A 57,671-nucleotide genomic window follows, 5' to 3' on the forward strand; every position below is an offset into this window, starting at 1 on the left:
ATGAACGGCGTCGATCCGCTGATCAGGATGGCGGCGAGCTGGTAGGCCAGCGAGGCGCCGGAGTACCGGACGTGCGGTTCGAACAGTTCACCCATGTACGCGGCGACAGGCCCGTAGGTCATCGACTGGAACACAGCGGCCACCGAGACCGCGATCATGAACATCGGCAACGACGCCGTGTTGACGAGCATGAAGTACGGGAACGCCCACAGCAGAATGCCGAGGCCACCGATGATGATGAGCGGTCGGCGTCCGATCCTGTCCGACAACGAACCCGCCCAGATCGTGACCGGGAGCGAGACGAGGCAACTGAGCATGGACCCGATCAGCAATTGGTCGCGATCCATGCCGAGTTCGGCCGTCGCATAGCTCAATACGCCCGCAATCGAGATGTAGAAGATGGAGTTGGTAGCCGCGAGCAGCCCACATCCCAGCAAGATCGTCCGCCAGTGCTTCTTGACGGCCTCGACCAGCGGCGCCTGCACGATTTCCTGCCTACCCTCAGCGACTTCCTGTTCCAGCTCCTTGAACTCGTCACTGTCCTCGACACGCGTCTGGATGAAGTAGACCACCGGGAACAGCACGACGCTGAGCAGGAACGGAATACGCCAACCCCATTCGAGGAACGCCGAATTCGACACCGCAGAGCTCGATCCCAGGAAGATCAAGTTGCCCAGCAGGACACCGCACGCCACACCCATTTGACCGAAGGTGCCCGCGAAACCGCGCCGCTTGGGGCTTGCAGATTCCGTCAGCAACAGCACGATTCCGCCCCATTGCCCACCACATGCCAGCCCCTGCAGGAATCGCAACGAGACCAACAGGATCGGCGCCGCGACTCCGATCGTTCCAGCGGTCGGCAGGCACCCGATCAGGAATGTCGCCAAGCCCATCACGAACAGGCAGACCACCACAACGGGCTTTCGGCCGAACTTGTCGCCGTAGTGGCCCGCCACGATGCCGCCGATCGGGCGCGCGACGAAGCCAGCCCAGAAGGTGCTGAACGACAGCAATGTCCCCATCAGCGGCGACGAGTCCGGGAAGAAGATATGCGGGAACACCAGTGCCGCAGCAGTCCCGTATAGGAAGAAGTCGTACCACTCGATCGAGCTACCGACGAGCCCTGCGGCGAGCAACTTCCGATGCGCTCGCCTCCTTCCCTGCGCGACCTCGTCGCCCTGGGCAACTACTTCTGATGTCATCGATCACTCCTCATTCGGCTTCAGCAGATTGAACTGAATCTGAGTTCATATTCAGAGACGAAGCTAGTGATGTCAATCACTTGCGACAAATCGGAGTGATACGGCTCATCAGCCAGCCCCGAAAGAGAGCTGGCTTTCAGATCCATCGAGGGGTGCACAACCGAGAGAACTCGTGCAACACTATTCAGAGCACAGTCGTTCACTGAATGGCTGTGACAGCCACACGAATCACCGCTTCCGAACGGAGCACACCATGAGTATCCGTCTTCCCGAGATGATCGGATCGGTCGTCGAAGCAGGGCTCTCGCCGCATCCGGTCGACCGGTACCTCGAACTGCTCGACCCCATGATCACCTGGCGCGATCTGCGCGCAAAGGTCGTCGACGTGACACGTCCGACCTCGCGAACCGTCCGCATCACCTTGGCACCGACCAGGCAGTGGCGCGGCCACCGCGCGGGGCAGTTCATCCAGCTCAAGGTGGTTATCGACGGCGTCAGACACGTCCGCTGCTTCTCCCCTGCCAACGCACAGGGACACTCCGATGTCATCGAGTTGACCATCACCGCCCACGACGACGGGTTCGTCTCGACCTACCTTCGCGACAATGCGAGAGTCGGCGACGTCTACGGCCTCGAACAGGCCGACGGCGACTTCGTGCTACCCCGGAGCCCGGCGGGCCCGGTCGTGTTCATCAGCGGCGGCAGCGGCGTCACGCCGACCCTGTCGATGTTGAGAACACTTGTAGCCTCAGCGCACAGCGGTCCCGTCACGTTCATTCACTATGCACGGACGCCCGACGACGTCGCATACGCCACCGAGCTCAATGCGCTCGCGGCCGCGCACTCGAACGTCGACGTGCGCCTGCGGTACACCCGCGGAGCCCACGGAGACCTCGAGGCAGGACACTTCACGACGGGGCATCTCGACGACATCGCTCTCGACGACGCCGACGTCTTCGTCTGCGGGCCGTCGACGCTGATGGATGCTGTCATCGACCATCTCGCCGACGCCCACCCCACCGCGCGAGTGCACAGTGAATCCTTCCGCCCGGCTCCGGCGGCGATCATCGATCCCGACGAACCGATCTCCGGCGACGTCGCATTCACGACGTCCGGCAAGGTCGCAGCCAACGACGGCCGCACCATTCTCGATCAGGCGGAATCCGCAGGACTGTCTCCCAAGTCGGGCTGCCGAATGGGAATCTGCTTCTCCTGCACCGCAGTAAAGAAATCCGGCTGCACCCGCAACGTGCTGACCGGCGACATCGACAGCGAAGCCGACAAGCAGATCCAGCTGTGCATCAACGCACCTGTCGGCGACGTGGAAATCGAGGTTTAACAATGACTGTCACCACCATCACCCCGTCCGAACACACCAACGTCCCGCCCGCACTGCGCGGGTCGTCGGACCCCAACACCCTTCACCTGAGCTACGAGCAGGTCGAAGCGCTCGGTCGCGACCTCGACGAGGTGCGCGCGCGGGTCGTCGCCGACCTCGGCACGAAGGACCGCGAATACCTGTACTCGATCATCCGCGCGCAGCGTGGTTTCGAGATCGCCGGCCGCGGACTGCTGTTCTTCGGCTGGTTCCCGCCCGCGTGGATCGCGGGCGTCGGCGCGCTGAGCGTGTCCAAGATCCTCGACAACATGGAGATCGGGCACAACGTCATGCACGGCCAGTACGACTGGATGCGTGAAGACACCTACAACTCGCGCGAATTCGAGTGGGACACCGTGTGCCCCGCCGAGCAGTGGCGCCACAGCCACAACTACGTGCACCACACGTTCACCAACATCATCGGCGAGGACCGTGACATCGGCTACGGCATCCTCCGAATGGCGCGCGACCAGAAGTGGAACCCCTACTACCTGGGCAATCTCGGGTACGCGACGGCGCTGATGTTGCTGTTCGAGTGGGGCGTGATGCTCCACGACCTCGAGGCCGAGAACATCGTGGCGGGCAAGCGCAAGTGGACCGACGTCAAGGGCCTGGTCAAGGGCATGTGGCGCAAGGCGAGCAGGCAGGTCCTCAAGGACTACATCGTGTTCCCCGCGCTGTCGGGTCCGTTCTTCCTGCCCACGCTGCTGGGCAATGCCAGTGCCAACCTGGTGCGCAATCTGTGGGCGTACTCGATCATCTTCTGCGGCCACTTCCCCACCGGCGCACAGACATTCACCGCCGAAGAATGCAAGGACGAGACGCGCGGCCAGTGGTACCTGCGACAGATGCTCGGCTCGGCGAACATCACCGGGAGCAGCCTGTTCCACATCATGAGCGGCAACCTCTCGCACCAGATCGAGCACCACCTCTTCCCCGACATTCCCGCGAGCCGCTACCCCACGATCTCCGAGGATGTCCAGGCGATCTGCGAGAAGTACGGCCTGCCGTACAACACCGGCCCGCTGCACCAGCAGTTGACGTCGACGTGGTCGAAGATCGCGAAGCTCTCGCTCCCCAACTTCATGACCTCCGATGACAACGATCTCACCGTCATCGTCGAGCGAGAGAAGTCGGCCGGAGTAGCCTGACGCCCATGATCGATCGCTACGAACGAAACAAGGACTTCGTCCAGGAGATCGTCGAATCCACCGCAACGCACGTCGGACGGATCGCGACGATCATCACGACGGCGGTCGCCGACGTCGCGCGCGAAGTCGGCGACATCGTCACCGACGGTTTCGAGATGCGTGATGCGGCTCGAAAGGCCAAAGCCGACGACCATCGCGAGGTGGTCGACGCGGAGTTGGTCGACGCAATCGACGATGCCGACGCCACCGAGACGGCGATCCGAGCCATCGAGACCGACCGCAAGGACGCATCCGAAGAGCATCACCGCGCCTAGTTCGTCGCACTGTCACAGCGGGGCCTGATCCGATCAGGCCCCGCTGTTGTGTCTGCAGATCAATCCGCGCAGGTCAGCGGGATTCCGATCACCGTGACGGCAACGTTGGCAGCCGAGATCGGGTGCACCGTAAAGTTGTGGTGTTTCGCTAGCCGCATCTGCCTGGGAGTCCCGTGTCCGCACCAGCCATCCTCACCTTCCCCAACCCGGTCAACGAGTATGCCGCGCGGTCGACGGCAGGGCTGGTCGTCATCCTGGCGATCGTCGCCATCGTGGTGAATCACCCCATCGTCTACGCGTTGCTTGCCCTCGGATTCCTGCTGCGCGTGATGGCAGGCCCCAAGCTGTCGCCGTTCGGGCAACTCTCCGTGCGGGTCATCGCCCCCAAGATCTGGCGCAAGAGCAAACTCGTCCCAGGACCACCCAAGCGCTTCGCACAAGCCATCGGACTCGCCTTCTCCACCACGGCGCTGGTCCTGAGCCTGCTCGGCTACGGACTGGCCGCGCAGATCGTCGTCGGGCTGCTGATCGTCGCGGCGTTGTTGGAATCGGTGTTCGGATTCTGCCTCGGCTGCGTGATCTTCGGGTTCCTGCAGCAGCGCGGCGTGATCCCCGAGGACGTGTGCGAGGCCTGCAACAACATCTGGCTACGCAACCCCGAGCAGGCACCGGCCGAGACCCACTGAGGCATCAGTCAGAGGGCGCTGCCACAGTGCGAGACTGACACAGTGGAACAGCCCGGATACGACGCGCTGGCGCAGCTATACGCCGACTCCTTTCCGACGCCGTATCAGTGTGCCGTCGAACGTCACGCCGTCGAGGCATTTGCCGACGAGGTCCGCGACCATGATCGATCCGCGACGGTCTTCGACGTCGGCTGCGGAATCGGCCACGTCACAGCCGATCTCGTCCGGTGGGGCGTACGAACGGTCGGTCTCGAACCCAGCAACGGGATGCGCACCATCGCGATGCGTACATACCCTGAGTGTCACTTCATCGACGACGACGCGCTACTCACGCGAGCTGCGGCTGACATCGAGTGCGGCGCAATCCTGGCTCGCTTCAGTCTGATTCACGTGCCACCCGATGAACTGCCCGACGTGCTTGCCGCCTGGGCCTCCCGATTGACGAGCGGAGCACCGGTGTTGATCGGCACTCAGGCATCGCTGAACGCCGACACCATCGCATTCGATCACCGCGTCGCGCCTGCCTGGCGCTGGCATCCGGATGCACTCGCGCGCATACTGTTCGACGCAGGCTTCGACGAAACGTGGCGGTTGATCGCGCAGGCCGACGACACACATCGGTTCCCCGAACTCCACCTGATGGCGCGGCGTCGATGAGGGTCGTGTTCTGACAAGGCTTTTCGCGGCTCGAGCAGCGAGGGCCTAGTCCAGCAAGCCCAGGGCGATGCCGTCGAGGATGTCGTGCTCGCTGACGACGAGCTCGGAGATGCCTGCGCGCTCGGACAGGACCCGAGCGAGTTCCAGCGTCACCAGCGCGCCACCGCCGATCACATCGACGCGGCCGGGATGCATCGGTCCCAGCGCTGCGCGAGCGTCGCGAGTCATCGCGACGAGGTCGTGGCAGACGCGGTCGAGGTCGTCGATTCCGATGCGCGACAGGTGAATTGCGTCGGAGTCGTAGACGTCCATCCCCGCGTTCACGGCCGCGATGGTGGTGAGTGTTCCGGCGACACCGACCCAGGTGTGTGCCCGCTCGACCGGCACGGCGTCGAATGCGACGGCGAGCCTGTCGTGGATGAACTGCGTGGCGTCGCGGATCTCGTCGGCGGTGGGCGGGTCGGAATGCAGAGCGCGCTCGGTGGTGCGCACGCATCCGACGTCAGCGGAGTACGCGGCCGACACACCCTCAGCATCGCCGAGCACGACCTCGGTCGAGCCGCCACCGAGATCAGTCACCACAAACGGTCCTTCGGCAGGATCGAGTTCGCCGACGGCACCGCGGAACGACAGCCGTGCCTCCTCATCGCCGGTGATCACCTCGGCCTGCGCCCCGTCGACGACGCATCCGAGCAGTTCCGCAGTCATCGCGAAGAAGACGTCGCGGTTGCGCGCGTCGCGGGTGGCCGAGGTAGCAACCATACGGACGCGTTCGACGCCGAGCGCGCGCATCACGTCGACGTAGTCGGCGAGCGCGACGCGAGTTCTCTCGATCGCCTCGTCGGCGAACTGCCCCGCGGCGTCGACACCCTGCCCTAGGCGCACGACCCGCATCTCGCGGTGCAGATCGCGCAGGCCGCCGGCGGGAGGCGCGGCCTCTTCCGCGACCAGCAGTCGGATGGAGTTGGTGCCGCAGTCGACGGCGGCGACCACGGTCACCGGTCGGACTCCGCGTCGTCTGTGGTTGCGGGGACGTCGGTGGTTGCGGGGACGTCGGGCCAGTCGGAGGGAATCGCCGTGCCGCGCATGCCATTTGCGGCTGCGAGCGCCACGGCCTCGTCGCCGAGGGGATTGACGCCCGGGCCCTTCGCGAGCGAGTGCGCGATCAGGACATGGAGGCACTTGACCCGATCCGGCATGCCGCCGCCGGAGAAGTCGGTTCCGAGCGATTCGATGGCGTCACGTTCGGCGAGGAACGACTCGTGCGCACGACGGTAGGCGGCGGCGAGATCGTCGTCGACGGCCAGGCGTGCGGTCATCTCCTTCATCACACCTGCCGATTCGAGTCGACTCGCCTCGGCGGTCAAGCGGGGATCGGTGAGGTAGTAGAGCGTCGGAAACGGGGTGCCGTCGGGTAGACGCGGGGTGGTCTTGACGACGGCGGGTACGCCGTCCGGAGTGCGATAACTGACCTCGATGACGCCGCGCGGTTCACGGCCGAGTTGTGTGGCGATTGTGGCGAGGTCGTCGTCGCTCACCTGCTGGCCGGCAGATTGGTTGCCGTCGGATGTACTCACGCTTCTTTGCTACCAGTTCAGTGCGGCGAACTCAGTGCGACCCCGGCGCGTCGGCTCCGGGTGGGGTCGATACGGACTGCCACAGGTTGCCGTACCAGGAGTTGGCCTCATGTGCCGCTTCGCGCTGACGCTCAGCACTTCGAGCGGCCTCATCGGGATAGAGCATGACGAACGGCGTCTCGCCGGGCTTGACCAACTTGAGTCGTTCTCGTGCCTTGGCCTCGATGTAGGCGGGATCGTTCTGCTCGTTGACCTTCTGCTGGTAGTCGGCGACCTGGTCGCGCAACTGTGCATTCGACTCTTCGAGCTGCGAGAACTCGGTGTGCTGCGAGAAGTACGTACGCAGCGGCATAGCCAGGGTGAGCGCGACGACGCCGATGACCAACGACAGCACCACTGCGCGTTTTGCGTCGACGTTGTGAAGTCGCTGCGCCATTCGTTCGGTGAATCCCGCCCGTCGTCGACGTTGCGCTCGCAGCCGCTCACGTTCGCGACGCACGTCGGAGATCTCGTCACCGGAATCGCTTTCGCTGTCGGGGACGTCGTCGGTGTGTGCGTCGGAAACCTCGGCGTCGAAGTCGATGATCGAGTCGTCGTAGATCTCCTGTTCGCCGGTCTCGATGACCGAGACCGGCGAACGGCGAGAAGTCGACCGCTCGCGCCGGGGCGCCTTACGGGCACGCTCCCGAGAGCGGGGATCGCTCGTCGACGCACGCGTGCGCCGACGCCCTGAGCCCTGTGCCATGGGCTCTAGCTAATCACGAACCGTACGTATATCGGGGGAAGGCGAGGTCTCCCGCGTAGCGTGCCGCGTCGCCGAGGCCCTCCTCGATGCGCAGCAGCTGGTTGTACTTGGCGACACGCTCGCTGCGCGCGGGCGCGCCGGACTTGATCTGACCGCAGCCGCATGCGACGGCGAGGTCGGCGATCGTGGTGTCCTCGGTCTCGCCCGAACGGTGGCTCATCATGGTCTTGTAGCCGTTGTTGTGGGCAAGCGTGACGGCGTCGAGGGTCTCGGTGAGCGTTCCGATCTGATTGACCTTGACCAACAACGCATTTGCCGCACCCTTGGAGATGCCCTCTTCGAGACGCTCCGGGTTGGTGACGAACAGGTCGTCGCCGACGAGCTGCACCTTGTCGCCGAGCGCGTCGGTCAGCTTGACCCAGCCGTCCCAGTCGTCCTCGGACAGGCCGTCCTCGATCGACACGATCGGGAACTCGTCGACGAGCTTCTCGTAGTAGCTGATCATCTCGTCGCTGGAGAGCTTCTTGCCCTCGAGGTTGTAGGCGCCGTCGCTGTAGAACTCGGTCGCCGCGGCGTCGAGTGCGATCGCGATGTCGCGACCGAAGTTGTAGCCGGCGGCCTCGACGGCTTCACCAATGACCGCGATGGCCGACGCGGTGTCGGGAAGGTCGGGAGCGAAGCCGCCCTCGTCGCCGAGTGCCGTGTTCAGGCCGCGCTTGTGCAGCACCGACTTGAGCGAGTGGTAGACCTCAGCACCCCAGCGCAACGCCTCCTTGAAGGTCGGCGCGCCGATCGGAGCGATCATGAACTCCTGGAAGTCGATGCCGTTGTCGGCGTGCTCGCCGCCGTTGATGATGTTCATCATCGGGACCGGGAGGATGTGGGCGTTGGGGCCGCCGATGTAGCGGAACAGCGGCAGTCCCGCCGACTCTGCAGCACCCTTGGCCACCGCGAGTGAGACGCCGAGAATGGCGTTGGCGCCGAGCCTGCTCTTGTCGGGAGTGCCGTCGGCGTCGATCAGGGCCTGGTCGACGAGGCGCTGCTCTTCGGCCTCGATACCGATGACCGCGGGTGCGAGTTCGCTCAACACGCCCTCGACAGCCTTGGTGACGCCCTTTCCGCCGTAACGCTTGCCGCCGTCACGAAGTTCGACGGCTTCGTGCTCACCCGTCGACGCGCCGGATGGCACAGCGGCACGAGTGAACGTGCCGTCGTCGAGGACGACCTCGACCTCGACAGTCGGGTTGCCTCGCGAGTCCAGGATTTCGCGTGCACCAACCTGTTCGATGATTGCCACGGTGTTGCCCCTATCGGTGAACATGTCGGCGCCTCGCGCAGCCGACGGGTACGGGATCAAAGCCTAGTCGGTGAAGTCAACAGTCACGCATCGAGCGCGCAAGGCGGGAGCGTCGAGGCTCATGCGGCGTTCAGTAGCGGACGTTGATCGAATACGCGTTGGCGTGGTCGCGCACGTCGATGACGTAGGCCATCGAATTGTTGTAGACCTTGACCGCTTTCTCCCAGCCCTGCGGTGTTGTCATGTCGCCGCCCGCGGACACGCACAGGTAGCGGGCCGCAGACAGCGCGGCGTCGTCGATGTTGTCCGGATCGGCCCTACCGTCACCGTTGGCGTCGACGCCGTAGCGTCGCCACGTCTCCGGGATGAACTGGAACGGACCCATCGCACGGTCGTGAGTGGCGTCGCCGTCGAGTTTCCCGCCGTCGGTGTCGGGGATCTCCATGTTTCCCCGCGTCCCGTCGAGCGGCACACCCCTGATCGGCGGGCTGACGTCGCCGTTCGGCGCGATCTTCGAGCCGCGGTACTGACCGTGTTTGCTCTCGACACCGCCGATACCAGCGAGGGTCGTCCACCCGATTCCGCACTCGGGATGTTGCTGTCGTTGGATCTCGGCGGCGTTGCCGTAGGACTCCAGCGCGACGAACGGGATACCCGTGGCGTCGGAGATCGGCCGAGCCCAGTCGCGTAGCTGCTCAGCAGTGCGTCCAGGCGCGTTGATGTCGACAAACGGTACCGGCGTTCCAAGACCCGGCGGGATGCCGTCGGGAATGTCGGGACGGTTCAGGGAGGGGAGGTCGAGGCACGCCGACGTCAGAATTGCGACGCAGGTGAGAGCGGATATCGAGGCGAGTGCCCGTCGAACGGTGGTCATCGATTCACCATGGTGCCATTGGTCCCTTGGTGATCCCGCATCGTAGAGCGTAGCCTTAGCTCGCTTACGGTAGGTAAAGCTTGGCTGACCAGCCAAAACGCAGCAAATCGGACAAACCGGAGAAATACGTGTTCGCGACCCTCATCATCGGCCTTCGCGAGGGGCTCGAGGCGGCACTCATCGTGGGCATCATCGCGGCCTTCCTGCGACGCCAGGGCCGCACCGACGCCCTGCGCTGGATGTGGGTCGGGGTCGGCGTCGCCGTCGCGATCTGCGTCGCCGTCGCGATCGGTCTCGAGGTGCTGTCGCGCGACCTGCCACAGCGCCAGCAAGAGGGCCTCGAAACCGTCATCGGCGTCATCGCCGTCGCGATGGTCACGTACATGATCGTGTGGATGCGTCAGCACGCACGCGACCTCAAGGGAGATCTCGAGGCCGCGGCCACCGATGCGGTGAACGAGGGCTCGGCTATCGCGTTCGTCATGATGGCCTTCCTCGCGGTACTCCGCGAGGGGCTCGAGACGTCGGTGTTCCTGGTCGCAGCATTCAATGCCAGTAACAACGCCGTGCCCTCGGCGCTGGGCGCGATCATCGGAATCGGCATAGCGGTACTGCTGGGCTACGGCATCTATCGCGGTGGCGTCCACATCAACCTCGCGCGGTTCTTCAAGGTCACCGGTTTGCTGCTCGCCCTGGTCGCGGCGGGACTCGTGATGACCGCGTTCCGTACCGCGCACGAGGCGGGCTGGCTCAACGTCGGGCAACAGCAGGTCGTCGACCTGACCTGGCTCGTCCAACCCGGCTCCATCCAATCCTCGCTGCTGACCGGCGTTCTCGGAATCCAACCGAAGCCCGTGCTCATCGAGGTCGTCGGCTGGGCGGTCTACCTGCTCATCGTCGGCACCATCGTGCTCTGGCCGGCGGGCAAGGCGTTCCCCCGACGAGCCGCCGGGCTGGCGTGTGGCGCTCTCGCCGGAGTGCTCGCGATCGCGGCCGTCGTCGTCTTCTCCACTGCACCGGCTGAACCGGCGCCTCCGTCGGACACGATGCGTGGCAGTGTCTCCGGCACGCCGTCGACCTCCGGTGTGCTGACCGGCAAGACCATTCGGGTGCCCGATCCCGTCGCAGTACGCGTCGAGTCCGCCGATGCCTCGCAGGCAACGGGCACGCTCACGTCCGGGTCGGTGTCGACGCCGCTGCCCAAGCTCGCTGCCACAGACAACGCGCAGATCGGCTCGGCGAGCTACCCGACCTATCAACAGCTCGCCTCACCGAACCTCGATATCGCCACGCTCGTTCCCGACGCCCCCACCCGCGTCACGCCTGCACAGGTCGCCGCAGGCAACAACGGGCGCCTGCCCGTCGGACTGAACACGCAAACGTTCGGAGTCGACGCACCGGTGATCTACACGATGACCGCGACGGTGACTACCAGCGTCGACCCGGCGTTCAATACGCCGGTGGCCGCGGATGTCCACTACGTCGTGACTGCCACCGCCACCCCTGATTCCGGCGCGGCCGTGGTGCTCGGGAAGGTCGCGACGTTCGACGCCGAGCACACCGCCGATGCCGCAGAACTCGGTGCACTCCAAAACGCCCTCGACCAACGATCGGCGCATCACGTCCGCTCGGTCGTAGTACCGCTGTGGCTTGCCGGATGCGCCGTCGTCGCCGCGATTCTGGCCGGACTGCTACTGGTGCGACGCAGGCGTCCGACGCCGCCGCCCGAACACGAGGATTTGCAGACAGGGACCCTGACCGGCCCCGTTCACACAAAGGAGAAAACCACATGAGGGTGCGACCACTGGTGGCCGTCGGCGCGGCAGCCGTCGCCGTCGTCGGGATCGCGGGCTGTTCGGACAGCTCCGACTCGTCGAACTCGTCGTCGGATGTGAAGACCGTCAAGGTCGAGATCACCGATCAGGGCTGCAAGGCCACCCCGGACAAGGTCGACGCCGGGCCGATCACCTTCGAGATCACCAACACGAACGCGGCAGCGGTCAACGAGGTCGAGCTGATCAAGGACAACCGCATTCTCGCCGAGCGCGAGAACATCGTGCCCGGCATGGCGTCGGTCTCGTTCTCTCACAAGCTCGACGGCGGCACGTACGAGCTGTACTGCCCCGGCGCCACCAACGAAAAGACTCAGTTCACGGTCACCGGCAAGGCCACGGAGGCAACCGGAACCGTCGCGGACAAGCTGAAGACCGCGTCCGCCGACTACAAGGCCTACGTGATCACTCAGGTCAACAGCCTCGTCGAGAACACCAGGACGCTGACCGACGCCGTGAAGGCCAACAACCTCGAGGCCGCGCGGGAGGCGTATCCCAAGGCCCGCCCGTACTACGAGCGCATCGAGCCGATCGCCGGCGCATTCTGCACCGACGGTTCGACGGACTGCTCCGACAACGCTTCTGTCAGCCTCGATTTCGCGATCGACGCCCGCCCGGATGCGGTTGGTCCCGGCGACAAGTGGGAGGGCTTCCACGTCCTGGAGAAGGCGATCTACCAGGACAAGAACCTCGCGAACATGGGTCCTGTCGCAGCGGAACTGCAGAAAAACGTCGAACTGCTCCAGACCGTCGTCAACAAGCCAGAATTCACCTTCGCTCCCGCTGAAATCGTCAACGGCGCAGGCGATCTGCTCGACGAGGTCTCGACGACCAAACTCACCGGTGAAGAAGAGGCGTACTCGCACATCGACATCCTCGACATGCAGGCGAACATCGAGGGCTCCGAGCAGGCCTTCGCCATGGTCAAGCCTGCGCTGAAGGAGATCGATCCGCAGCTCACGCAGACCATCACCGACGCGTTTGCCAGGGTCGATTCTCTGATCGACACCTTCCGCGACCCCAACGAGCCCGGCGGCTTCAAGAACTTCACGCAGGTGACCGCCGAGCAGAAGCGCGAGATGGCAGCCGCCATCGTCGCCGTCAAGGATCCGCTGGCGCAGGCCGGCGGAAAGATCGCCGCAGCGAGCTGATGTGATGTCCGCCGACGACAACATTCCGACGCAGCAACCGGATGACGCCACCCCATCCGACCAGACCGCCGACACGTCCAGCAGTGGACGTGGACCGCGCTTGGGACGCAGGGGATTTCTTGGTGCCGCCGGCCTCGCGGGAGTTGTCGTCGGCGGCGCCGCGGGTGGCGCCATCGGTTACGCCGCCGCACCGAAACCGACGGATACCGCGTCCGAAATCGTCGATTTCTACGGCGAGCACCAAGCGGGAATCACTACGCCCCAACAGAATTCGCTCGTGTTCGCTGCGTTCGACGTCGCCGACTCGGTGACAACGCAGCAGCTCGAGGTGATGCTCGCACGATGGGCCGCCGCGGCAAGCCTGCTCACGCAGGGCAAGCCGGTCGGACCGGTGGAGACCCGCCCGGGTTCACCCCCCGCGGACACCGGCGAGGCCTTCGACCTCGGGCCGAACAAACTCACGATCACAGTGGGCTTCGGCCCAACTCTGTTCGACGATCGATTCGGCCTGCGCGACAAGATGCCCGCCGCCCTGAAACCGTTGGGGCAGTTGGCAGTCGACACGACGATCGATCCGTCGATCAGCGGCGGCGACATCTGCGTGCAAGCGTGCTCCGAAGACCCACAGGTCGCTTTTCACGCCGTCCGCAACCTTGCCCGTATCGGCCGCACCGTTGTCACGCTGCGCTGGCTCCAAGAGGGTTTCGGGCGCGCATCTGCCACGTCGACTTCGCAGGTGACACCGCGGAACCTGTTCGGATTCAAGGACGGAACGGCGAACATCAAGGCCGAGGACCCGAGCGTCGCCAAAGAATGGGTGTGGGTCGGCGACGAGACGGATCAGCCGTGGATGAAGGGCGGCTCGTATCTGGTGTCGCGCAAAATCCGCATGCACATCGAGGCGTGGGACTCCGACGACATCGGCAACCAGGAGTTGATCTTCGGCCGCACCAAGGACAACGGAGCTCCCCTGTCGGGCGGCAGCGAGTTCACCACGATCGACTTCCACAAACGACTCGACACCGGCAAGTATGCAGTCGACCGGTTCTCGCACGTGCGACTCGCACACCCCGACAACAACGGCGGCGCCCAGATCCTGCGTCGCGGTTACAACTACACCGACGGAATCGACACGCGCACAGGGACTCTGGCCGCAGGACTGTTCTTCATCGCGTACCAGAAGAACGCGCACGAGCAGTTCGTGCGCATCCAGAACAACCTCGCCCAGGACGGGCTCAACGAGTACATCGCACCGATTTCGAGCTCACTCTTCGCCGTCCCACCGGGCCTGTCGAAGATCGGCGACTGGTACGGCAAGACGCTCTTCGGGTACACGGACTAGCGCGGCGTCGTGGGCGCGGCGTCGTGGGCGCGCGGAAAGTAAGGGAAGGATTCTTTCCCCTAGTTCCTGAGGCTTCCCCGCGACACGTCTCGAGGAAACGCGCACAACCCGCGGAAGAACCCTTTCCCCTGGTTCCTGCGCGAAGGGGCGGCCCGGCGGCCCAGCGCAGAAAGTCGCGGAAGAATCGCTTCCCCTACTTCCTGCGCGGATGGCTCACCCGGCAGCCATGCACCGCACCGAGCCCACCCCGCTGATCGAGCCTGTCGAGATCACTCAGCCAAGACGCCCCGGCGGACCAGCTCGTCGACGACGCGGCCGGCGAGTTCGGCAATGTCGGCGCCGGTGGTGTCGAAGCGCAGGTCGGGGTTCTCGGGCTTCTCGTACGGGGCGTCGACCCCGGTGAGTCCCTTGAGTTCTCCGCGCCGCGCGCGTTCGTAGAGACCTTTCGGGTCGCGGCGTTCGCACTCCCCGACCGGCGTCGACACGTGCACCTCGATGAAGTCGAGGTCGGCGGCGTCGTGGAGTTCGCGGGCGATTTCGCGGTCGGACCGCAGCGGCGAGACCATCGACGCGATGGCGATCACCCCGGCGTCGGCGAACAGACGCGCGAGATGGCCTACCCGCCTGATGTTCTCGGCGCGATCCCCGGGCGAGAATCCGAGATCGTCAGAGATCCCGTGCCTGATGTTGTCGCCGTCGACGAGGTAGGCGACGCGGGCGCGATTGACCAGTTCGCGTTCGAGTGCGACGGCAACCGTCGACTTACCGGAAGCGGGTAGGCCGGTGAGCCACACCGTCGCTCCGCGCTGGCCAATCTTGGTCCAGCGCTCGTTGCGGCTCAACGCGCTCGGGTGCCACTTGATGTCGTTGCGGGTCGCCTTGCCCGGAATCACCTCGCGCGGTTCGAGGATCGTTCCCGCACCGACCGTGTCGTTCGACGCCTCGTCGATCAGGATGAACGCGCCCGTGTCGCGGTTGCTCGCATACGGATCGGCAACCACAACCGACGACGTCCGCAGCGTGAGTGTGCCGATGTCGTTGAGCGCCAACTCCGACGGCCCGACCTGCTCGAGCAGCGTCTCCGGGTCGAGTTTGCGCTCAAGGGCTTGAACCGTCGCGCGTACCGTCGACGCACCCTGCTTGAGCGCCACGCGATCGCCCGCGTGCAGCGGCGTCTCCGACAGCCAGCAGACCGTCGCGGACAGTTCACGTGCTGCCACGGGCAGGTGGGCGTCGTCGGCGCCGCTGACGATCACGTCGCCGCGGCCGACGTCGATGTCGTCTGCCAACTGCACCGAAACCGACAGCGGCGCAACGGCCGTCGGCCGAGTCGGGTCGAGAGTGTCGAGTGCGGTCACCGTGGTACGTGACCCCGACGGCAGCACCAGAACGGGATCGCCGACGTCGAGTGTTCCCGCGGCCACACGTCCGGTGTAACTGCGCTTGCCGTCGGGCCCCGGGCGAGACACCCACTGGATGGGCAGACGCAGTTCGCGCGCAATGGGATTGGGTGCGTGCAGCTCAATACCTTCCAGGTATTCGAGCAGCGTCGGGCCGGTGTACCAGGGCGTGTTCTCCGACTTGTTCACCACGTTGTCGCCGAGCTTCGCCGCGACCGGGATCGCGGTGATTTCCGCTGCACCGACATTCGTAGCCAGTTCGTTGAGGTCTGCGACCAGTTCTGCGAATCGATCGGCCGAGAAGTCGACGAGGTCGATCTTGTTGACCGCGGCGACGATGTGCGGGACGCCGACCAGCGTCGCGATACGCGCATGCCGACGGGTCTGGCGCAGCAAGCCTTTTCGGGCGTCGACGAGCAGCACCGCGACATGAGCGTTCGACGCTCCGGTGAACGTGTTGCGGGTGTAGCGCTCGTGCCCGGGAGTATCGGCGAGCACGTAGCTGCGCGTGGGGCTGGAGAAGAACCGGTAGGCGACGTCGATGGTGATGCCCTGCTCGCGCTCGGCACGCAGACCGTCGGAGAGCGCGGCCAGATCGACGTCGCCGTCGTCGGACGTCACTCCCTCGAGGTGATCTGTCGGCAGCGAGCCGGTGTCGTGCAGGATACGGCCGATGAGCGTCGACTTACCGTCGTCGACGCTGCCGGCGGTCGCCAGACGCAGAATCTGTCGTCGTGGTGTGGGAACGCTTGCCCCCAAGAGGGTTTCGCTTTGCTGCGAATCCTCGGAAGGATCGCGGGTCATGGTCTCGGTCATCAGAAGTAACCCTCTCGTTTGCGGTCCTCCATGGCGGCCGACGACGTGCGGTCGTCGGCGCGGGTCTCACCACGTTCGGATACCGTTGCGGCACTGATCTCTTCGATGATCTCGGGGATCGTCGTCGCACGCGAGCGCACCGCGCCGGTGATCGTCAGATCACCGACCGTGCGGTAGCGCACCCACTCGGTGCTCACATCGTCGGGCGAATCCGGCTGCGAGTAGGGCGACACGGTGAGCAGTATGCCGGCGCGGTCGAACACCTCTCGCTCCGCCGCATAGTAGATCGGCGGAAGGTCGAGGCCCTCGAGTTCGATGTAACGCCAGATGTCGGTTTCGGTCCAATTCGACAGGGGGAACACGCGAACCGATTCGCCGCGTCGGATACGTCCGTTGTAGAGCGACCACGGTTCGGGGCGTTGAGCGCGGGGATCCCACTGGCCGAACTCGTCACGGAAGCTGAACACCCGCTCTTTGGCACGCGCGCGGTCTTCGTCGCGTCGGGCACCGCCGAACGCGGCGTCGAATCGTCCTTCCTCCAACGCGTCGAGGAGCACGCGAGTCTGGAGTCGGTTGCGCGAGCCCGACGGATCGGTCGACTCCGCCACGCGTCCCGCCGCGATGGCGTCGGGAACCGATGCGACGATGAGTTTGATTCCGTCGGGGTTGTCGGCGGTCGGCGCGACGCGACGGTCGCGGAACTCGATCACCTCGTCGAAGTTGTGTCCGGTGTCGACGTGCAGGATCGGAAACGGCAGCGGATGCGGACGAAATGCCTTCTCCGCCAAACGGAGGAGCACAATCGAGTCCTTGCCGCCGGAGAACAGCAGCACCGGACGTTCGAGTTCTGCCGCCACTTCGCGAATGATGTGCACGGCCTCGGACTCGAGCACCCGCAATGCGGATACGTGGTCGAGGTCGGCTGCGGCGTCGATCTGCGTGGTCATTGCGGGTATCCGTTCCGCACCGCGTCGTCGCGGTACCGCTCGACCCACTCCTTGGAGCGGGCATTGGACTGAGGCTTCAACGGCGGTGGGGGCGCCAGCGCAGGGTCTTGACCCAACGCGGAGAGAACGCGAGCTGTGGTGCCCGATGGGTCCTTGGTGAGTTCACCGAACTCGATGTCGAGGGGCTCGATGCGCTCCGCAGCAAACCACTCGCGCCACGACTTCTCTTGCGCCAGCAGTATTTCCGCGAGATGGGCAATACCTTCGGCGTTGTAGACGGCCGCGTCTTCGGAGGCATCGCCGTCGTGTCGCCATACTCGCGTCTGCACCGCACGCCACATCGACACTGCTTGTGGCACAACGTCTTCGCGGTAGACATGCACGTACAGCGGATCGTCGCCCAACAGTGTGCGGATGGCGGTGCGCAGCGAACCCGACCCGGTCCGTGTTCGCGAGATCAGCAGGGGCGTCTGATTCCACATGAGTTTGCCACCCCACACGCCGTTCGAGGAACGGCCCGCGGCAAAGATGTCGTCGCGCCACTGTGCGTAGGTTCTGGTGTCGACGACCCCGTCGTCGAGTTCGTCGAGAACGTCGATGATCTCAGGGTCGTGGACGTCCGCGAACCATTCACGTGGTTGCGGCGCTTGTGATGTCGCGGGGAAGTATTGGAAGAACTCCTCGGGAGTCCCGGCGACCCCCGTCTCGGCGAGAGACTCGACGAGGAGGGTGCTCCCGCTGCGCTGACTGGCGCACACGAGGTAGTTGTCGACTGGCGGCACCCGCTCAGTTTAACCAGCCCGAAACCGCCCGCAACCTGGGCAATTAGGCGCTCGACGGTCCAAACTATTTACAAAACTCGACGTCTGTGTGTCAGCCCTGCGCGCCGGGTGCATCAGCAGATCGGCGAGCCTCGTCGTCGACCTCGCCCTGCTGGATCTCGCCGGTGAGATCGCGCTCACGTCCGAGCGGGCGCCGCGACGGAAGTGCCTGCTCGTCGGGTGGGGTCTCGACGGCTTGTTCGAAGTAGCGGGTCATGAACTCATCCGCGATGGCAGTCCCCGCGCTCTCGTCCGGGAGCGCGTCGTGCGTGTCGGCACGCCACTGGGCCAACCGCGCCGCGAGTTCTGCGCGGACGTGCGCGAAATCCGGATCGTCGGCGAGATTGGTGCGCTCCCACGGATCGTGCTCGAGATCGTAGAGTTCGACGGCCGGCCGCTCCGCTGTGATGACCGACGCGTCGATCGACCGCGCGGACGGACTGTCGGCGATGTCGAGCGGGAGCAGCAATGCCGGGCGATGCGCGTAGTTTTCGATATAGCTGTACTTCTTCGTCCGAATCGCCCGGATCGGGTCGTAGGCGTCGTGATACGTCTTCTCCGTGAACACCGCCCCGCGTATCGGCTCCTGCGCATTGCGCACGATCTCGGGGGCGTGCGAGACACCGTCGACGTCGGCGGGCGCGTCGAGGCCGAGAAGGTCGAGAATCGTCGGAGTGAGGTCGACACCCGAGAACAGGTCGTCGTACACGCGCGGTTCGATCGCGCGCCCCGTCGGAGGCCGCACGATCAGCGCGACGCCGGTCCCCTCCGCATAGAGCGTCGATTTTGCTCGCGGGAACGCCAGACCGTGGTCTGTGATGAAGACGATCCAGGTGTTGTGGTCGAGTCCGAGATCGGCGACGGTGTCGAGGAGGCGCCCCACCGCGTCGTCGGCCTTCGAGATGCTGCCGTGCAGGCCGGCGAGATCTTCGCGTACGTCGTCGGTGTCGGGAAGGAACCCGGGTACCTCGATGCCCGAGGTGTCGGGATGCTTGTACTCGTCGACGGGATAGGGACGATGCGTCTCGAAGAAGCCTGCGGTGAGCAGAAATGGTTGGGCCGCTTGCTCATTCGCCGTTCGCTCGACATACCTGCGCAGCCAGCGCTGCGACTCGGCGACCACGTGATCACATCGGGAGTCGGAGACGTCGACGGTGTCGAAGCCGAGTCGTTGCGGATCGGAGCTCTCGTGCTGCATGCCGAACAGCACGGTCCGATACCCGGCGTCGCCCAGCAAGGCTGGCAGTGTCTGCACGCCGTCGCGGTACTCGAACCCGTGATGCGCGAGGCCGACGAGTCCGTTGTGATGCGGGTACTGGCCGGTGAAGAGCGACCCACGAGCCGGTGAGCACAGCGGCGCGGTGGCGTGGGCGTCGGTGAACAGGATCCCCTCCGACGCCAAGGCGTCCATGTTCGGACTCTCGACACCGTCGGCCCCGTAGCACGCGAGATGACGCCCGAGGTCGTGCCAGTGCACGAAGATGACGTTCTCCTGCGTGGGGCCTGAGGCGCTGCCGGTGTTGTCGAAAGGCATTTACCCATGATGCACCCGCCGTTTCCGCACGTGGTGGCGGGTGGCACGCCCAGGCTGTCCACCTGGGCTCACCGCGCCAGCACGACGGGATGAAATCAGCGTGAGTGCAATGCTCGCGAGTGCCCGGCGGGTCGCTTGGGCGTCGTCGCCGGGCGGTTCGGCAGATCCGGGTTCAGCATGGCTGCCGCGGTGCCGGGCGGCGTCGTCACGGGTGAATGTGTGTCGTATCGAAGGATGTGGGTGCTGCAGCACACACATCCTTCAATTCGACACACATTTAGGCCGCGGGGCGGCGCAGCTCGGAACCCCCGCAGCGTCGACCTCACCGCGCGAGAAACGACTCCCACGCCTCGCGCGAGCCGAGCGTCGCGCCTGCAGTTGCAGCATTGGCCTCCGCGTCACGGACCCGTTCCATCAGCGCAAGCGTCCTGGCCCTGGCGGCGGCTTCGACGCTGTCGTCGCCGATCCCGATCGTCACGGTGAGCACCGCGGGGTCGATGGTGTCGACGGGGTAGTTCGCGGCGGTCAGGCGCTCGAGGACCTTCTGCGTCAGTGCGAGCGCAGGGGCCGTCGTCGCGATGCCGTCGAGCACCGAGCCACGCTGCTTCTCGGCGGCCTTGCGCTCCTCCCATTCACGGATCTGAGTCTCGAGGTCGCTGTGTTCGCCGGACAGAACGCCCGGGGTCCGGCCACGCACCTTGTCGACGAAGCTCCGCGCGACGTCGTCGATATCGAAGGGGGCCACCGGGTCGTCGGCGGCGATCCGCGCGTGGAACAGCACCTGCAGCAGCAGGTCGCCGAGTTCCTCGCGGAGGTTCTCCTGGTCGTCACCGTCGAGGGCATCGAGCAACTCGTAGACCTCTTCGAGCAGGTACCGCCGCAGCGACGCATGCGTCTGCGTCGACTCCCACGGTCCGTTCCGACGCAACGTGTCCATCAGCGCGACAGCGTCGAGCAGACTCGCACCCGATCGGCGTTCGACTTCGACGACGTCGTCGCCGTCGGCGATCCGCATACGCACGAGTGGATGCTGCGCGTCGGTCGTGACCAGTGTGAGCGACGAGTCGGAGTCGGCTGCCGCAGTGACGATGTGGTCGAGTTCCCACAGCACCGACGCGGGGACGTCTTCGGTCACCAGCACGGTGCCGGTCAGCACTGCGCGCGCCGCGAGCGGGATCACCCCTGGTTGCTGCGGATCGAGCAAAACGACTGTCATGAGGCGTCCTCGACTGTCCTCACTCGACGCCCGCCTGCTCGAGCGGCTTGAGGTTGCGCAGGAACGTCGCGAGGTACTCGATGACCTCGTCGTCGCGCAGGCGGGCCGATCCGACGCCCCCGGTGCGCGGAATCGGTAGCGTGACAACCGATGTGGTCGCCCGATACGACGCCGCGGGGTACAACCGTTTGAGGCGCACCTGCTCGCTGTCGGCCAGCGGGAGCGGCGCGACCTTCACACTCGTACCGGTGGTGCCGATCTCGGTGACGCCCCGCTCACGTGCTCGCAGACGGAGTTTCGCGATCGACGCCAGGCGTCGTGTTTCCTCGGGCGGTTCGCCATAGCGGTCGGTGAGTTCCGACATCACGCCGTCGACCTCGTCGTCCGACGTCGCCGACGCGAGCTTGCGGTACGCCTCGAGGCGCAACCGATCGGAGTCGACGTACTCGACCGGGATGTGTGCGTCGACGGGCAGGTCGATGCGGACTTCGCTGGGTTCCGACGACGTGACGGGCAGACCGTCTGCCGCCGCACGGTATGCCTCGACCGCCTCGCCGACGAGGCGCACGTACAGATCGAATCCGACACCCGCGACGTGCCCTGACTGCTCGGCGCCGAGAACGTTTCCGGCACCACGCAATTCGAGGTCCTTGAGCGCCACGGCCATGCCCGCGCCGAGTTCGTTGTTCTGCGCGATCGTCGCCAACCTGTCGTAAGCCGTTTCGGTGAGCGGCTTTTCGGGACTGTAGAGCAGGTAGGCGTAACCGCGCTCACGACTTCGACCGACACGACCACGCAACTGATGCAACTGCGACAGACCGAGATTCTCGGCGCGATCGACGATGAGTGTGTTCGCGTTCGAGATGTCGAGACCGGTCTCGATGATGGTGGTACACACCAGCACGTCGAACTCACGGTTCCAGAAACCGGCGACGGTGCGTTCGAGTTGATCCTCGTTCATCTGACCGTGTGCCACAGCAACTCTCGCCTCGGGGACCATCGCTGCGATATCGCGGGCAGTCTTGTCGATGGTCGACACCCGATTGTGAACGTAGAAAACCTGGCCGTCGCGCAACAGTTCTCGGCGAATCGCTGCCGCCACCTGCTTGGGTGAGTAGGCGCCGACATAGGTGAGCACCGGATGCCGTTCCTGCGGCGGGGTGAGGATGGTCGACATCTCGCGAATGCCCGCCATCGACATCTCCAGCGTTCGCGGAATCGGCGTTGCCGACATCGTCAGCACGTCGACGTGCGTGCGCAACGACTTGATGTGTTCCTTGTGTTCGACGCCGAAACGCTGCTCCTCGTCGACGATCACCAGCCCGAGGTCTTTCCACGTGACGCCGGTCTGCAGCAATCGGTGCGTACCGATCACGATGTCGACCTCGCCCTTCGCCATCTCCTTGATGATCTCGCGTGACTCCTTGGGATCGGTGAACCGCGAGAGACCTCGGATGCGCACCGGGAACCCCGACATACGCTCGGTGAATGTCTGCAGATGTTGTTGCGCGAGAATGGTTGTCGGGACCAAGACCGCGACCTGCTTACCATCCTGCACGGCCTTGAAGGCCGCGCGCACCGCGATCTCGGTCTTGCCGTAACCGACATCGCCGACGATCACGCGGTCCATCGGAGCCGACTTCTCCATGTCGTCCTTGACCTCGCCGATCACCGTCATCTGATCGACGGTCTCGGTGAAGTCGAACGCGTCCTCCATCTCACGTTGCCAGGGCGTGTCCGGACTGAACGCGTAGCCGGGCGCGGCGTGCCTGGCCGCGTAGAGCTGGACCAGCTCGCCGGCGATCTCACGAACAGCCTTGCGCGCCTTGCGTTTCGTGTTCTGCCAGTCGGAGCCGCCGAGCTTCGACAACGACGGCTGCTCGCCTCCGACGTAGCGCGATAACTGGTCGAGCGAATCCATCGGCACATAAAGCCGGTCGCCGGGTTGCCCACGCTTGGAGGCCGCGTACTCGAGCACGAGGTACTCACGTCGCGCGCCCGACACCGTGCGTTCGATCATCTCGACGAACTTGCCGATGCCGTGCTGATCGTGCACGACGAGATCACCCGCGGTGAGCGCAAGTGGGTCGACCTGATTACGACGCTTGGCGGGCAATCGCTTTCCGTCGCGCACACTGGCGACGCGGTTGCCGGTGAGGTCCGTCTCCGTCACGACCACCAATCCGGCACTGGGACTGACGATTCCGTGACGCAGCGCGCCATTGAACACCGACACGGTTCCCGGTTCGGGTCGCGCGCCCCCGTCGACGAGCGCGTGCGGAACCTCTGCGTCGGCAAGTCGCTCACAGACGCGCTGTGCGGTGCCCTTGCCCGCGACCACGATCGCAGCGGTGTTGCCCGCGCTGACGTGGGCGCGCAGTCCGGCGAACACGATCCGGATCTCCTCGTCGTCACCATGCGGCGTCGGCCCCGGGGTGATGTCGAGTTCGTATTCTTCGCCGAAGCCCGCAGAAAGCGGACTCATCGTCCACCACGACCGACCCGCCGCGAGCGTGGCCTTCTCGACGTCATCGAGCGGCCGATAAGCACTGGCCTGCAGATCAATTCCCGTCGGACCGGACATCTCGCGGGTGTCGACGGGCGCCGTGGCTCCCATCGCGGCGGCGTTCCACGACGCCTCGAGGAACTCGGCTCCGGTTTGCGCGAGATCGGCTGCGCGCGTTCGGACTTTCTCGGGGTCGAGCACGAGCACGCGGGTCCCGGCGGGAAGTACCTCGGTCAGCAACTGCATCTCGCCGTCGACGAGGGCGGGTGTCAGCGCTTCCATTCCCGCCACCGGAATACCCTCGGCGAGCGAGGTGAGCATTTCGACGAGCGACGGGTCGTCGGCGTTCTCGACGGCGAGTGCGGCCGCACGTTCACGCACGGGCGGGGTGAGCAGCAGCTCGCGACAGGGATGGATGAGGACCACCGACGCGTCGACCTCGGGTTGACTACGCTGATCCGCCACCGAGAATGCTCGCATCTCGGAGATCTCATCGCCCCAGAACTCGACTCGCACAGGGAAATCGGCGGTGGTCGGGAACACGTCGAGAATGCCGCCGCGCACGGCGAATTCGCCGCGCCGACCGACCATGTCGACGCGCTCGTACGCCATCTCGACGAGATCGGTGAGTAGGCCGTCGAAGTCGAGTTCGATGCCCTCACGCAACGTGATGGTGCGTATCTCCCCGAGCCCGGGTGCCATCGGCTGCACCAGCGAACGGACAGTGGTGACCACCACGCGCAGCGGCGCGTCTCCCGGGTGCGCCAGCCGATGCAACACCTCGAGACGCTGCCCGACGACCTCGGCGCTCGGCGAGAGCCGTTCGTGCGGAAGCGTCTCCCACGACGGGAACTGCGCCACCGCGGACTCGTCGTCGAGAAGCTCGCGTAGTTCGGCCGTCAGGTCGTCGGCTTCGCGTCCGTTTGCCGAAACGGCGAGGATCGGCGCGTCAGCGACCTCGGAGAGACAACTGACCACGAACGGCCGGGCGGCGTCGGGGGCAGTGATCGCGAGTTGCGGATCGTCGCGATGGTCACGCAGTGCCGCGATGCTCGTGTCCGCGCAGGCGAGGGATGCGAGTCCGTGAAGGGCGGGAGTAGACGACACTTCGGCAATTCTAGGGCACGGCAATTCTGCCAGGCAGATGCCGCAGCGCGCCGCTGGTCAGACAGGCGCAGCGGGCAGCACTGGTCCGTTGCCGCTCACAGCCACTAGTCCATTGCCGCGGCCTGCCGCGCGCGATACGCCGCGACGGCGTTGCGATTACCGCAGGCCGTCGAGCAATACCGCCGAGACCGGTTGCGAGAAAGGTCGACGACGACGCCCTCGCAGCCCGCGTCGGCGCAGACGGACAACCTCGACATGTCGTCGGCCCTGATCACGTCGATCATGGCCATCGCGGTCTCGACCATGATCCGGTCGGCGAGGGGGGCGTCGTCGTCGATGGCGTGCAGATGCCAGTCCGTGTCGCCGTGTCGCACCAACCGCGGCACGGCCCGGTGCCGACTCAGGATCTCGTTGACTTGATCGACGGCACGGTCGCGGTCGGCGATGAGCAGCGCTCGCAGCGCGGGCCGGATCGCCGACACCGCGTCGAGTTCTTGCTGGTCACCGTCATGGCGGCCGGTATAGCCGTAGTGGTCCCAGAAGGCGTCGAGGTCGTCGATGGAACGCAGGGTCTCGGGCGACTCTGCTGAGTTGGCGAGTGCAACCGCCGCCTGCAGCGCCAGATCGACGTCATCACCGAAAACCATGTTGACACCTTACCAAGGCCGCCGCTAGCGTCATTACCCATGACGTCGGTGACCCATGACCGCACGCCGGCGGAGGTGGCCGCTCGCAGACGCGCGGGCCTGATCCTGGCCCTGGTGTCGGCAACGAGCTTCGGGCTGTCGGGCGCGCTCGGCACGCCGCTGATGGCCGCGGGGTGGAGCGCGGGCGCTGTCGTCGCGATCCGCATCGGCATCGGCGGTCTCGCGTTGCTGCCGTTCGCCATTCGCGACCTCGGCGGTGTCTCGGCGCTGCGATGGTCGACTGCGTGGACACTGATTCGCGACCACGGCAGGACGATCGCGCTCTACGGATTCCTCGGCATGGCCGTCGCGCAGTTCTGCTACTTCTCCGCCATCGAGCACATGGACGTCGGACCGGCCCTACTCATCGAGTACACCGCCCCCGTAGTGGTGGTCGCGTGGATGTGGGCGATCCACCGCCAGCGGCCGTCGCGGTGGGCGCTCGCAGGTATTGCGGTGAGCGGCGTCGGATTGGTCGGAGTCCTCGACCTCGTCGGCGGCACCTCGGTGAGCCCCATCGGTGCGCTGTGGGCGTCTGGCGCAATGCTCGGCGCCGCCGGCTACTTCATCATTTCGGCCAAGGAGAACGATTCACTGCCGCCGTCCGTGCTCGCGGCGAGCGGAATGGTCTTTGCGGCAACACTTCTCGGAGTACTCGGCCTCGTGCATGCACTACCGATGACGATCGGCGACCCGACGGTCCACTTCGCCGGATTCGACGCACCGGCATGGACGGTGCCGGCTGCTCTCGCGCTCGTCACCGCAGCGACCGCATACCTCACCGGAATCGGTGCCGCGCGCAGACTCGGAGCGCGGCTCGCCTCGATGTTCGCGCTTGTCGAGGTCTTGGCCGCGGTCGTATGGGCCGCGATCCTGCTCGATCAGGTCCCGGCGGCGCTCCAGATCGTCGGCGGCGTCTTGATTGTCGTCGGGGTCATCGCGGCCAAGATCGGTGAACCGGGCACGTCGACGTCGCCCGTCGGCGAGCCGTTGGCGCTTGGCCACGTGCCAGAAGGCCCCGAGAACGATGCTGCCGACAGCATTGCTCCCGACAACGATGCCGCAACGTCTGCACCCGAAGCTTAACCGGACTGCGGTCCGCTTGATACGATGTTCGCATGTCAGCCCCCGAACCCACCCGCCAGCCGACGCTGTTCCTGAGTCATGGCGCCCCACCACTCGTCGACAGCGAACGCTGGGTCTCCCAGCTCACTGAGCTGTCCACCACACTCGACCGTCCCTCGGCGATCCTGGTGGTGTCGGCGCACTGGGAGGCCGCGCCGCTGACGATCGGTTCGACCGACCCAGCCACGCCCCTGACCTACGACTTCTGGGGATTCCCCGAGCGCTTCTATCGCACCACCTACTGGTCGCCCGGTGCTCCCGATCTCGCGGCGAGAGTCGCGGCGATGATGCCCGACGGCACCGCAATCGCGCGTGACCAGCACCGTCGCCTCGACCACGGCGCATACGTGCCGTTGACGGTCATGTACCCCGACGCCGACATTCCGGTGCTCCAGATCTCGCTTCCCACACTCGACCCCGCACAATTGCTGAACCTCGGCCGTCGACTCGCACCGCTGCGCGACGAGGGAGTGCTCATCATCGGATCGGGTTTCACCACGCACGGGCTGCCGTATCTGACCGACCCCTCCCCCGACGCCGCGCCGCCGAGCTGGTCGTCGGAGTTCGACGCCTGGGCGCACGAACGTTTCGCCGCCGGCGACGTCGAGTCCCTGATCGATTTTCGACGGACCGCCCCGGGAATGCCCTACGCCCACCCCACTATTGAGCATTTCGCGCCGCTCTTCGTCGCACTGGGCGCCAGCGACGATCCCGAGCAACAGGCCGACCAGGTCATCGACGGGTTCTGGATGGGCCTGGCCAAGCGGTCGCTGGTGCTTGCCTGAGGGGGACCCCTCACCAGCGCGGTGGTCAGTTACAGCTACAGCAGTCGCCGCAATCGCAACAATCTCCGCAATCGCAGCAGTCGTCGCAGTCACAGCAATCGCCACAGTCGCACAACGCGGGTTTCCACGTGTCCGAGCAATGATTCCAGTGGTCGGTACAGCATGCGGGCCCGCAACACGAGTTGCCCAGAAACGGCAGTAGACGCTCGTAGAAAGACCGATCCGGACTGAACGGCGGCGGGAACGGCCACCCTTCCGGGTATCCGGGCGGCGGCATCTGTTCGGGAACTGACGGCTGTTCCGGAAGTAGTGGTTCGGGAAGTGACGGCTCGGTAGCCGAAGGTCGGTGTACGGCACATGAGCTACGGCGCGGCATGCGCTGACGCACCGCATGACGCAGCCCGTCGACCAGGACGGCACGCAGCAATTTGTCGTCGACCAGTTCGAGCTTGGCGTAGCGACGCACAATCGCCCGAACGAGGAGCCGACATTCCGCACGGGCATCGTCGATGGTGGTCCCCGATGCGTCGAGCGGATTGAATTCCCCCTGTTCGCGATCCTGTGGGAGATCGTCGATCGCATCGATCAGGTGCGCGAGCCGACCGAAATCGGCACCTATGGCCTCGAGATGCTCGCGATTGTCGGGAGCACCCGCGATGTCGGCCGTAGCCGCGAACACACGGGCCGCCGACTCCGAGGACGCGCGAAGCAGATCGTCGAGGTCCGTCGACCTCGATTCAACCTGGGCCTGCCCCGACAGCCGAGCGAGCATGGAGTCGACGTCGAGCAGGCGGGCCACATGGCCGTCATCGACGGCGTGACGTCGCAATGCCGCGGAAACCCCTCCTGCGACAACGCGACGCACCCGCGACGGCGGCGCCAGCCCGGACCGCTGTTCTTCGACGATGTCGGCAGCCTTGCCTGCGGCAAGCGTCAACGAGACCCCGGTGGCCAGTCGCAGTCCCGGATCACCGATCGCGACGACCTCGGCCGACTTCATTCCACGCAGCGGACAGCGGCCGGCACGCGTCGTCGACGGCATCGTATTGCGCTGTGCCGCAACAAGAATTGACACCGTAGCCGCATCGGTATTGGTCGTCAGCCGACTGGGATGGCCGTGTCCGTCACGCAACGACAGACATAAGCCACACAGGTGCGCCTGCCACTGTGTGAAGAGGTCGTCGGGCATCGTGTGGCGACACGGTGTGAGAAGTCCGAACACCGGCTGATTCCAGCACGCCAGACCGTCGGCGCCAACTTGCGCCACGCGCAGCGTCATTCGCACGTGATAGATCAGTTCGGCGTGTTCAGGCCTCGCCCGCAGCAGACCTCAGCCGATCAGGGGGACTCCACCGAATCAGATGGCACCGACGCGTCAGAGGACTCCAAAGCCTCGGGAGTCCCCGACCCCTCAGCCGACGCCGGGACAGGTGTCGCGTCGCCAACCGTTCGCGCTTTGTGCTCGACGTAATCCGGCCCGACGAGTTCGGGGTCGGGGTCGAGGCGGGTGAGTCCGTTCCAGCAGAGATTGACCAGATGGGCCGCGACAACCTCTTTCGACGGTTCGCGGACGTCGAGCCACCACTGCGCCGTCACCGACACCATCCCGACGAGCGCCTGCGCGTACATCGGGGCCAGCTTTGGGTCGAATCCCCGTCGTTCGAAGTCGCCGGCGAGGATGTGCTCGACCTGGCTGATGGCGTCGTTCAGAAGACTTCCGTACGTCGCGTTGTCCCTCGACGACGCGCTGTCGCCGCGCACGAGGATGCGGAATCCGTCGGTGCGCTCCTCCATATAGGTCAACAGCGCCAAGGCCACCTGCTGGATGCGGTACAGCGAGCGGTTCTTGGAGAGCGACGACGTGATCATCTCGAGCAGCGTCTCCATCTCACGGTCGACGACGACCGCGTAGAGACCTTCCTTACCTCCGAAGTGCTCGTACACAATCGGTTTCGACACCCCGGCACGCTGGGCGATCTCTTCGATGGATGTGCCCTCGAAGCCCCGCTCGGCAAACAGACCGCGCGCGACCTCGATCAGTTGCAGGCGTCGTTGGGCGCCGGTCATGCGGGCCCGTGGCGCGCGTTTGACCTCACCTGTGCTCGAGTTCGCCGGACGGCTGACAGCCATGAGGCCACCCTACGAGATCTCCCACGCCCAATCGACCTGACGCTCCGGCCGCCCGCCGTCCCACGCGGCAGGATCCGAGAAGACGCACCCAGCTCACCGGAGGATGTGTGTCGTATCGAAGGAAGTGGGCGCTGCAGCACACACATCCTTCGATTCGACACACATTCACCTTATAAAGATGCGCAATCCACCTATTCTCGTCGGTTTAGACGTACTCACCTCTTCCGCGGTTGTAAACCCCCCATATTTCGGACTTATGCCGAGAGTCTGGATTTCCTACGGTCAGATACATCGCCCGTAGAGAGTCACGTATCCAGCGCGTGGCAACGGACGACGAGAGACGAAGGATGGACCATGAGACCTCACAGAAGCTTGCTCCAGGTACTCGGCATGTCGATCGCCGTGACCGCGATGATCCTCGGCCTGACAACGGCCACCGCCGCGAAGAGCGAGGCCACGCCTATCCCGCAGGGCGGTTCAAGTGCCGTCCTGGTGATCACCAACAACACCGGTATGCCGTTGACCCTGAAGCAATTCCCCGATACCAGCGTCGGTGCGGGTAGTTCGATGGACTTCCGATGGATCGATGCGCCACCCGCCTCGCTCGGCATGGGCAGAACGGCTGTCGTACGCGCCTGGACGTCGAACCCTCTGGCCATGGGCGTCACTGTCACCTACACCTACACCTACCGCTCCGCCGTGGTGAATTACACAGCCTCCCTGCGCCACACTCTCGGATTCACCGATATCTCCGGCAGTAAAGCCTCCCCCGGTGAATCCGTGAGGGCCACCCTGATCCGTCCCGCTCCGAGAATGTTCGCCACCTACGTGTTGTCGTGAATCGCAACCGAGTCTGATCCTCATGCGAATCAGTGTTGACACGGCGGACGGACTCGTCGACTCGCTCATCGGGTTCAACGTGTTCGACACACCAGCGGAGAAGGTCGAACTCGTCGTCGATGGTGTAGACGCCGCGGGATCGCACTGGCGGTCCCGCGGCACTCATCGGCTTGGCGACGACGGGCGGATAGAACTCGCCGATCCAGACCTACCGTGGTGGGACATGCGGCTCGTCGACAACCCGAGCTCCCCGGATATTTTCGAATCCTGCGACGGCACATTGGATTTCACTGTCTCGGTATCCGACGGTACGTCCAGCGCCAAGGTCACGGTCCCTCGTACGTGGGGACGCGAGCACACGGTGGAACAGCGACGAGGCGACGGATGGCAGCTACAGATCTACCGTCCGGAGTCAGCTGACTACCCTCTGCCGGGAATCATCGTGTTCCCCGGGACGATGGTCACCAGGTCGGTGACAGCGATGGCCGCGCTGCTCGCCGCTCACGGCTATGTCGCGGCGGTCCTCTTCTACACTCAGCGCCCGGGGTTGCCCGATTCGTTCAGCAGAATTGCCACGGAGAACATCGCCGCGGGCATCGAATACTTCGCCGCTCTGCCCTGCGTCGACGAGGACAGGATCGCGCTACACGCATCGTCGGTAGGTGTGCAGACAGCACTGTCGACGATGGTGACAATGGGGACCCCGGCACGCGCGGTCGTCGCGGTGGCTCCCAGCCACGTCGTGTTCCAGGCACTCCGCCGCGATGGCCCGCCCGAGAAGGTCTCTGCCCTCACCCACGGCGGCGTCGACCTGCCGTATGTCCCCGTACGCAGTGAGCGTCTACTCGGACAACTCGCCATGAATCTCTTGCGCCGCAAAATCTCTCACGGACGCTCGTCGATGGCGATGTCGACCCACGTGGCGTACGCCGCAGGTCTGCGGGATCATTCGGCTGTGCGGGCGGCGACCATCGCCGTGGAGAAGATCGGGTGCCCGATGTTGGTCGCCGCGGGCACCGACGACCAGTGCTATCCCGCTGCGGACATGGCACAAGAGATAGTTCGACGCCGCAGCGACGAGCACGCCATCCACGCAGCCGACGACGAACTGCTGATCTATCCCCGGGTGGGCCACTTCATCCGTCCGCCCGCGATTCCCACGACGGTCACCCGGTCGGCCTCGCTGATCGGGGGCGGCGATCCGCGCCATATCGCAGCGGCACAGCGGGACTGTTGGACCCGGACACTCGCTTTCCTGCACCAACACCTGACCTGATCACCTCGCGCTGCATTCGGATGGTGCGCGCACATTTCGACCCTTTTACTCACCGTGATCAAAACGTGACACTGAGGTCCGGCGATTGCCCTCAGGGACGTCGGCGCCGGTCAGCGGGCCAGCATGCTCGCTTGTCAGGTGTACACGCCGACACGGAATTGCGGGAATCACCCAAGAGTCGCGGTTGCTTTGTAGGCTGAATTCTCTCTGAACGCTCACCACGACGAGGGGATAGCTGTGGGCAGTTTGTGGAACTATATCCACGCACACGCCGCGAACCTGACGTTCCTCACCTATCAGCACGCATCTCTGGCATTTCAGACGGTTCTCGTCGGCACCGTGGTCGCGATCATCGTCGCGGTGCTCGTGTACCGACGCCCGTTGGGTTCGGCGCTCACGCTGACGTCGAGTCGCGTGGCGCTGACGATCCCCTCACTCGCGCTTCTCGCCCTGCTGATCGTCCCGTTCGGTCTCGGCGTCGTGCCGTCGTTCATCATGCTGGCGTTCTTCGCCGCGCTCCCCGTGATCGGCAACGCGATCGTCGGGCTGCGTTCGGTGCCGGCAAGCGTGATCGAGTCAGCACAGGGAATCGGATTGTCCCGCTGGCGAATTCTGCTGAGCGTCGAGTTGCCGATCGCGTGGCCGGTGATCCTGACCGGGATTCGCGTCTCGACCCAGATGATCGTCGGAGTCGCCGCGATCGTCGCCTACGTCCTCGGACCCGGCCTCGGATCGTTGATCTTCAACGGGTTGTCTCGCCTCGGTGGCGCGAATGCGCTCCAAATGGCGCTCACCGGAACCATTCTCATCGTCTTGATCGCTCTGGTCTTCGACGCCCTGCTCGTTCTCCTCGGCCGCTTCACCATCTCCAAAGGACTGTCATGACCGACGTAGCCAACACGCCGGCCCCCGGGGCCGGTAGCGCATCCGGGGCAACGGTGACCGGTGCCCCCATCCGACTCGACGGCGTCGAGAAACGATTCCGGGGGCAAGACCAGCCCGCCGTGGGACACCTCGACCTCGACATCGAGGCGGGCCATATCGTCGCCTTCGTCGGCCCATCGGGTTGCGGTAAGACGACGACCCTCAAGATGATCAACCGGCTGATCGAACCGTCCGACGGCAGGATCTTCATCGACGAGCGCGACGTCACCAAGGAGAATCCCGACAAACTCCGACAGTCCATCGGCTACGTGATCCAATCGGGCGGCCTCTTCCCACACTGGACCGTCGAGAAGAACATCGGAGCCATCCCCCGTGTACTCGGCTGGGACAAGAAGCGGATCGCCGAACGCACCGAGTACCTACTCGATCTCGTCGGACTCGATCCCGCGCAGTTCGCCACTCGGCTCCCCAAGGACATGTCGGGCGGTCAGCAGCAGCGTGTCGGCGTGGCCCGGGCCCTCGCCGCCGATCCGCCGGTCCTCCTCATGGACGAGCCGTTCGGCGCGGTCGACCCGATCACGCGAGTCCGGTTGCAGGACAGCCTGATCGCCATCCAACACGAACTCGGCAAGACCATCGTGATCGTGACGCACGACTTCGAGGAGGCCACCAAACTCGGCGACAAAGTGCTGATCCTGTCGCAGGGCGCTCACGTCGAGCAGTACGCGGCGCCCGAGGAGATTCTGGCCAACCCCGCCTCACCCTTCGTCGAAGAGTTCATCGGGTCGGGGGCGACGCTTGCGCAGCTCACGCTGTCGCGCGTGCGCGACGTCGAACAAGACTCGGTGATCACCGCGCGCGTCGGCGAGGGTTCCGGAGAGGTGATCACGCGCGCACGGGCCGCGGGGCAGAGTTGGGTGGTCGTCGTCGACAAGCACGACCGCCCGCGTGCATGGCCGTCGCTGGATGAGGTCGCCTCCAAGCCGGAGGTCTCCGACTACCTCGATCCGCGGCTACCCGTCGTAGCCGAATCGTCGACGCTCAACGACGCCCTCGACACCATGCTCGCGGCCAGCCAGGGCGGCACGCTGGTGACAGATCGTCACGGCGCCGTCGTCGGCATGCTCACCATCGCCTCGGTCATGGACATCATCCGTACGCAACTTTCCGAAGCCCGCCCCGACGAGGACGACGGCTCGTACGAAAGTCACACCGAGGGAACCGCCCCCACCGAGACGCCGGTGATCGCTGCCGACGACCCCGAGCAGAACGCGGGCGCATGAAACAACGATTCCGCAACCTCCCGATCGACGTGTGGTTCGAGCCACTCGTCTTCATCGTGCTGGCCGTCGGATATTTCAGTTGGTATGCGACGACGACATTCACCGAGACCGAGCAGGCGTCGCTGGGCTGGTCCACTCTGCAGTCCACCATCATCGACCACATCGAGCTCACTCTCGTCGCGGCAATCGTCGTCATCGTCATCGCGATTCCCTTGGGAATCCTGTTGACCCGGCCGTCGATGCGATGGCTCTCGCCGATCGCGGTGAACATCGCGAACATCGGTCAAGCTGCGCCCGCCGTCGGACTGCTGGTGTTGTTCACATTCTGGCTCGGCACCGGATTCCGTACTGCCGTCATCGGTTTGGTCGTGTACGCGGTCCTGCCGATCCTGCAGAACACGATCGTCGGGTTGCGCCAGGTCGACCAACGCACCATCGAGGCGTCGCGCGGTATCGGATACTCGGCGGCGCGCACGCTCGTGCAGGTCGAACTCCCGCTGGCCGTGCCCGTCATCCTCAACGGTGTCCGCACCGCCCTGGTGATCCTGGTCGGCACGGCCACTCTGAGTACCTTCATCGGCGCGACGAGCCTCGGCACGCTGATCACCACCGGCGTCACGCTCTTCTTGCCCAAGCTGTTGATCTCGGGCGCGATACTCGTCGCTCTGCTCGCCATGATCATCGACTGGCTCGGCCGGGTCTTCGAACTGGTCGCTACACCGAAGGGCGTCGCATGAGCGCCACGCGAGCACGACTCGCCACCGTCGCAACACTTCTCGTCGTCGCCGTCATCGGCCTTGCGGGATGTGGTCTGGTCAGTTCGTCGGGCACCTTCAAGCAGGCGTCGCTCCCCGACGGTTCCCGACCGCTCGACGGAGCCAAGCTCACCGTCACGTCGAAGAGCTTCACCGAGGGCGTCATCCTCGGCAAGATCACCGCAACCTATCTCGCCGCCGCGGGCGCCGACGTCACCGACCTCACGGGCGCACCCGGCTCGGCGTCGTCTCGCCAGGCGCAACTCAACGGCGACGCCGACATCCTCTGGGAGTACACCGGAACCGGATGGGTGAACTACCACAACGAGACGGAGACCATCGCCGACCCGAAGGAACTCTGGCAGAAGGTCCACGACATCGAACTCAAGGAGAACCAGCTCGTCTGGCTGCCTCCCGCCAACTTCAACGACACCTACGCGTTCGCGGCGTCGACACCCACAGCGAAACGCCTCAACGTGAAGTCTCTTTCGGACGTCGCCAAACTGCCGGTCGCTGATCGCACCTTCTGCGTCGACGACGAATTCTTCTCCCGCCCAGATGGTTTCAAGCCGATGCTGGCGAAGTACGGTATGCCGCTCGACGGCCCGAACGGGGTCCCGCTCGGCAACGTGACACGCATGGACGCCGGCGTCGTCTACACATCGACGGCCAAGAGCTCGCCGTGCAACTTCGGCATGGTCTACACCACCGACGGCCGGATCAAGAACCTCGACCTCGCCGTCCTCGAGGACGACAAGAAGTTCTTCCTGCCCTACAGCGGAACCGCCGTCGTTCGCGAGGACGTCATGAAGCGCTACCCACAACTCAACGAACTACTCGGAACCATCTCGGAGCGTCTCACCGACAACGTCATGCAGGACCTCAACGGCCGCGTCGACATCGACGGCGAAGACCCTGCCGACGTAGCATACGACTGGTTACTCAGCGAGAAATTGATCGTCCCCAAGAATTAGTTACCACTGCGCGTTCAGCGCCGGCTCTCCACTTTGCCATTTATGGATGTTACGGTTACATCATCCAATGGCATTGAGACCAGGAGGCGCACGTGTCGGTTCAGGTCGTCGACGATTCAGCACCGCACGTCAGCACGCTCGACCGCGGCACCGATGAGGTGTCGGCGAGACTCGTCGATTCGTCGGCACGCTTGTCGCGCAACGCTCTGGTCGAGATCGACTGGGACGCTCCGATGGACCCGACGCTCTACGGCTGCAGCCCCGAGTGGTCGACGCTGTACGGCACCTCCTACTGGGCGGAGATGACGGAGGAGCAGCGCGTGCGGCTCACCAGACACGAGACGGCGTCGGTGATGTCGATCGGAATCTGGTTCGAAATGCTGTTGCAGCAGTTGGTACTCCGCGATCAGTACCTCGCCGACCGACACCGCCCGGAGTACTGGTTCGCCATGACCGAGATCGCCGACGAATGCAGGCACTCGCTGATGTTCGCGAAGGCGTCGCAAAAACTCGCCGGGACGTCGTATGTGCCGCACCCTCGAATCGGCAAGGGAGGCAAGTTCTTTGCGGCCACCACCGGGGGCGAGATCGCGTATGGCGGCATCCTCGCCGCCGAGGAGATCCTCGACGTATTCCAACGCGGCTGCACCAGCGACGAACGCGTACTGCCGTTGGTCCGCACCGTCAACGAGATCCACGTGCTCGAGGAATCACGCCACATGCGCTTCGCGCGGGAGCAGATCCGGGAGTCGATGGCCGACGTCGGCCCGGTGCGTCGCCACGCCAGCGCGTACTACACGGCAGTGGCGGCGTCGTTCATCTTCACCAGCCTCGTCCGACCGCAGGCCTACGCCGACGCGGGGCTCGACAAGTACCGCGCCGTCTCGGAGATGCGACGAAATCATCACTTCCAGGCGATGGTCCGAACGAGTTGCTCGCACCTGATGAGCTTTCTCGACGAGGTCGGGCTGCTGACACCCGCGGCGGCATCGGTCTACCGCAAGGTGCACATGCTCTGACCGACGTCAGCTCGACGCGCCGCCGCGCCGGAACGCGATGCGGCACGCCTGCACCTCGTGGATCTGCTCTTCGGTCAGCGCCGGGGTCCGCAGCGGCTCCGACGGCGGGGCGGCGTGGATGGCGTCGAGTAGAAGCTGGAGGTAGCGCTTCCACGCTCCGGGGACCGTCGCCTCGGTGATATCCGCGTACGACGACACCATCGAGAAGATGGAGAAGATGTCCGTCTCGACGATGTCTTCGCGCAGCACACCGGCGGCGTGGGCCCGATCGAAGACCTCGCCCATCCGCTTCGTCATCCGCGCCTTCACCGTCGCGATCGTCGGATCCGTGTGGTCGATCTGCATGATGATCGCGGCCAGCCCACGATCCTCGGCCATTGCCGTGCAGACCGTCGACACCATCGTCACCACCGACGCCCACGGGTCGCTGTCCGCCGCGAGGACTCCCTCGGTCTGCTCTGCCACCTCCTCCAGGTGCGCCGCGAACACTCCGACGATCAGCTCGTCCCGGTTGGCGAATCGTCGATAAACCGTCCCCACACCCACACCGGCCGCTGCCGCGACGTCGTCGAGTGAGACGTCGAGGCCACGCTCGGCGAACAGCTTGTGAGCAGCGGCGATGATCCGACGCCGATTGCGCTCGGCGTCGGCGCGCAGGGGTCGTCCGGTCGGTGCGACCGGGCTCTGTTGTGTGGTCATCGTCACATTCTCTCAACCGGAGGAATCATCTCCGTATTCGCTTCGTTGCCACCCTCGTAAACGGAGGAGTCTTCTCCACTATTCCGCCACTTGGAGGACTGATGACCACAACCTACGACACTGCCGACGGATTGTCGGCGAACGGGGAGTCTCGGGAGGAACGACACCATCGCCTTCGGTGGGTCGTGCTCGGCGTACTCGGCCTCGCACAGTTGATGGTGGTGCTCGACGCGACCATCGTGAACATCGCACTCCCGCACGCGCAGGAGTCACTCGGATTCGGCGACGCCGATCGGCAATGGATCGTCACCGCATACTCGCTGGCATTCGGCAGCCTGCTGCTCCTCGGCGGGCGACTGTCGGATCTCCTCGGCCGTAAGACCACCTTCATCGTCGGCCTCGTCGGATTCGCCGTGATGTCCGCGATCGGTGGCGCCGCAGTCAATTTCGACATGCTCGTCGTCGCCCGCGCAGGCCAGGGCGTCTTTGGTGCACTCCTCGCGCCCGCAGCACTGTCGCTGCTCACCACCACGTTCACCGACCCGGCCGAGCGCGGTAAGGCGTTCGGCATCTTCGGTGCCATCGCCGGCGGTGGCGGTGCACTCGGACTCCTCCTCGGCGGCATGCTCACAGAGTGGGCCGACTGGCGCTGGTGCCTCTACGTGAATCTCGTGATCGCCGCGATCGCGCTCGTCGGCGCGGTGCTGTTCATCGGCGCGCACAAGACCGAACACCGCCCGAAGCTCGACCTTCCCGGTGTGATCACGGTGTCGATCGCACTGTTTTCGATCGTCTACGGCTTCTCGAACGCCGAGACCAACGGTTGGGCCGACTGGGCCACCATCACCTGGCTGGTCGTCGGAGCCGTGTTGCTCGCCGGATTCGTCTGGTGGCAGTCGCGGACCCCGCACGCACTGCTCCCCCTGCGCGTGATTCTTGATCGCACTCGTGGCGGCTCGTACCTCGCGGTGTTCATCGTCGGCATCGGAATGTTCGGCATCTTCCTGTTCCTCACCTACTACCTGCAGGTGAATCTGCACTTCAGCCCGATCCAGACCGGCTTGGCGTTCCTGCCGATGATCGGCATGCTGATCGTCACCGCAACGACGTCGACGGGTGTTCTGCTGCCCCGATTCGGACCGCGCTGGCTGATGGCGGGCGGCATGCTGATCGCCGCCGTGGGCATGGTGCTGCTGACACAACTGACCGACACCAGCACGTACGCGGCTCATGTCCTGCCCGCGCTGTTGATCATGGGCGTCGGACTCGGCGCGTCGATGGCCCCGGCCATGCAGGGCGCGGTGTCGGGCGTGCTGCCCGAAGACGCGGGCGTCGCGTCGGCAACCGTCAACACCATGCAGCAGGTGGGCGGCTCGGTGGGTACCGCGCTGCTCAGCACGATCGCGGCGAGCGCCGCGGCGTCGTATGCGACGTCGCACGCTGGCCAGGTGGCGAATCCCGCTGCGCTGCAACAGCTTGCGGCGGTGCACTCGTACACGACCGCCTTCTGGGTCGCGGCCGCAGTGTTCGCCGCGGGCGCCGTGATCTCCGCGCTGCTCGTCCCGAACGGCAAACTCCCCGTCACCGAGGGCGACGAGGCTCCCGCGATGGCGCACTGAGTCGTCGTATTGCCACTGCGGCTGTGAACGAACGCGGCCCGGCCACCGAGTTTCTCGGCGGCCGGGCCGTGCCCGTTGCCGCGCCCGGTCCACCCCCACCCCCGCCGGCAGAAAGTCGGGGAAGGGTTCGATTCCTTACTCTCTGCGCCGCCGGGGCGAAGGTTCCGCGGAATTTTGCGCCGCCGGGCGGACCTTCCGCGGGATTCTGCGGGCTGGCCGTCGAGTTCGCTGTCGAATCAGGTCATCGGTCGACGCCGCGCTCCTCGCCGCGCCCGGTCCAGACCCACCGCCCCACCCCACCGGCAGAAACTAGGGGAAGAGTTCTTTCCTCGGGGTTTTTACCTTTCCCCCAGACACAACCCGGGGAAACGTACACAACCCACGGAAAGAATCCTTCCCCCACTCTCTGCGCCGCCCGACCACCCTTCCCCCACTTCCTACAGCGCCCGACGGTCCTTCCGCGAGATTCTGCAGCGCCCGAAGGCCCTTCCGCGAGATTCTGCAGCGCCCGAAGGCCCTTCCGCGAGATTCTGCAGCGCCCGACGGCCCTTCCGCGAGATTCTGCAGCGCCCGACGGCCCTTCCGCGAGATTCTGCAGGGCCGGTCCACATTTCCCCGACTTTCCGCGGCGCCCGACGTTCCTTCCGCAGGACTCTGCTGACCCGGACGTCGGCATCGCCGTCGAATCAGAACATCGGTCGACGCCGCACGACTCTCGACGCCGAGGCGCGCCCGGTCCACCACACCCCGCTCGCAGAAACTCGGGGAAGAGTTCTTTCCTCGGGGTTTTTACCTTTTCCCCAGACACAACCCGGGGAAACGTACACAACCCACGGAAAGAATCCTTCCCCTACTTTCTGCGCCGCCCGATGGCCCTTCCGCGAGATTCTGCGGCCCCGGACCACACTTCCCCTACTTCCTGCGCGGCCGGACCACCCTTCCGCGACATTCTGCGGCCCCGCCCACGACAACGGCCCGGTCGCCGAGTAACTCGGTGACCGGGCCGTTCCCCGTCAGATCAGATCAGGCGTGCGCCTCGTCGCGGTGTGGGAGCACCCAGTCCGGCCGTGGCCAGTGGCAGGTGTACCCGTTGGGGTAGCGCACCAGGTAGTCCTGGTGCTCGGGCTCGGCCTCCCAGAACGGGCCCGCAGGCTCGATCGTGGTGACCGCCTTACCCGGCCAGAGGCCCGAGGCGTCGACGTCGGCGATGGTGTCACGCGCGACGCGCTCCTGCTCGGGCGTCACCGGGAAGATCGCCGACCGGTAGCTGCTACCGACGTCGTTACCCTGCCGGTTCTTCGTCGTCGGATCGTGGATCTGGAAGAAGAACGCGAGGATGTCGCGGTAGCTCGTCTGCGTCGGATCGAAGACGATCTCCACCCCCTCGGCGTGCCCGGGATGATTTCGGTAGGTCGGGTGGTCGTTGCTGCCGCCGGTGTAGCCGACGCGCGTCGCGAGCACGCCGGGCTGGCGGCGAATCAGATCCTCGACGCCCCAGAAGCAGCCTCCTGCGAGCACCGCGGTCTCGGTGCCGGGCTGCTCGGTGATGCGGCCGTCGTCGTTGCTTCCACTGGTCATGATGCGTTCTCCTGCGTGGTGTCGGGACTATCGGTGTTCTCGAACAGGCGGCGGTACTCGCCATAACCCTGCTCGTCGAGCTCGGCCACGGGGATGAACCGCAGCGACGCCGAGTTCATGCAGTACCTCTTGCCGCCTTCGGCTCGCGGTCCGTCGTCGAAGAGGTGGCCGAGATGGCTGTCGGCGTACGCCGAGCGGACCTCGGTTCGCTTCATCCACAGCGATCGGTCGGTGCGCGTCGAGATCGCGTCGTCGCTGATCGGGCGGGTGAAACTCGGCCATCCGGTGCCACTGTCGTACTTGTCGAGCGAGCTGAACAGGGGCGCTCCGGAGACCACGTCGACGTAGATGCCTGGCTCGTGGTTGTCCCAGTAGGCATTGTGGAACGCGGGCTCGGTCCCGTCTTCCTGGGTTACTCGGTACTGGTCCGCGGTGAGGGCCTCGAGGGCCTGCGGGTTCTTGCGGTAGTCGTGGGACATTGATCCTCCTTCTGATCACCGCTGGCTGCGATGTCATCTACTCCAACAGCAGCCACGTCGGATTTGGTCCCGACCCTTCTGAGAGTCATGTGAGAGTCGAGTCGCGTGAGGGTCGAACTCGTCTCCACCCGAGCGTAGCGTCGGATTATGGCTGAGAACCTCATCGATCCCACAGTCCCGCCGTCGGGCACCGGCTGCGTCGAATGCCTCGACACCGCCGACGGCTGGTGGTTTCATCTTCGACGCTGCGCCGCCTGCGGACACGTCGGATGTTGCGACTCCTCCCCCGGCCAACACGCTTCGCATCACGCCGACGACACGGGGCACCCGTACATCCAGAGCTTCGAACCCGGCGAGGACTGGTTCTGGAGCTTCCCGGACTCGGCCATGGCCAGCGGCCCGGAGCTGGCTCCGCCGACAAGCCACCCCGACGACCAGACCGCACCCGGTCCGGTCGACCGCGTGCCGTCGAACTGGCAGCAACTGCTGCACGGTTAATGGTCGCTCGTCCCTCGGAGTTCAGGCCCGGGCAGGCGTCTCCGGCGGGATGGCGGCCAGCAGTTTGCGGGTGTAGTCGCTCTCGGGGTGATGCAGGATCTTCGACGCCGGGCCGGTCTCGACGACCCGCCCCTTCTCCATCACAGCCACCGTGTCGCTGATCTGCTCGACGACGGCGAGGTCGTGTGCGATGAACAGGTACGTCAGCCCGCGCTCGCGCTGAAGTTCGGCGAGCAGATCGAGAACCGACGCCTGCACCGTCACGTCGAGCGAGGCCGTCGACTCGTCGAGGATCAGTAACTCGGGGTCGGACGCGAGTGCGCGGGCGAGGCAGACACGTTGCCGCTGACCGCCGGAGAGCTCGTGTGGATAGCGGTCGAGGTACGAACTGTCCAGACTGACGTCGTCGAGCAATTGCGTTGCGCGACTCCGCAATGCGTCCTTACCCGATACCAGATTGTGCGCGCGTAGCGCCTCGCCGATCGACGAGACGACGGTCATCCGCGGGTCGAGTGAGGCGCCCGGGTCCTGGAACACCATGGCAACCCGTCGACGCAGCGCCTTCTGCTCGGCACCGTGCACGCCGACAGCGTCGATCTCCTTGTCCTCCACATTGATTCGTGCGCTGCCGCGAACCACCGTGCCGTGGCCAGTGGTGGTCAATCCGGTGAGGACGCCCGCGATCGTCGACTTGCCCGATCCCGATTCGCCGACGATGCCCAGCGTCGTCCCGCGTGCGACGTCGAGGGTGACATCGCTGACCGCGTGCACCACGTCGCGACCGGTCGAGGTACGTACCGCGAACCTCACGTCCAGGTCAGAGATGGTGACGAGAGGTGTTGCGGCGGTGTCTTTTCCGGACTCGAGGTCGGTGTCGTCACGATCGTCAACCTTCGACAACAGCGGACGCGACGCCAACAGCTCGCGGGTGTACTCGTGCTGCGGATCGGCGAATATCTCTGCGACGTCACCGGTTTCGACGACCTCGCCCTGCCGGAGAACGACGACGCGGTCGGCGATCCGTCCGATCACCCCCAGGTCGTGGCTGATCCACACCACCGCCATGCCTCGCTCGCGCTGCAACCGCGCGACGAGGTCGATGATCTGGGCCTGCGTCGTGACGTCGAGCGCGGTGGTCGCCTCGTCGGCGACGAGCACATCGGGATCGCAGGAGAGCGCGATCGCGATCATCACGCGTTGCCGTTGACCGCCGGACAGTTGATGCGGGTAGGCACGCAGACGACTCTCGGGGTCGGGGAGGTTGACGTCGGTCAGCAACTGCACCGCACGCTCGCGGGCTTGCGTGTGGCTCAATCCGAGGTGCCGGCGCGGACCCTCGGTCAGTTGTTGTTCGATGGTGAGCAACGGATTCAGGCTCGACGACGGGTCCTGGAACACGAATCCCACGCGCGCCCCGTGCAGCGACTGCAGAACCGCGCGGGAGGCGCCGATCACCTGTGTGCCAGCGAGAGTCGACGATCCGTCGACGTACGAGCTCGGTGCGTGGAACAACCCCGTCGCCGACAGCACCGACAGCGATTTGCCCGAACCGCTCTCGCCGACGATGCCCAGCGTTTCGCCCTTGGCCACGGCAAAGTCGATGCCGTGCACAATCTCCCGTGGACCGACGCCGACGACGAGCTGTGAGACGGAGAAGACCGGGTCGGTTCGCCCCTGGTCGTCGTCGTGCGCCGCGGCGTCCGACGTTGCCTGTGCCGCTTCGGTAGTCGCCGCCTTCGCGCTGCGGGTGGCGGGGCGTCGACCCGCTTTGCCCCGATTTCGCAACAGAGTTCGTTGCCGAGGGTCGAGGACGTCGCGCACTCCGTCGCCGAGCAGGTTGAAGGCGAAGACGGTCACGAGGATCGCCAGGCCGGGGAACACACCCATCCACCACGCGGTGGTGAGGAAGCCCTGGGCGTCGTAAAGCATGCGGCCCCAGGAGGGCTCGGGTGGTTGAACTCCGAGTCCGAGGAACGACAGGGCGGCCTCCGACAAGATGGCGAAGGCCAACGAGATCGACGTCTGCACCACGACGGGACCCGAGATGTTCGGCAGCACATGGCCGAACAGGATGCGGGGCGTCGACACCCCCATCGTGCGGGCGGCCTGCACGAACTGTGTTTCGCGAACACGCAGGGTGTCGGCTCGCGCGACACGGGCGAAGATCGGGATGTAGACGATGCCGATGGCGATGGTCGCCGACGTGACGCCCGGGCCGAGGATCGCGACGATCGCCAACGCCAGCAACATCACCGGGAACGAGAAGACGACGTCGATCACCCGCATGAGCACGGTGTCGGTGATTCCGCCCGCGAAACCCGACACCATGCCGATGATCACGCCCGCGATCAACGAGATCGCCACGGCGATCACGGCGACACGCATACTCACCGCCGCCGCGAGGACCACCCGCGAGAACACGTCGCGGCCAAGGTCGTCGGTGCCGAACAGATGCGAGAAATCGGGTGCCTGCAGCGCATTCGGGACGTCGATGTCGTTGGCGCCGTACGGGGCGATGAACGAACCGAAGATCGCCAGGATGACCATCACCAAGATGACGACGATGCCGACCACCGACGCCTTGTTGCGCAGCAGCAGTCGCCACGCCGAGTCGGTGCTGCCGGTACCTGCGGAGGTCGGTTCGCCCGCGTCGTCGAGTGCGGTCTGTGCGGTGCGTTCTGGCTCGGGTAGCTCGCTCATGACAACCGAATCCTCGGATCGATGACGGCGTAGAGGATGTCCACGATCAGATTGATGATGAGGAAGATCGCTGCGATGAGCAGAATCGCTCCCTGCAGCATCGGATAGTCGCGTGCGGCAACGGAGTCGTAGACGAGTCGCCCCAGGCCAGGCCAGGCGAAGACCACTTCGACGACGATCACGCCGCCGAGCAGTCCTGCGAGCTGGATACCCGAGATGGTGAGTACCGGGACCAACGCGTTGCGGCCGATGTGCGACACCATGATTCGTCTACGGCTCAGCCCCTTGGACTCCGCGGTGGTGACGTACGGCGCGTTCGCCACCTCGAGGACGGCGGCGCGAACGTATCGGGTCATGATGGCGCCGGTGACGACGCCGACGGTGATCGCCGGCAGCACCAGGTGAGATATCCACGGCACGAATCCGTCTGCGAGCGAACGATATCCCGATGACGGCAGCCAGCCGAGGGACGTCGAGAACAGTGCGATGAGCAGAATGCCCATCCAGAAGTCAGGCACCGAGATACCGAACTGCGAGACGACGCGAATTGTGTTGTCCGCAGCGCGACCCTCGCGCAACGCTGCCCACGTACCGAACGGAATCGCGATCACCAGCGCCACGAGGATAGCTGCCACAGCGAGGGCGATCGTCGCGGGCAGTCGATCCATCAACATCTGAGTGACCGGTTCATTGTTGCGGAAACTGACGCCCAGGTCTCCGGTCGCAGCATTCCCGATGTAGTGGATGAGCTGGGTGAACAACGGCTGATCGAGCCCAGACGCACTACGCAGTGCCGCATAGGATTCGGGCGTGTAGCGGGTGCCCAGCGCGATCTTGACCGGGTCACCGGGAACGATCTGCATCAGGAAGAACACCGCGATCGTCACACCGATCAAGACGAGGACGGTGTAGAGCAGTCGGATCAGGATGAACCTGATGAGCGGCCAACCGAAGTCGCTCATGACGCACCTCCCCTGTCGAGTCGGGCGTTGCGGAATCGGACGGCCTTGTCGGCTCGCACGGTGTAGTCGCGCACCGACTTCGAGAACGCCTGCGTGGCGGACGGGTTGTAGAGATAGAGGTAGCTGACGTCGTCGGCGATCCGCGACGAGACGTCGGCGTAGATCTGTTTACGACGACCGACGTCGAGTTCGGTACGTCCGGCGTCGAGGAGGCGATCGACCTCCGGATTGGAGTACTTCTGCGAGTTCGACGTTCCAGCCGAATGATGCTGCGCGTAGTAGTAGTCGTCCGGGTCGATGTTTCCGAGCCAGCCCATCAGCAACGAGTCGAATTGACCGGCGGATTGGCGATCGAGCCAGACGCCGAAGTCGAGTTGCTCGATGGTGACCTTGATTCCCGCGTCGGCGAGATTCGACGCGATGACCTGTGCGGCCGTGACGGTTTCGGGGTACTCGGTGGAGACCATCAGACCCATCGACAATGACGAATGACCGGCATCGCGAAGGAGTGACCGCGACTTGTCCACCGCGGCAGCCCTATCCAGACCGACGGTGAATCGGTCATAGGGTGTGAACCACGGACTGGTCTTGGGAATCGCCAGTTGATTCGGTGTCGCCGTGCCGTATCCGACGACCTGCGCGATGGATTTGCGGTCGATCGCGTAGGCCACCGCCTGCCGCACGCGTCGGTCGTCGAACGGCTTGCGTGCGAAGTTCATTGCGACGTACCAGTAATCGTTGGCGGTCACGGTCCCGACGTTGATTTCGTCGTCGCTGTCGAGGATGCGCAGTTGCTGCGCGGGGATGGCGTCAGTCCAGTCGACCTCGCCCGACCGCAGCGACGAGACGGCGGTCGTCCCCTGGGAGATGAAGCTGAAGGCAACACCGTCGACGTGTGGTCCGCCCGACCAGTGGCCGGGGTTGGCCTTGAGCACAATCGACGTTGCGGGCGAACGTGATTCGAATGAGAACGGTCCGGTACCGATGGGACGTGTCAGGATCTGGCCCGACTCGACGTTGCGCTTGTTGACGATGGCGAGCCCTCTGAAACCGCCAATACTGCTGAGCAGGTTGGGACTCGGCGTGCGGGTGGTGATCACGACGTGTGCATCGTCGAGTGCCGTGATGGTGGCGACGTTGTCGAACCGCCACGACGCCGAGAGCTCACCGTCGATGATCCGCCGATAGGAGTAGACAACGTCGGATGCGGTCAGCGGCTCACCGTTGTGCCACCGGACGTTCGGGCGCAGCGTGAAAACGTATTGCGTCTCTTCGGGATTGACCTGCCAGCTTTGTGCGAGCGCAGGGACCATCTCGAGCTTTTCGTTGGGTTCGACGAGAGTGTCGAAGACGTTCTCGAGTACCTCGAAGGAGAAGTAGGCGGAGGTCTTGTGTGGGTCGAGTTGATCGGGCTCACCGGCGATCGCTGCCCGAATTGTGTTGGCAGAACCAGCTAATCCCGAACCCGACCCAGGCGAGCAGGCGCTCAGCGCAGACGCTCCGAACACACCCACGCCTGCAGCGGCGCTCAGAGTGAAGAACCGACGACGATTCAGCGGAATCGACGAGACCGACGGCGATGACCTGCTCTGCTGGCGCTCGTCGGTCATCCGATCGCGATCCCTCCCGCGCCGCGGCGACGCTGTGGTCCGTGTTGGAGTCTGCCGCGCTTACCGAAAGTTCGCAAGCGTAAGGGGCGCCCCGCGTGTCAGGCGCTGCCACTCGCCGCTGGCCGAGCGCCCCTACGCTGGTCGAGCTACACACCGCTGGTCGAGCGCCGCCCCACCGATGGTCGAGCTTGTCGAGACCACCGCCGGTCGAGCGTTTCCCGCTGGTCGAGCTTGTCGAGACCACCCCATGCCGACAAGTGGTTTCGACTCGGCTGCTCGCTACGCTCGCGGCCGGCTCAACCAGCGGAAAGAGGCCGAGCTACACCCGCTGGTCGAGCCGCCACCGCTGGTCGAGCTTGTCGAGACCACCGCCAGCCGAGCAACACCCGCTGGTCGAGCCTGTCGAGACCACTCACCCGCAGTCAAGTGGTTTCGACTCGGCAGCTCGCTACGCTCGCGGCCAGCTCAACCAGCGGAGGGGCCGAGCGTTTCCCGCTGGTCGAGCCTGTCGAGACCACTCCCACGCCGACAAGTGGTTTCGACTCGGCAGCTCGCTACGCTCGCGGCCGACTCAACCAGCGGAAAGGGTCGAGCGCCCCCGCTGGTCGAGCCTGTCGAGACCACCGCTCACTTCTTCTCGAGGTTCACCAGGAACTCGATGCTGCCAGTCTTCTCCACCTCGACGAAGCCCAGTGACGGTGGGGTGACGCCGAAGTCGGTCCAGGTGACGGGTATCGATCCCTGCACGATCACCGACGCTCCGGATCGCTGGATGTTGAGGGTCGTCGTGACCGACTTGGTCACTCCCTTGATGGTGATGTCGCCGGTTGCCTGCACAGCCTGCGGCTGGCCAGATTCGGGGACGGACGAAATATCAACCGGCTGAGTCAGTTTCCACGTTGCGGTCGGATACCTGTCGGTGTCCATGATCGACTCACCGCGGAACCGGTTGTCGCGCATCGATTCCGGACTGGTGATGGACGCGACGTCGACCGTGATCTCTGCGTTCTCCAACTTCGACGACGCCACGGTCGCCGTGCCGGTCACGGATGTCGTGCGGCCGTTCACCGTGACGGGTTGCCCACGCAGCGTCTCGTCGACTCGATATCCCGCCTGCGTTCGGGTCGCGTCGGCAGACGGGCCGGGCACGATCGTCCATGCGCCGTCGACGCTTTCCGATGCCGCCTGCGTCGACGTCGGGAGCTTGAGTTCCTCGTCGGCGTCGCCCGCAATCCACTTGGAGTACGCCCACGGGCCTGCCGCGACGACGACAACAATGAGAACGACAAGCGTTCCGAGCCCCCACCACAGGTAGCGTCGCTTCATCGTGCAACCTCCCCGATCGTGGAGGAGTGGTTCGGGTCGGTGATCGTCTCTGGAGGTTTCATAAGGCTTACCTCACCACCGATTTCTTACGATCGCCTGAAAATTCGTACAAAACTACATTGCAAAACGGACCGCAGTCCGGAAAGCTTCTCGCAGCTAAGGAGTTGCGGCTCCCTGTGATCGCCCGTCGAGAATAAGAAGAGCGACGTGCAGCGAGGTGACGGACTCGCCGTCGGAGAGATCGACGCCGAGTATCCGCTCGATGCGCGCAAGCTTCGCATACAACGACGGTCTACTCATGTGTAGACGGGAAGCGAGTGCCGACTTGTTGCCGACGTGCTGCACGTAACCGCGCAAGACGTCGAGCAGGTCACCGCCGGTGTTGATGTCGTCGAGCACGAGGTCGCGTAGTTCGGATTCGGCGAACCGCTGTAATCGCGGATCGTCGCGTAGCAACGAGATCAATCCTCGAATTCCGATGTCCTGCACTCCGAATACGGCACGCTCCGACGTCGGCATTCCGGCAGCGACCTCGGCAACCTGCGACGCCTGTAGCAGCGTGTGAATCGTCGACATCACCTGTCGTCCGGGCGCGCCCAGACCAAGAACGGCACCTGCATGGCCGACGGTTCGCTCTATGTCGCGCCGTGTGGCGGCGGCGAGTGTGTCGAGTGCGTGTTGACGCGACCTGCCACGTGCCGTCGTCAACGCGAGCACTACAAGGATCTCCCCGTCGCCTCGCACGGAGAAGAGCGCGCTGTGCCCTTGCGCGCCGACAACCCGCACCACGACGTCGAGCAACTGGGCGGTGCGACGTCGTGTGGAGATCGGATCGTCACTCGCCGGCCAGCCGGGCACTCGCACCGAGATCGGCACGTACTCGTTGGCTTCGCGCAGGCCGAGCGCGAACGCTCGCGCCGCCACCTCGCCCTCGTCTCGAATGCGTTCTTGCAGAACGTCGTCGACGAGCCCTGCCTGTGCCTGCCGCTCGATGTCGAGGCGGCCACGCTCGGCCATCCGATGCATCACGAGCGCCTGCGCCGCTCGCTCGAGCACCATCGCTGTTCGCTGTTCGTCAGCGTGTGGTTCGGGGACGATCAGCCTGGCCCAGTGGTCGTCGCCGCGACCGACGTCGACGATTCTCCACGGTGCGTGATCGGAAACCTCAGTCGTCGCGACGTCCGATGCGTGTAGCCGCGAACGGCGTTCCCAGTCGTGAAGCAGTGACGCCGCCGGAGCTCCGGCCGACGCCACCGCGTGATGCTGCAGATTCTCCAACACCACTGGTGAATCAAGCAGCGCCGCAACACTGTTCGTGATCTCCGCTGGCGACGCCCGTCGTATGGTGAGTTGCGTGAAAGTCTCGTGAGTGCGGTGCGCGAACTCCACGGCGGCATACTGTTCGGCAACCAGGCTGCGGTGAACCTGTTCGGTCACCTCGACGAACTTGATCTCCCGGCGCAACACCACTGCCGTCAAACCCAGCTCGACGGCCACCGGCCCGATCTCCGACGGTATGGCCGACGAATCGTCGAACTCGGCGATCACACCGAGCGCACCCGCCCGAGCGAGATTCTCGAGGTAACGTCGCGGATCACGCCGCAGGGCATCGCCCGTGGTCAGGACGAGTTCGCCGCCCTCGAGCAGGTGCCCGAGATCGCCGACGTCGCTGACGTGAACCCACCTCACTGTGCGGTCGACGCCCGCCGTGCTCAGCACGTCGGGGAGCCCAGCGCGGATCACCGGCAGATCGATGACGTCGCCGACAGTCAGAGTCATCCGAATCTCATCCGCAGAGCTTTACGAGGTGTAAATTCCGATCGAATTTCACTGACAGAGTGTAGCGCGCCAAACTCTCCGTTCTGCACCAGACTGGGAGGTACTCGCGCGACGACTCTGCCCACTGTGGAGTCGCGTGCCAAATTCCGTTCTTGTGGAGGAGTTCTGATGACAGCCATCGTGCAGCACTGGTGTGACGGCAAGGCGTTCGCCGGCGACTCGTCGGCGACGGCGCCGGTGACCAATCCGGCAACCGGCGTCGTGACCGCGAATGTGGCCTTGGCGTCGGTCGAGGATGCGCGCACGGTCATCGCCGCGGCCGCCGACGCGTTCCCCGAATGGCGCGACACGTCACTGGCCAAGCGCACCGCGGTGCTGTTCCGCTTCCGCGAACTTCTCAACGAGCGCAAGGAAGAGCTGGCAGCGATCATCACCGCTGAACACGGCAAGGTGCTCTCCGACGCGCTCGGTGAGATCAGCCGCGGCCAGGAAGTCGTCGAATTCGCCTGCGGCATCTCGCATCTGCTCAAGGGCGGCTACACCGAGAACGCCTCCACCAACGTCGACATCCACTCCGTGCACCAGCCACTCGGACCCGTCGCCATCATCAGCCCCTTCAACTTCCCCGCCATGGTCCCCATGTGGTTCTTCCCCATCGCCATCGCCGCAGGCAACACCGTCGTCGTCAAGCCGTCGGAAAAAGACCCCAGCGCATCGATCTGGCTCGCCGAACTCTGGAAAGAAGCAGGCCTGCCCGACGGCGTATTCAACGTCCTACAGGGCGACAAGACCGCCGTCGACGAACTGCTCACCAACAAGAGCATCAAGGCCGTCAGCTTCGTCGGCTCCACCCCCATCGCGCAGTACGTCTACGCCACCGGAACCGCCAACGGTAAACGCGTCCAAGCTCTCGGCGGCGCCAAGAACCACGCCATCATCCTGCCCGACGCCGATCTCGACCTCGCCGCTGACGCCATGGTCAACGCAGGCTTCGGCTCCGCAGGCGAACGCTGCATGGCCATCAGCGTCGCCGTCGCCGTCGGAGACATCGCCGACGACCTCGTCGCCAAGATCACCGAACGCGCCACCACCATCGTCACCGGCGACGGCACCACCAACGCCGACATGGGACCCCTGGTCACCAAGGCTCACCGCGACAAGGTCGCCGGCTACGTCGACGCTGGCGAAAAGGCCGGTGCCACCGTCGTTCTCGACGGCCGCACGGTCGAGGCTGACGGCGGAGCCGACGGCTTCTGGCTCGGCCCAACACTTTTCGACAATGTCACCCCCGACATGAGCATCTACACCGACGAGATCTTCGGGCCCGTCCTGTCTGTCGTCCGCGTCGACACCTACGACGAAGCGCTCGACCTGATCAACAACAACCCCTACGGCAACGGCACCGCGATCTTCACCAACGACGGCGGCGCAGCCCGACGCTTCGGCAACGAAGTCGAGGTCGGCATGGTCGGCATCAACGTCCCCATTCCCGTCCCCATGGCCTACTACAGCTTCGGCGGCTGGAAGGCCTCCCTCTTCGGCGACAGCCACGCCCACGGCACCGAAGGAATACACTTCTTCACACGCACCAAAGCCATCACCACCCGCTGGCTCGACCCCAGCCACGGCGGAATCAACCTCGGATTCCCCCAGAACGCCTGAGCTTCACCGAGTACCGAAACGGATTGCCGCATATGACCATTCAGTCTGAACGCACTACTCCCGCCATCGATCTCGACGCGGCGAAGCGTGCCTACGAACTTGATCGCAAGCACGTCTTCCACTCGTGGTCGGCGCAGGCGAAGCTCAACCCGATGACGATCACCGCCACCGACGGGTGCTACGTGTGGGACGGCGAGGGCAATCGCCTTCTCGACTTCTCGTCACAGATGGTCAACACCAACATCGGCCACCAGCACCCGAAGGTCGTCGCCGCGATCGCGGAGCAGGCCGCCAAGCTGTGCACCGTCGCGCCGGCACATGTCAACGATGCGCGCTCGGAGGCCGCACGACTTATCGCCGAGCGCACTCCCGGTGAGTTGAATCAGGTCTTCTTCACCAACGGTGGTGCCGACGCGAACGAGCACGCGGTTCGCATGGCCCGTTTGCACACGGGTCGTCGAAAAGTATTGTCGCGCTACCGCTCCTATCACGGCGGCACCGACACCGCGGTGAACCTGACGGGCGATCCACGACGCTGGCCCAACGACTACGGCGACGCAGGCGTCGTGCATTTCTTCGGGCCATTCCTGTACCGCTCGCGCTTTCACGCGACCACGCAGGAACAGGAGTGTGAACGCGCGCTCGACCACCTGGAAGAGACCATCCGCATGGAAGGTCCGTCGCAGATCGCGGCAATCATCCTGGAGACCATTCCCGGCACCGCAGGCATCATGATCCCGCCGCCCGGCTACCTGCGCGGCGTGCGTGAGATCTGCGACCGCTACGGCATCGTCTTCATCGCCGACGAGGTGATGGCCGGGTTCGGACGCTCGGGCAAGTGGTTCGCAATCGAGCACGGCGACGACGAGCAGGGCCCCATCGTCCCCGACCTGCTGACCTTCGCCAAGGGCGTCAACTCGGGCTACGTCCCGCTCGGTGGCGTCGCGATAAGTCCGCATATCGCAGCAACTTTCGCCGAGACCCCGTACCCCGGCGGCCTGACCTACTCGGGTCATCCGCTCGCCACCGCGGCCGCTGTCGCGACGATCAACGCGATGGCCGACGAGGGAATGGTCGAGAATGCCGCACGAATCGGCGCCGAGGTGATCGGCCCCGAGCTCGAGCGGATCGCACAGCGGCATCCCAGCGTCGGCGAGGTACGCGGCGCAGGCGTCTTCTGGGCCGTCGAATTGGTCAAGGACTCAGAGACTCGCGAGCCACTCGCCCCCTACGGCGCGAGCAGCGATGCCATGAACAAGGTGATCGCGGAATGCAAATCGCGCGGCATGCTGCCGTTCGCGAACTTCAACCGCATCCACGTCTGCCCGCCATGCACCATCTCCGACGACGAGGCCCGCGAAGGACTTGCCATCCTCGACGCCGCGCTGGAGGTCGCCGACGCGGCGTTGTGACAGGCACCCTCTGCGCTCGCACGAGCGTGACACCACCCGGTTCCGGCATATCCCGTCGGCACCGGGTTGTGTCGCGTTATCGAGCCGGTGCGGGCCCCAACATTAGGAGCCAGCGGTGTCGAATGACTTCACCCTGACGCAGTTGCGCTACTTCATGGCCGTCGCCGAGGCCGGCAGCATGACGGCAGCCGCGCAGTCGCTATCCGTCACGCAATCGACGGTGTCCGCGGCGATCGCACAACTCGAACACGAAGTGGGGCAACCCCTTTTCCTCCGGCTCGCTCGTCGCGGCCTGGAGCTGACGCCTGCGGGGCGTCGACTCAGGTCTCGTGCGCTCGGATTCCTCGAAGACGCAGGCACGCTCCTCGCCGCCGTTCGAGACGAAGACGCCGAACTCGAGGGCGAGATGACGGTCGGGATATTCGCACCGCTTGCACCCTTTCGCGCACCGGTCATTCTGCAGGCGTTCGAGCGCGCCTACCCCAAAGTCCATGTGCGATTCTTCGAGGCCGACCAGGAGGGCCTGAGGCTCGCACTGGCGCAGGGACGCTGCGAGGTAGCCCTCATGTACGACCTCGGTGTCGCAGTCGACGCCGAGTCGCAGGTGGTGGAAACCGTTGCCCCACACGTCATTGTCGCTGCCGATCATCCAGCAGCTGCCAACCCGTTCGGCGAGGTGTCACTGCGCGACCTCGAAGCCGACCCGTTTGTGCTCTACGACGTTCCCCACTCGCGCGACTACTTCCTCGCGCTCTTCCGGCAGCTCGGGCTCACCCCACGCGTGAGGCACCGAGCCAGCGGTTACGAGACCGTGCGGTCGTTTGTGTCACGGGGACACGGTTATTCGATTCTCAACCAGCGTCTGCACCACGACCTCACATACTCCGGCGGTTCAGTGGTTCCATTGCGGATCGTCGAAGACCTGCCGCCGATCAAGGTCGTTCTGCTGTTCCCGTCTCTCGGCACCCCGACACGACGTGCCCAGGCGTTTGCCGCTGTGTGCCGGCAGCTCTATGGCGTCGACCTTTGACATCGATTTTGTCGATGGCAGCAAACGAAAAGATTCGCTTGAGTTACGTGATCCGGGTCACGCACTCTATGGTGCAGCACCCTCGAGCGAACCCGATTCGCTTGGCAGATCGCCGATCGAGGCGCAGAGGAAGGCAATACCGATGACCACTGTGTTACCTGCTCGGACCTGTGCGCGAGGTCCGTCGCACATCAGAAACACACCACGTGCTCGTCTTGCAACACGAGTGCCAACGTTAGGCAATGGTGCGTCCCTAGCGTGACCGATATGAATTCCACCCAGACGCCCTCGACGAACACCGAGGCTCCGGCACAGTCATCAGCCGCGACAGCGGAGATGGACGTCAACGGCAAGTCTCAACCCGCAACCCCGCTACAGCGACGCGTTCTTGCTGGTGGTGCGATCGGTCAGTTCATCGAGTTCTACGACTTCACCCTGTACGGGTTGTCGGCAGTTGTTCTCGCCCATCACTTCTTCCCGTCGTCGAACGATCTCACCGGTCTACTCGCGACGTTCGCCACGTTCGCGGCGGCGTTTGTGATCCGGCCGCTCGGCGGTCTGTTCTTCGGCGCTCTCGGCGACCGCGTGGGGCGCAAGAACGTCCTGTTCGTCACGTTGCTCACCATCGGTGGCGCGACGGCGCTCATCGGGTTGCTGCCCACGTACGAGCAGATAGGTGTCGCCGCACCGATTCTGCTCGTGCTGTGTCGACTGCTCCAGGGGTTCTCTGCCGGCGGCGAGTCGGTCGGCGCACCGACCTTCACCTATGAGCACGCCCCGACCGCGCATCGCGGAAAGTGGCTGAATACGACGATCGCTGCAACAGCACTGCCGTCCGTCTTCGGCGGCGCGTTGATCCTCGGACTCACCGCCGCCATGGGTTCCGACGCATTCGAGTCCTGGGGATGGCGCATCCCGTTCCTGCTGGCCGCGCCGCTGGCAGTCTTCGGGTTGTGGATTCGTCTTCGCACCGAAGAGTCCGATGCGTTCAAGGAGACACTGGCGAACGTTGAGCACCACGAGTCGTCGCCGATCCGTGAAGCATTCCGCGAGAACGGACTTCGCATGGTTCAGGTTGTGTTCGTGATGGGTCTGACCGCGATGGGCTTCTACTTCCTGTCCGGCTACTTCGTCACCTATGTGAAGACGACCGGAGGACTTTCCCAGCAGCAATCGTTGATCGCGAACGCCGCCGCGATGTCGCTCTACACACTGATGCTCCCGCTCACGGGAATGCTCGGCGACAGGTTCGGCCGTCGGCCGATGCTCATCGCGGGCACCATCTCGATCGCCATCCTGGCGGTGCCGTGTTTCGCCATGGTGACCAGCGGCTCCCTGGCGATGGCGATCGCTGGACAGATGCTGTTCGTCATCCCGCTCACGATCTACGGCGGAGGTTGCTACACCTTCTTCGTCGAGGCATTCACCACCCGCACCCGATTCACCAGCGCGGCAATCAGTTACAACACCGGCTATGCCCTCTTCGGCGGGACCGCGCCGTTCGTCGGCACATGGCTCGTGGGGTCGACGGGATTCGACGCCGCGCCCGGCGTGTACATGGCCATCGCGGCCGCCGTCGTCCTGGCAGTGATCGTCGCAACGCGCGTCCCGGAGACCCGGCACGCGGCACTGTAGAACCGCCGCGCCAGCAACGCTTTCCACGCAGTTACAGGAGTTTTCACAGATGAGTACCAATGATTCGAGTACCAACGAGTCCCTCCTCGTCGACTTTCATCACGTCGCGACCATCGGGGCCACTGACGGTGGCGGCGTCGAACGTCAAGCAGGAACTCTGGAGGACAAGCACGTTCGCGCTTGGTTCACCGAATTCGCCGAGCAGCGCGGTTGGGACGTGCGTCGCGACGGGATCGGAAATCTCTTCGCTCTCGTCGAGTTCGCGCCCGGTGCTCCGTACGTGCTCGTCGGATCGCACCTCGATTCTCAACCACTCGGTGGGCGCTTCGACGGTGCCTACGGTGTCATCGCTGCGCTGCATGCCGCCGAGCGTCTGCACCGGGAGGTGACGGCTGGCGGCGCGCAGCCCAGGTACAACGTCGCCGTGGTCGACTGGTTCAACGAGGAGGGGGGCCGGTTTGCCCCGTCGATCATGGGTAGTTCGGTCTTCGCCGGACTGATGGACCAGGAGGAGATGCTGGCGGTCACCGACCTCGCCGGAACCACCGTCCGCGAGGCGATGGGAAACATCGGGGCGCTAGGCGACGATCCCCGCCCGGAGGCCGTCGCCTATGCCGAGATCCACATCGAGCAGGGCCGCATTCTCGAACGTGAGCAGATCGGCCTCGGCGCCGTCGACTTCAGTTGGCACACGCAGAAACTCGACATTCGTGTCGTCGGAGAACAGTCGCACACCGGCGCCACCGCGATGGCTGATCGCAGGGATGCTCTGGTTGCCGCAAGTGAGGTGGTTCTGCTCGTCCACAAGGTGACGAGTGTGGCCGAGCCCGAGTCGCTCGTCTCGTCCGTCGGTCAACTCACCCTTGAGCCCAACTCGCCTATCGTCGTGCCACGACTCGTGACGTTGGTAGCCGATCTGCGTGCGGAACGCAAAGCCGACGTACTCGCCGCGCGCGACAGTCTGCTCCGTGACATCGCCGCAGTAGCAGAGCGATACGACGTTCGCATCGAGGTCAACGACGTCGATATCCGTGAGATCCAGTACTACCCCGAGGCCGGCCTCGAACTCGCCGAGAAGGTCGCTGCCGACGCCGGACTGAGCGTTCGACGCCTCCGGACCATGGCGGGACATGATTCGGTGGCCATGAACCGCATCGTTCCCACGGTCATGATGTTTGTCCCGTCGGTCGACGGCGTCTCCCACTGCGAGCGCGAATTCACCACTGACGCAGACATGTTGGCTGGTGTCGAGGCACTTACGGGCGTCGTCCGCCGCCTCGCCGAGGGCGCACTCGACGGCGTTGCAGCAGGAATGCCCGGAGCGCACGCATGAGCACCGCGGTGTCGACGACAAGTCTCTGCGATCTCTCGGCAGCACAGATGCGCGTCGGTTATCTCAGCGGCGACTTCACACCGAGCGAGGTGATGGCGTCGACGCTGGCGCGCATTCGTGATGTCAACGGAGACCGCGCAACTGGCATCAACGCTTTCACCGAGGTTCTCGACGACGAGGCAACCAGTCAAGCGGCTACTGCGACGGAGCGGCTCCATGCAGCGCGTCGTCGTGGCGATCGACTGCCACCGTTGTTCGGGATTCCAGTCGCCACCAAGGAGAAGCACGCGCTGGCCGGACGCACTCTCGAGCAAGGTCTTGCAGCGCACCGGGGTCGTATCGCCGACGCCGATCACCCGATCGTCGCGCGTATTCGTGCAGCCGGTGGAATCATCCACGCGCGGACTACATCTCCCGAATTCAGTTGCGCGACCGTCACACATTCTCCGATGTGGGGCGTCACTCGTAACCCCTACAACCTTGCGGCTTCCCCCGGCGGTTCGTCGGGTGGCGCCGGTGCCGCACTTGCGGCAGGCATGGCCACTCTAGCCACAGCAAGCGATATCGCCGGATCAACGCGAATCCCAGCAGGTTTCACCGGCACTGTCGGCTACAAGGCGCCTTACGGGCGCATTCCTGGGGCGCCGCCCCTCAGCGCCGACACCTATCGTGGCGACGGCCCGATGGCGCGCACCGTCGACGACACCGCCCTGCTGGCCGATGTCATGTCCGGCCACCATCACAGCGATCATTTCAGTTGGGGCGGAAGCGGGCAGCTTGCAGGCACACTGGATGCGCATACCTCTCTTGATGGGGTACGTGTCGGCATCAGTATCACGTTGGGCGACTTCGGTGTTCACCCCGACGTCGCTTCCGCGACCCTCCGCGCGGCAGAAGCGCTGCGGCAACGAGGCGCAGAGGTCGTCGACGTGACGCTCCCGTGGCGTAGCGACGGGATTCGAGAGACCATCTTCGCCCACTTCGGCCACTTACTCGCTCCCGCGATGCGCGCCGAAACGGCGGGCGGACCGCCCGTCG

The 57,671-nt window shown here is 65.0% G+C and carries 48 protein-coding genes (2 of these 48 only partly in view); 25 read left to right on the forward strand and 23 right to left on the reverse strand.

What is annotated here, in order from left to right; all coding sequences use genetic code 11:
• A protein-coding gene (locus ABW18_RS14910; protein WP_049699735.1) for an MFS transporter crosses the window boundary here: on the reverse strand, positions 1–1,202 show its 5' portion. The gene continues 166 nt to the left of window position 1, outside the view; 1,202 of the gene's 1,368 nt are visible here — the first part of the coding sequence; its start codon is at positions 1,200–1,202; the stop codon falls past the left edge of the window.
• 253 nt (positions 1,203–1,455) lie between these two features.
• Here ABW18_RS14910 and ABW18_RS14915 point away from each other — a divergent pair, with 253 nt between their 5' ends.
• The 5 genes from ABW18_RS14915 to ABW18_RS14935 all read left to right on the forward strand — a co-directional run bounded on the left by ABW18_RS14915 (position 1,456) and on the right by ABW18_RS14935 (position 5,388).
• Positions 1,456–2,541, forward strand: coding sequence for a ferredoxin reductase (locus tag ABW18_RS14915; RefSeq protein WP_049699736.1), 1,086 nt, complete (start codon positions 1,456–1,458; stop codon positions 2,539–2,541).
• Between the two features lie 2 nt (positions 2,542–2,543).
• Entirely contained in the window at positions 2,544–3,731 is a 1,188-nt protein-coding gene (locus ABW18_RS14920; protein ID WP_049699737.1) for a fatty acid desaturase family protein, read from the forward strand.
• Between the two features lie 5 nt (positions 3,732–3,736).
• Positions 3,737–4,045, forward strand: coding sequence for a hypothetical protein (locus ABW18_RS14925; RefSeq protein WP_049699738.1), 309 nt, complete (start codon positions 3,737–3,739; stop codon positions 4,043–4,045).
• A 173-nt stretch (positions 4,046–4,218) separates the two neighbouring features.
• Positions 4,219–4,731 carry a DUF4395 domain-containing protein gene (locus ABW18_RS14930; protein ID WP_049699739.1) on the forward strand — a complete coding sequence of 171 codons (513 nt, stop codon included), beginning with the start codon at positions 4,219–4,221 and terminating at the stop codon, positions 4,729–4,731.
• Positions 4,732–4,773: 42 nt separating this feature from the next.
• Positions 4,774–5,388 (forward strand): class I SAM-dependent methyltransferase, encoded by a 615-nt coding sequence (locus ABW18_RS14935; RefSeq protein WP_049699740.1) that lies wholly within the window; start codon positions 4,774–4,776, stop codon positions 5,386–5,388.
• Positions 5,389–5,433: 45 nt separating this feature from the next.
• Here the strand turns inward: ABW18_RS14935 and ABW18_RS14940 are convergent, their stop codons facing one another.
• The 5 genes from ABW18_RS14940 to ABW18_RS14960 form a co-directional block, all read right to left on the reverse strand.
• The gene (locus tag ABW18_RS14940) at positions 5,434–6,387 is read right to left on the reverse strand and encodes a Ppx/GppA phosphatase family protein (protein WP_049699741.1); all 954 of its coding nucleotides are present in this window, start codon (positions 6,385–6,387) and stop codon (positions 5,434–5,436) included.
• A complete protein-coding gene (locus tag ABW18_RS14945) occupies positions 6,384–6,965 on the reverse strand; it encodes a DUF501 domain-containing protein (RefSeq protein ID WP_049699742.1) in 582 nt (193 codons plus the stop codon). The genes ABW18_RS14940 and ABW18_RS14945 overlap by 4 nt, the downstream gene beginning before the upstream one ends.
• 31 nt (positions 6,966–6,996) lie before the next feature.
• On the reverse strand, positions 6,997–7,710 hold the full coding sequence (locus ABW18_RS14950) for an FtsB family cell division protein (protein ID WP_049699743.1): 714 nt from the start codon (positions 7,708–7,710) through the stop codon (positions 6,997–6,999).
• A gap of 13 nt (positions 7,711–7,723) precedes the next feature.
• The gene (gene eno / locus ABW18_RS14955; protein WP_049699834.1) at positions 7,724–9,007 is read right to left on the reverse strand and encodes a phosphopyruvate hydratase; all 1,284 of its coding nucleotides are present in this window, start codon (positions 9,005–9,007) and stop codon (positions 7,724–7,726) included.
• Positions 9,008–9,137: 130 nt separating this feature from the next.
• Complete coding sequence (locus ABW18_RS14960; RefSeq protein WP_049699744.1) at positions 9,138–9,881, reverse strand: lytic transglycosylase domain-containing protein; 744 nt, start codon at positions 9,879–9,881, stop codon at positions 9,138–9,140.
• An 80-nt stretch (positions 9,882–9,961) separates the two neighbouring features.
• Between ABW18_RS14960 and efeU the strand changes: the two genes are divergently transcribed.
• The 3 genes from efeU to efeB are packed head-to-tail and all read left to right on the forward strand — an operon-like array spanning position 9,962 to position 14,206.
• Positions 9,962–11,674, forward strand: a complete 1,713-nt coding sequence (gene efeU / locus ABW18_RS14965) for an iron uptake transporter permease EfeU (protein ID WP_235434396.1) — start codon at positions 9,962–9,964, stop codon at positions 11,672–11,674.
• Complete coding sequence (gene efeO, locus ABW18_RS14970; RefSeq protein WP_049699745.1) at positions 11,671–12,864, forward strand: iron uptake system protein EfeO; 1,194 nt, start codon at positions 11,671–11,673, stop codon at positions 12,862–12,864. The genes efeU and efeO overlap by 4 nt, the downstream gene beginning before the upstream one ends.
• Positions 12,865–12,868: 4 nt before the next feature.
• Positions 12,869–14,206 carry an iron uptake transporter deferrochelatase/peroxidase subunit gene (gene efeB / locus ABW18_RS14975; protein ID WP_049699746.1) on the forward strand — a complete coding sequence of 446 codons (1,338 nt, stop codon included), beginning with the start codon at positions 12,869–12,871 and terminating at the stop codon, positions 14,204–14,206.
• Between the two features lie 269 nt (positions 14,207–14,475).
• Here the strand turns inward: efeB and cysC are convergent, their stop codons facing one another.
• The 7 genes from cysC to ABW18_RS15010 all read right to left on the reverse strand — a co-directional run bounded on the left by cysC (position 14,476) and on the right by ABW18_RS15010 (position 25,200).
• Entirely contained in the window at positions 14,476–16,422 is a 1,947-nt protein-coding gene (cysC, locus tag ABW18_RS14980) for an adenylyl-sulfate kinase (RefSeq protein ID WP_235434397.1), read from the reverse strand.
• On the reverse strand, positions 16,422–17,369 hold the full coding sequence (gene cysD, locus ABW18_RS14985; protein ID WP_049699747.1) for a sulfate adenylyltransferase subunit CysD: 948 nt from the start codon (positions 17,367–17,369) through the stop codon (positions 16,422–16,424). Before cysD ends, cysC begins: the two co-directional genes overlap by 1 nt.
• Positions 17,366–18,151, reverse strand: coding sequence for a trehalose 2-sulfotransferase (gene stf0 / locus ABW18_RS14990; RefSeq protein ID WP_049699748.1), 786 nt, complete (start codon positions 18,149–18,151; stop codon positions 17,366–17,368). Before stf0 ends, cysD begins: the two co-directional genes overlap by 4 nt.
• A 91-nt stretch (positions 18,152–18,242) precedes the next feature.
• Positions 18,243–19,724: a sulfatase family protein gene (locus tag ABW18_RS14995; RefSeq protein WP_049699749.1), complete on the reverse strand. Its 1,482-nt coding sequence runs from the start codon at positions 19,722–19,724 to the stop codon at positions 18,243–18,245.
• A gap of 322 nt (positions 19,725–20,046) precedes the next feature.
• Positions 20,047–20,940 (reverse strand): nucleoside triphosphate pyrophosphohydrolase, encoded by an 894-nt coding sequence (locus tag ABW18_RS15000; protein WP_049699750.1) that lies wholly within the window; start codon positions 20,938–20,940, stop codon positions 20,047–20,049.
• A 19-nt stretch (positions 20,941–20,959) separates the two neighbouring features.
• Positions 20,960–24,553, reverse strand: coding sequence for a transcription-repair coupling factor (gene mfd / locus ABW18_RS15005; protein ID WP_049699751.1), 3,594 nt, complete (start codon positions 24,551–24,553; stop codon positions 20,960–20,962).
• A 104-nt stretch (positions 24,554–24,657) separates the two neighbouring features.
• Positions 24,658–25,200 carry a CGNR zinc finger domain-containing protein gene (locus ABW18_RS15010; protein WP_049699752.1) on the reverse strand — a complete coding sequence of 181 codons (543 nt, stop codon included), beginning with the start codon at positions 25,198–25,200 and terminating at the stop codon, positions 24,658–24,660.
• A gap of 39 nt (positions 25,201–25,239) precedes the next feature.
• On the opposite strand from ABW18_RS15010, the gene ABW18_RS15015 reads away from it, so the two are divergent.
• Entirely contained in the window at positions 25,240–26,325 is a 1,086-nt protein-coding gene (locus ABW18_RS15015; RefSeq protein ID WP_049699753.1) for an EamA family transporter, read from the forward strand.
• 32 nt (positions 26,326–26,357) lie between these two features.
• A complete protein-coding gene (locus tag ABW18_RS15020) occupies positions 26,358–27,149 on the forward strand; it encodes a dioxygenase family protein (RefSeq protein WP_049699754.1) in 792 nt (263 codons plus the stop codon).
• Positions 27,150–27,174: 25 nt separating this feature from the next.
• On the opposite strand, the gene ABW18_RS22485 is transcribed toward ABW18_RS15020, so the two are convergent.
• Both ABW18_RS22485 and ABW18_RS15030 read right to left on the reverse strand, forming a co-directional pair.
• Complete coding sequence (locus ABW18_RS22485) at positions 27,175–28,371, reverse strand: DUF5685 family protein (RefSeq protein WP_082946577.1); 1,197 nt, start codon at positions 28,369–28,371, stop codon at positions 27,175–27,177.
• Positions 28,372–28,487: 116 nt separating this feature from the next.
• On the reverse strand, positions 28,488–29,279 hold the full coding sequence (locus tag ABW18_RS15030; protein ID WP_049699756.1) for a TetR/AcrR family transcriptional regulator: 792 nt from the start codon (positions 29,277–29,279) through the stop codon (positions 28,488–28,490).
• Between the two features lie 354 nt (positions 29,280–29,633).
• Here ABW18_RS15030 and ABW18_RS15035 point away from each other — a divergent pair, with 354 nt between their 5' ends.
• The 7 genes from ABW18_RS15035 to ABW18_RS15065 all read left to right on the forward strand — a co-directional run bounded on the left by ABW18_RS15035 (position 29,634) and on the right by ABW18_RS15065 (position 36,311).
• Positions 29,634–30,119 (forward strand): hypothetical protein, encoded by a 486-nt coding sequence (locus tag ABW18_RS15035; RefSeq protein WP_152930095.1) that lies wholly within the window; start codon positions 29,634–29,636, stop codon positions 30,117–30,119.
• Positions 30,120–30,141: 22 nt separating this feature from the next.
• Positions 30,142–31,395 (forward strand): acyl-CoA thioester hydrolase/BAAT C-terminal domain-containing protein, encoded by a 1,254-nt coding sequence (locus tag ABW18_RS15040; protein WP_049699758.1) that lies wholly within the window; start codon positions 30,142–30,144, stop codon positions 31,393–31,395.
• A gap of 237 nt (positions 31,396–31,632) precedes the next feature.
• Entirely contained in the window at positions 31,633–32,280 is a 648-nt protein-coding gene (locus ABW18_RS15045) for an ABC transporter permease (RefSeq protein WP_049699759.1), read from the forward strand.
• Entirely contained in the window at positions 32,277–33,563 is a 1,287-nt protein-coding gene (locus tag ABW18_RS15050; protein WP_049699760.1) for an ABC transporter ATP-binding protein, read from the forward strand. The genes ABW18_RS15045 and ABW18_RS15050 overlap by 4 nt, the downstream gene beginning before the upstream one ends.
• A complete protein-coding gene (locus ABW18_RS15055) occupies positions 33,560–34,300 on the forward strand; it encodes an ABC transporter permease (RefSeq protein WP_005207242.1) in 741 nt (246 codons plus the stop codon). The genes ABW18_RS15050 and ABW18_RS15055 overlap by 4 nt, the downstream gene beginning before the upstream one ends.
• The gene (locus tag ABW18_RS15060) at positions 34,297–35,292 is read left to right on the forward strand and encodes a glycine betaine ABC transporter substrate-binding protein (RefSeq protein WP_049699761.1); all 996 of its coding nucleotides are present in this window, start codon (positions 34,297–34,299) and stop codon (positions 35,290–35,292) included. Before ABW18_RS15055 ends, ABW18_RS15060 begins: the two co-directional genes overlap by 4 nt.
• Before the next feature lie 92 nt (positions 35,293–35,384).
• On the forward strand, positions 35,385–36,311 hold the full coding sequence (locus tag ABW18_RS15065; protein ID WP_049699762.1) for an AurF N-oxygenase family protein: 927 nt from the start codon (positions 35,385–35,387) through the stop codon (positions 36,309–36,311).
• 6 nt (positions 36,312–36,317) lie between these two features.
• On the opposite strand, the gene ABW18_RS15070 is transcribed toward ABW18_RS15065, so the two are convergent.
• Positions 36,318–37,010, reverse strand: a complete 693-nt coding sequence (locus ABW18_RS15070) for a TetR/AcrR family transcriptional regulator (protein ID WP_049699763.1) — start codon at positions 37,008–37,010, stop codon at positions 36,318–36,320.
• A 101-nt stretch (positions 37,011–37,111) separates the two neighbouring features.
• Here ABW18_RS15070 and ABW18_RS15075 point away from each other — a divergent pair, with 101 nt between their 5' ends.
• Complete coding sequence (locus ABW18_RS15075; protein ID WP_049699764.1) at positions 37,112–38,629, forward strand: DHA2 family efflux MFS transporter permease subunit; 1,518 nt, start codon at positions 37,112–37,114, stop codon at positions 38,627–38,629.
• A gap of 1,023 nt (positions 38,630–39,652) precedes the next feature.
• On the opposite strand, the gene msrA is transcribed toward ABW18_RS15075, so the two are convergent.
• Positions 39,653–40,207: a peptide-methionine (S)-S-oxide reductase MsrA gene (gene msrA / locus ABW18_RS15080; protein WP_049699765.1), complete on the reverse strand. Its 555-nt coding sequence runs from the start codon at positions 40,205–40,207 to the stop codon at positions 39,653–39,655.
• Positions 40,204–40,686: a peptide-methionine (R)-S-oxide reductase MsrB gene (gene msrB, locus ABW18_RS15085; protein ID WP_049699766.1), complete on the reverse strand. Its 483-nt coding sequence runs from the start codon at positions 40,684–40,686 to the stop codon at positions 40,204–40,206. Before msrB ends, msrA begins: the two co-directional genes overlap by 4 nt.
• Positions 40,687–40,833: 147 nt before the next feature.
• Here msrB and ABW18_RS15090 point away from each other — a divergent pair, with 147 nt between their 5' ends.
• Entirely contained in the window at positions 40,834–41,184 is a 351-nt protein-coding gene (locus ABW18_RS15090) for a UBP-type zinc finger domain-containing protein (protein ID WP_049699767.1), read from the forward strand.
• 21 nt (positions 41,185–41,205) lie between these two features.
• Here ABW18_RS15090 and ABW18_RS15095 read toward each other — a convergent pair whose 3' ends face one another.
• From ABW18_RS15095 to ABW18_RS15115, 5 genes are all read right to left on the reverse strand, one after another.
• Positions 41,206–43,884 carry an ABC transporter ATP-binding protein/permease gene (locus ABW18_RS15095; protein WP_049699768.1) on the reverse strand — a complete coding sequence of 893 codons (2,679 nt, stop codon included), beginning with the start codon at positions 43,882–43,884 and terminating at the stop codon, positions 41,206–41,208.
• Positions 43,881–44,846 (reverse strand): ABC transporter permease, encoded by a 966-nt coding sequence (locus ABW18_RS15100; protein ID WP_049699769.1) that lies wholly within the window; start codon positions 44,844–44,846, stop codon positions 43,881–43,883. Before ABW18_RS15100 ends, ABW18_RS15095 begins: the two co-directional genes overlap by 4 nt.
• Entirely contained in the window at positions 44,843–46,456 is a 1,614-nt protein-coding gene (locus tag ABW18_RS15105) for an ABC transporter substrate-binding protein (RefSeq protein ID WP_049699770.1), read from the reverse strand. Before ABW18_RS15105 ends, ABW18_RS15100 begins: the two co-directional genes overlap by 4 nt.
• A 627-nt stretch (positions 46,457–47,083) precedes the next feature.
• Entirely contained in the window at positions 47,084–47,782 is a 699-nt protein-coding gene (locus tag ABW18_RS15110; RefSeq protein WP_049699771.1) for a YceI family protein, read from the reverse strand.
• Positions 47,783–47,938: 156 nt separating this feature from the next.
• The gene (locus ABW18_RS15115; protein ID WP_049699772.1) at positions 47,939–49,561 is read right to left on the reverse strand and encodes a PucR family transcriptional regulator; all 1,623 of its coding nucleotides are present in this window, start codon (positions 49,559–49,561) and stop codon (positions 47,939–47,941) included.
• Positions 49,562–49,729: 168 nt separating this feature from the next.
• On the opposite strand from ABW18_RS15115, the gene ABW18_RS15120 reads away from it, so the two are divergent.
• From ABW18_RS15120 to ABW18_RS15145, 6 genes are all read left to right on the forward strand, one after another.
• Complete coding sequence (locus ABW18_RS15120) at positions 49,730–51,223, forward strand: CoA-acylating methylmalonate-semialdehyde dehydrogenase (protein WP_049699773.1); 1,494 nt, start codon at positions 49,730–49,732, stop codon at positions 51,221–51,223.
• A gap of 32 nt (positions 51,224–51,255) precedes the next feature.
• Positions 51,256–52,635, forward strand: coding sequence for an aspartate aminotransferase family protein (locus ABW18_RS15125; RefSeq protein ID WP_049699774.1), 1,380 nt, complete (start codon positions 51,256–51,258; stop codon positions 52,633–52,635).
• Between the two features lie 115 nt (positions 52,636–52,750).
• On the forward strand, positions 52,751–53,665 hold the full coding sequence (locus ABW18_RS15130) for a LysR family transcriptional regulator (protein ID WP_049699775.1): 915 nt from the start codon (positions 52,751–52,753) through the stop codon (positions 53,663–53,665).
• A 267-nt stretch (positions 53,666–53,932) separates the two neighbouring features.
• Positions 53,933–55,300: an MFS transporter gene (locus ABW18_RS15135; RefSeq protein ID WP_231895472.1), complete on the forward strand. Its 1,368-nt coding sequence runs from the start codon at positions 53,933–53,935 to the stop codon at positions 55,298–55,300.
• A 49-nt stretch (positions 55,301–55,349) separates the two neighbouring features.
• Entirely contained in the window at positions 55,350–56,633 is a 1,284-nt protein-coding gene (locus tag ABW18_RS15140) for a M20 family metallo-hydrolase (RefSeq protein WP_049699776.1), read from the forward strand.
• Positions 56,630–57,671 carry the 5' portion of an amidase gene (locus ABW18_RS15145; RefSeq protein ID WP_049699777.1) on the forward strand. The gene runs 485 nt beyond the window's last position, so 1,042 of the gene's 1,527 nt are visible here — the first part of the coding sequence; its start codon is at positions 56,630–56,632; the stop codon falls past the right edge of the window. The genes ABW18_RS15140 and ABW18_RS15145 overlap by 4 nt, the downstream gene beginning before the upstream one ends.

This window comes from Gordonia jacobaea, from assembly GCF_001186365.1.
Taxonomy (GTDB): Bacteria; Actinomycetota; Actinomycetes; order Mycobacteriales; family Mycobacteriaceae; genus Gordonia; species Gordonia jacobaea.

Bases quoted from the DNA above. Each gene is read 5' to 3' on its own strand.
- ABW18_RS14915 (WP_049699736.1), top strand. From the start codon at position 1,456: ATGAGTATCCGTCTTCCCGAGATGATCGGATCGGTCGTCGAAGCAGGG.
- ABW18_RS14920 (WP_049699737.1), top strand. From the start codon at position 2,544: ATGACTGTCACCACCATCACCCCGTCCGAACACACCAACGTCCCGCCC.
- ABW18_RS14925 (WP_049699738.1), top strand. From the start codon at position 3,737: ATGATCGATCGCTACGAACGAAACAAGGACTTCGTCCAGGAGATCGTC.
- ABW18_RS14950 (WP_049699743.1), bottom strand. From the start codon at position 7,710: ATGGCACAGGGCTCAGGGCGTCGGCGCACGCGTGCGTCGACGAGCGAT.
- ABW18_RS14960 (WP_049699744.1), bottom strand. From the start codon at position 9,881: ATGACCACCGTTCGACGGGCACTCGCCTCGATATCCGCTCTCACCTGC.
- efeO (WP_049699745.1), top strand. From the start codon at position 11,671: ATGAGGGTGCGACCACTGGTGGCCGTCGGCGCGGCAGCCGTCGCCGTC.
- efeB (WP_049699746.1), top strand. From the start codon at position 12,869: ATGTCCGCCGACGACAACATTCCGACGCAGCAACCGGATGACGCCACC.
- cysC (WP_235434397.1), bottom strand. From the start codon at position 16,422: ATGACCGAGACCATGACCCGCGATCCTTCCGAGGATTCGCAGCAAAGC.
- cysD (WP_049699747.1), bottom strand. From the start codon at position 17,369: ATGACCACGCAGATCGACGCCGCAGCCGACCTCGACCACGTATCCGCA.
- ABW18_RS14995 (WP_049699749.1), bottom strand. From the start codon at position 19,724: ATGCCTTTCGACAACACCGGCAGCGCCTCAGGCCCCACGCAGGAGAAC.
- ABW18_RS15000 (WP_049699750.1), bottom strand. From the start codon at position 20,940: ATGACAGTCGTTTTGCTCGATCCGCAGCAACCAGGGGTGATCCCGCTC.
- ABW18_RS15010 (WP_049699752.1), bottom strand. From the start codon at position 25,200: ATGGTTTTCGGTGATGACGTCGATCTGGCGCTGCAGGCGGCGGTTGCA.
- ABW18_RS15015 (WP_049699753.1), top strand. From the start codon at position 25,240: ATGACGTCGGTGACCCATGACCGCACGCCGGCGGAGGTGGCCGCTCGC.
- ABW18_RS15020 (WP_049699754.1), top strand. From the start codon at position 26,358: ATGTCAGCCCCCGAACCCACCCGCCAGCCGACGCTGTTCCTGAGTCAT.
- ABW18_RS15030 (WP_049699756.1), bottom strand. From the start codon at position 29,279: ATGGCTGTCAGCCGTCCGGCGAACTCGAGCACAGGTGAGGTCAAACGC.
- ABW18_RS15035 (WP_152930095.1), top strand. From the start codon at position 29,634: ATGAGACCTCACAGAAGCTTGCTCCAGGTACTCGGCATGTCGATCGCC.
- ABW18_RS15040 (WP_049699758.1), top strand. From the start codon at position 30,142: ATGCGAATCAGTGTTGACACGGCGGACGGACTCGTCGACTCGCTCATC.
- ABW18_RS15050 (WP_049699760.1), top strand. From the start codon at position 32,277: ATGACCGACGTAGCCAACACGCCGGCCCCCGGGGCCGGTAGCGCATCC.
- ABW18_RS15055 (WP_005207242.1), top strand. From the start codon at position 33,560: ATGAAACAACGATTCCGCAACCTCCCGATCGACGTGTGGTTCGAGCCA.
- ABW18_RS15060 (WP_049699761.1), top strand. From the start codon at position 34,297: ATGAGCGCCACGCGAGCACGACTCGCCACCGTCGCAACACTTCTCGTC.
- ABW18_RS15070 (WP_049699763.1), bottom strand. From the start codon at position 37,010: ATGACCACACAACAGAGCCCGGTCGCACCGACCGGACGACCCCTGCGC.
- ABW18_RS15075 (WP_049699764.1), top strand. From the start codon at position 37,112: ATGACCACAACCTACGACACTGCCGACGGATTGTCGGCGAACGGGGAG.
- msrA (WP_049699765.1), bottom strand. From the start codon at position 40,207: ATGACCAGTGGAAGCAACGACGACGGCCGCATCACCGAGCAGCCCGGC.
- msrB (WP_049699766.1), bottom strand. From the start codon at position 40,686: ATGTCCCACGACTACCGCAAGAACCCGCAGGCCCTCGAGGCCCTCACC.
- ABW18_RS15090 (WP_049699767.1), top strand. From the start codon at position 40,834: ATGGCTGAGAACCTCATCGATCCCACAGTCCCGCCGTCGGGCACCGGC.
- ABW18_RS15095 (WP_049699768.1), bottom strand. From the start codon at position 43,884: ATGAGCGAGCTACCCGAGCCAGAACGCACCGCACAGACCGCACTCGAC.
- ABW18_RS15100 (WP_049699769.1), bottom strand. From the start codon at position 44,846: ATGAGCGACTTCGGTTGGCCGCTCATCAGGTTCATCCTGATCCGACTG.
- ABW18_RS15105 (WP_049699770.1), bottom strand. From the start codon at position 46,456: ATGACCGACGAGCGCCAGCAGAGCAGGTCATCGCCGTCGGTCTCGTCG.
- ABW18_RS15110 (WP_049699771.1), bottom strand. From the start codon at position 47,782: ATGAAGCGACGCTACCTGTGGTGGGGGCTCGGAACGCTTGTCGTTCTC.
- ABW18_RS15115 (WP_049699772.1), bottom strand. From the start codon at position 49,561: ATGACTCTGACTGTCGGCGACGTCATCGATCTGCCGGTGATCCGCGCT.
- ABW18_RS15120 (WP_049699773.1), top strand. From the start codon at position 49,730: ATGACAGCCATCGTGCAGCACTGGTGTGACGGCAAGGCGTTCGCCGGC.
- ABW18_RS15125 (WP_049699774.1), top strand. From the start codon at position 51,256: ATGACCATTCAGTCTGAACGCACTACTCCCGCCATCGATCTCGACGCG.
- ABW18_RS15135 (WP_231895472.1), top strand. From the start codon at position 53,933: ATGAATTCCACCCAGACGCCCTCGACGAACACCGAGGCTCCGGCACAG.
- ABW18_RS15140 (WP_049699776.1), top strand. From the start codon at position 55,350: ATGAGTACCAATGATTCGAGTACCAACGAGTCCCTCCTCGTCGACTTT.